The sequence below is a fragment of the Gracilibacillus halophilus YIM-C55.5 genome (genome assembly GCF_000359605.1).
GTDB lineage: Bacteria > Bacillota > Bacilli > Bacillales > Amphibacillaceae > Gracilibacillus > Gracilibacillus halophilus.
On sequence record NZ_APML01000024.1, the window covers coordinates 1 to 54,203 of the forward strand.

A 54,203-nucleotide genomic window follows, 5' to 3' on the forward strand; every position below is an offset into this window, starting at 1 on the left:
GACCAGAGGAACATACGGACGTAATGGTAGAACAAACCAAAGCGGCCATGGAAGGTTACAACTATTGGACCGGTGAAGAAATATCTTCTTTTCATTCAGCAGCGATCGTAGTAGCAGGATTGTCTTCTCATTTCACGTCATGGCGAAGAGGAAGAAGCCTTACCCTATCCAAAGCTCAACTGAAAAAAGTGAAGGAAAGAAGACAAGCGAATAAAGAGACAAATAATCGCGCTAACAGCAATGAAGCTGTTTCTAAGAATAATAATGTACCTTCTTATGGAAAGAAGTCAGTACCTATAGGACCTTATCAAACAGTGTATGGGTTTCCTGTTAAAGTGAAGCCAGGTGCTCAAGAGAAACATATTCCCAACACACCAAATTACAAACAGGAAATAGCAGATGGGAAAAACAAGAGCATTTTTTATGGTGATAATAAAACAGCACAGGAATTGCTTGATAAGTTTGCTGGGAAAGGGACCACTGTTACCAAAAGTAAAGAGAGAGTGGACTTTGATGAGCCAATAGGTAAATACTATGACACTGTGACTGGACAATATATAGAAACTAATAGAGGAATGTTACACTATGGAAAAGATGGTGCTCATATAGTACCAGCAAAACCATCAGAATAAATAAGAAAGAGGATGTCTATGGAAGCAGATTCTTTATTTAAAACATTAATAGAGTATGAAGGTGTAGAGATTATAATAGAGTGGAACAGTGGATTAAGAATTGTAGGCAAAACAGACACTTTTTTTGAGACAGACAATGGATTAGATGATGATGATCCCGAGTACGCAGAATATTATGCAACTGCATTTCAAGTAAATCATATTTTATCCCATCCTTCTACTAACGAAGGCAGTGTATATAATTGGTTGAAACAAGAAAAAAGTTCATTGGTGGAAATTTCTCTCTATGATGATCCACCACGTGCAGTTTTTGCAACTGACGGGAAAAGTATATGGGAAAGAGATAATCAATAAAAAAGTTACTATATATACCTTGATGCGATGAATATCTTTATAACGACGACATTCACTCGTGATGTTACCTTTGATAGATAATTAGGTAGTGATGAGATGAATTATGAAGAATTAAAACAAAGAAGAGCAATGGGAGAAGAATTTCATTTCTAATATTATAATGGAATTTTTTGGATGATCCGAAATAAAGATGGATATTATTTAACAAGAGTTAGGGATAGTCATTCTCAATTCTTTAAAACCGCATATGATTTATTTAAAGACGTAGAGTATATGGACAGAGTATTCAAGATTTATGGACAGAAATTGAGATATAGTAGCTACCAAAAGAGTTAAAAATATTTTTAAACAAATGACGATTGATCACATATAATCACACTTATGTGGTATAATTATATTGCATCATTCGACTTAAACAAGAGGAGGCGGATTCGTACATAAACACGAGTCAGCCTCTCTTTTTATTTATAACTAATATTCGTTAGACTGTAGTTTAGTGAATGATTACATAAAATGGTATGTCAACACTAAACTGAACAAATTTTTAAAGGAACACAAACTTGTTTATAGCGTTCAACATTTTAATTCTCTGTTGGAAGACAATGCATGTAGATTGTCACTTGACTTGGAGCCTCTACGGGCAAGATGATGAGCCAAGAAGCCAGATATCAATGAATCCGGTTCAAAAATCAAGCTATCTTGCCCGCTACTCCTAGTAAAGTGCGCATTTCTCTACAAAACCGTGCTTATTTCAGTTTGGTGATTACGCTTATATTCGTTAGGCGTTACATAGTCTAGCAATCCATGTATTCGAATATTATTGAACCAATTCACGTAATCAAAAAGCTCAAGATCAAGTTCTTGTTGGCTAGAGAAAACCCTGCTACTAACGAATTCTGTTTTAATGGTTTTAAATGTAGCTTCCGCCACTGCATTATCATAAGGTGTACCTTTGTCATTCAATGATCTCAGGGATTAGCTCCAATTGGTCCAGATGGAAAGTCTATAAACCTTCATCACACAACACAAAGAAATGAAACTCGATAGCAGAAGTTACACAGACGTTTCATAAAAATAATAGTTCTGTAATTCACATTAATCCCAATAAAATGCCTTCAGGTATAAATAGGTCTGATTTTAATAAATGGCGAACGGATTACTGGAAAAATAGAGAAAAATAAAGCCAATGATTTTAATATTAATGGAGGATGAGAATGAGTGTAGAAAATTATCTAAAAGCAAAAGAAATTATTTTGAGTGAAGATGAGATTGCTGACTTTGTAGGTGGTCGTACAGAGGAAATAATTAGTTTGGCTGAAGAAAAATTAGGGTTATCAGGTAGATTAATCTCTCTTCGTTCTGTTAAAGTCGCTCTTTTTTCTTCTTCCGACATTGTATTGGTTTCTATAGGATAAAGAATGATAACGCCAATTGTCCTGAATTGTTCGTTGACATGAAGCATTTAGCCAAGCAAGTTTTTTCAAATTCTATACTTCTTGCTTAACTAAGTCTAATAATAAATCACCAAAGTCGCTAGCAATTATTTCATATGTTTGACTTTCTAAGTCAATTCCTGGCGCAAAAGATACTACTTTTGGTTCTCCATTATCATCAAGGTGGCTATAATCTAAACAAAATATTTCATCACTACCAGTATCATATATAACTAGCATCAGTCCTATTTGCAAAAACGTGAGAACGGAGAAATCGAGAGCACGTCAAATGTTGAAGATTATGAACTGGGAAATTACCCTGAACCGAGTTTCAGAGATCAACCAAAAAAGTGAAAGCGAAAAGAACAGGTTCAAATCAATCATGGTTTCCAGAAAACTGGACAGAGGCTGATATAACAGCTGCAGGTGCTAAGATTGCCGAATTAGATAGATTTTCTAATGCAGAAAATGGTATGGCTATTTTTGGAGAATATAAAGAGATTAGGGTTGGAGTTATAAAAACAAATGGAGAGATAGGAACTATTTTTTCAGATGCAACCAAACAACCTTAGATATAGTCTGGAGGATGAATATGGATATTGAAAATAAAATTAAAGCTATATTAAATCAAAAAAAAATTAATATAAATGATGACTATGGGACACAAAAAAGTTGGGATGAATTAATAGAGGTTCTCGTAGAAAATGAGGAAAATACTTTAAAATATTTAGAAAATTGTAGTAAAGAAAATTTGTATTGGATAAGTGAAGTTTTTGAAGATATAGCAGAAAGTTTACAAAGTGAAGAATTAATTAATTGCTTAAGAAAATTAGATGAAAAATTTCCAGATTTAGAGATGACAAATGATATTGATATAGCCGAAAGTTATATAGAAAATTCATAGGTGAAATTTATACTACGATACGTGATACCCCCATCTGTATTAGAACTTTTGAATAGATAAGGGGGAATTTAGATGAGTTTAATTAATGAGTGTATTGAAGCACTCGGTGAGGATGTACATGTCTTTTCTGATAATAATAGAGAAGAGATATTAAGAAAATTCGAAAGTTATTTTCCATTTTCTGAGTGGGGACGTATTGAATGGGAGAATGTGTCTAATCATGCTGAAGTAAATACAGTCGATGAGATAATTTCCTTTTTACACCAAAACACGGAAGAATACAGTGATATTGTCTATATAATTTGGGATGAAGGAAGTTTACCAATAATTCGATCTACTTTAGATAAAGTATTTAAAGTTATAGATGATGTTACTCCTGTAAGTTTTGATACATGGATGTTTTCACCATATGCAGGATATGTTATTGAGATATTTCATGATGGTGAAGTCAGAGTAGGATTAAAGTGAAATTAATTTATCCCTCAAAAGAGAACTAATATGTTACTCTTTTGAGGTTTTTAGTGATGGGATGCCGAATGCTTTTAATTCAGAGGATTGAAGTAACTTTGTAAGCCCTATATAGTATTTCTTAATTCACATTAGCATACAGTTGCTTTAATTAGCACCTTTCACAATTGGCTTCATTGACCGGAATAAAAAAAGGCCGATCATTTTCATCATTCATTTTTTAATCGTTCAAAGAATATAGGCATGGTATCTAGCTTACCGTTTGCTATATCTACTTCTGTGTTTGCTTCTCCTTTCTAGATGTATATAACTTTTAAAAATAGGAGAATGATAAAGGATAAGTAGCCTTATTCCTAGAGCAGTGATTGTTGGCGTACTTGCTGCTATTTTTATATCTTTATCATTCAACCCTTCTCACTCCTTGCTGTATGTCCTGGCATAATTAATGTTGTAAGCTTTAGCTTGTAATTTACGTACCACTAGCAATAAGGCATTTTTCTTCTTTAGTTTTGTTAGCTGCACCGACTGTTCAAACCTTTACTTCTGAACTAACTCCTGTTCAGTTTTCTTAAAGTATGGTTCTAATGCCTTGTTGAATGCTTCTTCTTTTGGAATGTCACCGTAGAACCTTTTACGAATTCGTAACGGATTCTTTTTTTTCGTTGTCTGTTTCTGCATGTTCATCACCCCTATTTTATGCTATGCAAACCCACCATGTGGACTAACCATCTTTTTGGTATAGGTGAAAATTGAAGATTATGTAAAGGAAATAAACCAAAGAAGGAGCTGACGACGGCATTGATCTGATGATATATTCAAAGAAAGACTAGGCATATGAATCTGTACAAATAAAACATTACATAAATTTGGGTAATAAAATGGATGTAAAACCAAAGAAAGCTTGATTCAGCAAAGAATAATCAGAACTATCTTTGATATAGATTCATCGAGTCATATATCAGCAGGCATCAGAAAACCAGTTATTCTTTCTCGAAGAATAACTGGTTTTCATTTAAAGCTCTAATTCGCCCATTCGAAGTAGTTCAACTACTGCCTGTGAGCGCCCCTTTACACCCAACTTTTGCATCGCATTTGATATGTATAGTAATTGCAAACTAATAATTCTGGATAGGTTACACTTGATTGGACAAATTCATAAAAATACCGAAGTCATGGATTATTGGCTCCGTTTTCATACATCTTGAAATAAGTCTTTAAAGACAAGAAGTAAATTGAACCCACGATTTCAGAGAGTAAGAAAAGGTGTGTTAAGATAGATTTATGAAACGAAAAAGATATACCGTAGCATTCAAATCACAAATTGTCTTATAATTATTGAGGAAAAAATATTGAATGAAATCTCTTCTGAACATGGTATCCATGAGCTATCTAATTATCTGTCTTATCTTCTTTATGATCAAAAATTTTACGACCAATAATAGGTAACATAATTACCACAGCAGTCGTGAGTCCAACTAACAATTCCCTATCTTCTACAATATAGAATATTATTACATTAACTACAGCTGCGAAGAAACCTATTGTTAAAGCTATTAACATACTATTCCCCATTTACTTCATATCTCTTAATTAAGAATGTGTTTCTGTGATACCGTTAGGGTAGCCTCAAGAAAATTCAACATAAAATGGAGTAGCCATTTATCTAAATAGAAACTTATAAGAGCAATTCTTGCTGTAGTTGCTCCAACAAGTGTTGAAACTTGGTCTCTATCTTTTGCCTTTCCAGTGATTTTATGTATTTCTAATATGTGTTTTTAACAATCTTAAAATCCTGTTTAGCGATTTTAGATTTTAACTCATTTCTTTTTATCGACTTATATTTATAGTCTCTTACTGTTACACATAGATCAACAATTTGGTCTAGTTATAATTACTTTTTTCACCTTTGATTTTATGTTCTCTTGCAAAAGTATATAAATTATAACAGTAAAATAATGTTATAAAAACATATTTTTGTGAAAATAATGCATATGACCTATATTTAAAATTCTAAAACAGACTTAATGCCATTAGCTTTATCGTTGTCCTTATCAGTCGGATGTTTGGCAATAAAATAAAAATAAAAATAAAAACAGTTGATCAACCCTATATGCCATGTCAAAGCAATACCTAGTCTTGAAACGCATGATAAAAACAGATATACTAGATAGTAATTGCATATTCTATGTTTTCTAGGGTTCCGCAATAATGGATTGGTCTGGTCCAAGAGAAAACACGCAGTATATACTGTGACACGGAGGGACAAAAGCCTGGGAGATTCTGATATATCAGCGTCTTCTAGGCTTTTCTTTTGATATGACGAGTATAGAGGGAGACAAATTGACATTGAAATGGATACAAGTAATTATCGCAGCAATATTTGAAGTTCTTTGGGTCATCGGATTAAAACATGCAGATGACTTATGGTCATGGTCAGGTACAATGATTGCGATTATCATTAGTTTTTATTTAATGATAATGGCAGGAAAAAGATTACCTGTTGGAACGGTGTATGCTGTTTTTGTTGGATTGGGAACGATGGGGACAGTGATGTCAGATATCGTCTTCTTTGGGGAACCATTTAAATTCGTTAAAATTGGTTTGATCATTGTGCTACTATTCGGAGTAGTCGGCTTAAAATTAGTAACAGACAAAGGGGATGAATCATAATGGCTTGGATTTCTTTAATTATTGCTGGTATATTTGAAATGTTTGGTGTATTAATGATTCATAAAGTTCATCAAAACCCGAACGTAAATACTGTTATACTTCTAATGTTCGGATTTACAGGAAGTTTTCTTTTCTTAGCGCTTGCCATGCGTTCTTTACCGATGGGGACGTCTTATGCAGTTTGGACAGGTATCGGTGCGTCGGGGGCAGCAATCATGGGAATGATCATATACGGTGAATCACGGAATTGGAAAAGAGTTCTATTCATAGCTTTGATTCTTACTGCAACGATTGGGCTAAAACTTACTTCATAAACATGCAATAACTAACCGTCGATCCCATATTTGATCGACGGTTGTTTTATAAATGATAATCTATACAGCACAATATGTTGCGCATTTGTATTCATCGAACATCGTTGGTATACCCATTAGTTTTAACAAATCGAATGTGGATTGATTGGCTTCCACTAAAATTTCGATACCATACCGACATGCTTCTAAAATTAATTGTACGAGTGAACGAATGCCTGTTGTATCAAAAAAGCCGAGATGAATTAAGTTAATATTTAATTGATTCATACTTCCTAGCATATCTTTCTTAGATTCTAAATAAGAGTAAATCTTCTCAGAAGTCATCATATCTAATTGACCATTCAATTCCAATAACAATGTTGAACCATTAATTACATCAATAATTGTCAGTTCTGAACGTTCTTTCTTTTGATAGTGTGTAACAAATTGGTCTAATTCTTGGCTTTGTTTTAATGTTTCTTCGGATGTAAACGCGTGATCTTTGGCCACAGCATATAGTTCCTCTTGCTTTTGATGATATAAATCGGATAGTGAAAATAACATAAAGTGAGACCCCTTTATTAACATATACATTATGCTTTACTGAATAAATAGTACTAAAATTTCAAAAAAATAGCAAGTATGTTTCATTAATTTTTTTCCTTAAAATCGGAAAAAACAAACATTTTGTCACATATTTTTTAAAATATAGACGAAAAAAGCCTTCCCAATTAAAAATATTGAGAAGGCTTTTTTGAACATAAGTTAATGAGCATAATCACTACCGAAGAAGTTTTTAAACGACTGGATATTTGTTTCTCGATTCATTGCCGCAATGGATGTTGTTAGAGGAATTCCTTTCGGGCAAACTTGTACGCAATTTTGTGAATTACCGCATCCAGAAATGCCTCCATCTTCCATTAAAGCCTCTAAACGTTCACTTTTATTCATTTCTCCGGTTGGGTGAGAGTTAAATAAGCGAGCTTGTGATAGAGCAGCTGGCCCAATGAAATCAGAGTCACTATTTACATTCGGACATGCTTCCAAACAAACGCCACATGTCATACATTTTGATAGTTCGTAAGCCCACTGACGTTTCTTTTCAGGCATTCTTGGTCCAGGACCGAGGTCGTGTGTACCGTCAATTGGAATCCATGCTTTCACTTTTTTCAAGGAATCAAACATTCGACTGCGATCTACGACTAAATCACGCTCTACTGGGAACGTTGACATTGGCTCGATACGTATTGGCTGTTCTAATTGATCAACCAAGGTCGAACAAGCTTGTCTTGGTTCACCATTAATCACCATAGAACAAGCACCGCATACTTCCTCAAGACAATTTGATTCCCAATTAACAGGTGATGTCTTCTTACCATTAGCAGTGATGGGGTATTTCTGTGTTTCCATCAATACGGAGATAATATTCATATTTTTACGATAATTGATCTCAAACGTCTCATCATAAGGTTCAGCATTTGGGTTATCTTGACGCTTAACAATAAACGTAAGCTTTTCTTGTGCCATCTTCCTCTACCCCCTTTTTTTACTTTTGTTGACTATAATCTCGTTTTCTAGGTTCAATTAACGACACGTCGACATCTTCATATTCAAAAGTCGGGTCTTGTTTTTCCGGATCAAACGAAGCTTTTGTCGTCTTCAACCACTCTTCATCATTACGATCTGGGAATTCTGGTTTATAGTGTGCACCACGGCTTTCGTTACGATTATATGCTCCCAATGTAATGACCCGTGCCAAGTGCAACATATTTTTCAATTGTCGAGTAAACATTACGCCCTGATTATTCCAACGGGATGTATCATTGATGTTGATGTTTTCCCAACGATCTAATAATTCTTGGATTTTTTCATCTGTCTTTAATAGTTTTTCATTATCACGTACAACGGTCACATTATCTGTCATTAATTGACCGAGTTCTTTATGAATTTGATAGGCATTTTCTTCACCACTATCCATCGAAAGCAATTGTTCAAAATATTCTTCTTCCTCTTTGATTTTCTGATCAAATAAAGTGGAAGGAACATCATCAATGGTCTTATCAAGTCCTTCAATGTATTCGATGGCATTTGGACCAGCAACCATACCACCATAAATCGAAGAAAGTAATGAATTCGCGCCTAGACGATTGGCACCGTGTTGTGTATAATCACACTCGCCCGCAGCAAAGATCCCTGGGATGTTCGTCATTTGGTCATAATCAACATAAAGACCGCCCATTGAGTAATGAACTGCAGGGAAAATCTTCATCGGCACTTTACGTGGATCTTCACCGACGAATTTTTCATAAATTTCAATAATACCGCCTAACTTCACATCCAATTCTTTTGGATCTTTATGCGACAAGTCAAGGTATACCATGTTTTCGCCATTGATACCGAGCTTCTGATTCACACAGACATCAAAAATTTCACGTGTCGCGATATCGCGTGGCACTAGGTTTCCGTATGCTGGATACTTTTCTTCTAAGAAATACCAAGGTTCTCCGTCCTTATATGTCCAAATACGTCCACCTTCCCCACGTGCGGATTCACTCATTAGGCGGAGTTTATCATCACCGGGAATCGCAGTTGGGTGGATTTGAATGAATTCACCATTCGCATAAATCGCACCTTGCTGATAAAGTGTCGCAGCAGCTGATCCAGTATTAATAACCGAGTTCGTTGATTTACCAAAGATAATACCAGGGCCACCCGATGCAAAGATCGTTGCATCAGCTTTAAATGCTTTCATTTCATGCGACTTTATATTTTGCCCGATAATTCCACGGCCAATACCCTCATCATCTATGATCGCTGAAATAAACTCCCAGCTTTCATATTTCGTAACCAAGCCTTCCACTTCAAAACGGCGCACCTGCTCGTCCAATGCGTAAAGTAATTGTTGTCCAGTTGTTGCACCTGCATATGCCGTACGGTGATGCTGTGTACCACCAAAACGACGAAAGTGTAATAATCCTTCTGATGTACGGTTAAACATAACACCCATGCGATCGAGCATATGTATGATGCTCGGTGCTGCGTCACACATCGCCTTTACTGGTGGCTGATTGGCAAGAAAGTCCCCACCATAAACAGTATCATCAAAATGCTCCCATGGAGAGTCGCCTTCCCCCATCGTATTTACTGCACCGTTAATCCCGCCTTGTGCACAAACAGAGTGAGACCGTTTGACAGGTACAATCGATAATAGATCAACATGGTAGCCTGCTTCTGCTGCTTTTATGGTGGCCATTAGTCCTGCAAGACCACCACCTACAACGACAATATTTCGATCACTCATTCCTCTACTCACTCCTTCTGTTTCTCATCCTTTACGTCTACCTTATACGAAGGCAAATAAAGCGCGGATGCCTAAGTATGTTACTGCTAAGAAAATTAAAATCGTAGCATAGGTTGCCATTTTTTGTGAACGAGGAGTCACAGTAATTCCCCAACTCACTAAGAAACTCCATAATCCATTGGCAAAATGGAATGTTGTTGAAATAATACCTAATACATAAAAAGCAAACATAACCGGACTAGCTAAAATCGTTTCCATTAAGCTGTAGTCCAATTCTTCGGTTCCTAATCCTATTTGCACACGTGTTTCCCATACATGCCACACAATAAATACAAGCGTAACAATACCTGTAATTCGCTGTAAGAAAAACATCCAGTTACGGAAGTAGCCATAACGTGTCACATTGTTTTTCGCAACGAACACAATATAAACGCCTAATACCGCATGAAACAAAATAGGAAGGAAAATAATAAAGATTTCTAACAATATTCGAAACGGTAAATCGTGCATAAATGACGCTGCTTTGTTAAAACTTTCCGGGCCATATACAGCAAAATGGTTCACAAATAAATGCTGTATTAAGAAGATACCAATGGGTACCACGCCAAGAAGTGAATGCAGCCTACGATAAAAGAACTCCCTATTCTCCACCTTTATGTACCCCCCTCAATTATGAGATCTGTTCCTTACTATCATATACGATTTCCCACTTTTTAAAAGCGCTTTACATTTTTTATATATGACTTCACGATATAGTAAACCGCTTTAATTTCTTATGTATAGCAAGAAATACGTATATTACCAGTCACAACTATTGTACTTCTATCCGCATAAAGCGTCAAGAAAACGAAATCTTTTCTTCGTCATACATTTGAAATGAAGCAAAAGAAGGATTGCCTTTTTATGCGAAAAAGAGGATAATAGTATCGTAGTTTATCGTAAGAGAGGGGAACAATCTTGGGACAGAAACAAACCAACGTTGCAACCATTTTAGCAAATTTACATTCAACAAATAGCGGTTATGATGTGTTACGTTATTTCTGCTTACCAGATATGCTTGGTAAAGAAGCCGATATGGTGCTATACATGATGGGAAAAAACTTAGCCAGACAAAGTGAATGTGCAACAACTCAAGAGATTCAAGAATTTTTCCGCCATACGGGCTGGGGGGAATTACTTCTTACAACTGAAAAACGTAAAGGTTATCAGTTTATTCTTGAAGGAGAAGTAGTACAAGCAAGAATTGAAACGATTCAAGCGATTGAGTTTTACCTTGAGTCTGGATTTTTAGCCGAATCATTAACGATGATCGATAACAATCAGTACGAGTGCTTTGTTGACCTGAAGCAAGATCACGCCAAACTTGAAGTGATAACGAGTTCATGATATAGATTTCAAAACCTCTGTTTGAAGTATAACATCAATGGCTACTACAAACAGAGGCTTTTACATCACTAGATTGAACAAATCCACTTCTATTCATCTTGTTTTTGAAAATGATCTATAATATTTTCAGCAATCGATGCTGGCAATCCTAACTTCGTCAAATCTGATTTTTCTGCCTTCTTAATTTCATTCAACGATTTAAAATGGGTTAATAACAGTGTCTTTCGCTTGTTTCCTATTCCTGAAATCTCATCCAATTCAGAGCGAAATGCGCTTTTTCCTCGTAATTGACGATGAAAAGAAATCGCAAATCGATGCACTTCATCTTGGATGCGTTGAATGAGATAAAATTCTTGTGAACGACGATCCATCGGCACCGCTTCTGGGGGATCGCCGTACAACAATTCACTTGTTCGGTGTTTTTCATCTTTGGCTAATCCACACAATGGTATATCTAAACCGAGTTCATTGGCTAGTACATCTTCTGCCGCTGACATTTGGCCTTTTGATCCATCTACCATAATTAAATCCGGTAATGGCAAGCCTTCTTTTAATACTCTCGTATATCGTCTACGGATTACTTCCCGCATCGTTTCATAATCATCAGGACCTTCCACTTGCTTAATTTTATATTTACGATATTCTTTCTTTGCTGGTTTTCCATCGATGAAAACAACCATCGCTGAAACGGGATCCACCCCTTGAATATTTGAATTATCAAATGCCTCAATCCGATGAGGGGTTTCAATATGCAATTGGTTCCCAAGACGTTCTACCGCTCGAATGGTTCGTTCTTCATCCCGTTCGATCAAGCTGAATTTTTCATTTAAGGCAATTTCAGCATTTTTCCCTGCTAATTCCACTAATTCTTTCTTTCTTCCTCTCATCGGAATATGAACATCAACTTCCAACAATTCTTTTAATAAATCAATTTCAGTAGGTACCGGGACTAAGATTTGTTTGGGCTTTGGATGGTGATGATGTAAATAAAAGCTTCCCACGAAACTTAAAAATGTCTCTTCCGCATCATCAAAAAATGGAAAGATCGATACATCACGTTCAATTAATTTGCCCTGACGAACGAAAAATACTTGAACACACATCCACCCTTTATCATAACGATAATTGAAGATATCACGATCAACTTGATCAGTCATCGTCATTTTTTGTTTTTCCATGACGGATTCGATATGATCAATTAAGTCACGCACTTCTTTAGCACGTTCAAAGTTTAAGTCCTCGGATGCTTCATACATCTGCTGTTTTAGTTCCTGTTTAATCTGGGTATGTCCATTGTTTAAAAAGCTTGTAATCTCTTGAACAATTTTTTTATATTCATCAGATGAAGGAGGATCATCGGCACATGCTAAGCACTGTCCCATATGATAGTATAAGCAATGACGTCCACTCGGATTCTTACATTTTCGTAATGGATAAAGGCGGTCGAGTAGACGCTTCGTTTCCTTGGCAGCCATCACATTGGGATAAGGACCAAAATATTTACCTGTTTTCCGATTCACTTGACGCGTAATTAATAAACGTGGATGTCTTTCATTCGTAATTTTCAAGTACGGATAGGATTTGTCATCTTTTAATAAAACATTATATTTTGGATCATACTTTTTAATTAAATTCATTTCTAATATAAGTGCTTCTATTTCGGAGGAAGTCACGATATACTCAAAGTCTTGGATTTCTCGGACCAATCGTTGGGTTTTCTGATCATTCGCTCCAGTAAAATAAGAGCGAACGCGGTTTTTTAATATTTTGGATTTTCCGACGTAAATAATCGTGCCATGTCGGTCTTTCATTAAATAACAACCAGGCTGTGCTGGCAATACAGCTAATTTTTGCTGAATGTTATCATTCAAGATGTCACCACCTTCGACAATCATTTGGGCAAAACAATCCCTTACTAAAGACATAATAGCAATAGTAAGGGATTGTGTCATCTTCTTTTTCAATTGTTTATCAATTATGCGTGCTTATTAATTAATTCAACAAGCGCTTCTTTTGGCTGATAACCAACAACTTGATCTACAACTTCTCCATCTTTAAAAAGAAGTAATGTCGGAATGCTCATGACACCATAGTTACCAGCTGTTTCTTGATTATTGTCTACATCCAGCTTTACGATCTTCACTTGATCGCTCATTTCACTATCAATTTCTTCTAACACAGGAGCAATCATTTTACAAGGACCGCACCAGTCAGCCCAGAAATCGGCAAGAACTAACCCTTCACTTGTCTCTGTATTAAAAGTACTATCACTAGCATGTGCGATAGTCATATTTATTCCTCCTTTTAGCTTTCCTAGATTTCTTTCCAAGTATAACATTCACGAAAAAAGACTACCTAATACTTTGCTTATAATCATATATTCCCATCATGAGAAAATATAAAACATCCCTAATACAAAAAATATAACAGCGATGATCATTAAAATGTAGGCTAATGTTTTCAACAGGTACACTCCCTATCCAATGCTTGATCCGATCACAAATGAAAGTCCAACTGATATCACCATCGAGATGAAACCAACGGCACGATTGTCATCTTCGATTTCTTTATCTATTTTATAAGTAGGGGTCAAAAATTCAAAAATAAAATAGCCGATCAACAATAACAGAAAGCCAAAAGCTCCCCAAGTCATACTCTGTAATAACGAATCATTGTGTTCAATGGAATAACGGAATATATTTGTGATCCCAAAGATTTTACCACCAGTTGCCATGGCAACACTCAGATTTCCTCGTTTAATTTCCTCCCAATTTTTATAAGATGTAACCAGTTCAAAGATCACTAGGAAAACAATCATACATAGAATGGCTACACTATATCTCGCGGCTGTATCAACAAACACATTTCCCCAAAAATCAGTCATGCTATCCTCTCCCTACAACGTTAAGATAATTCCAGTACGGTAACACCCAAGCCACCTTCATTCATACCACCATCTCGAGCTTCACGTATTTTGGAATGCTTCCGAGCAAATTGTTTCACTCCTTTACGCAAAGCCCCTGTACCCTTGCCGTGAATAATCGACACTTTGCTATAACCAGCTAACAGAGCGTCATCAATGTATTTTTCTAACTGTTGCAACGCATCCTCATACCGTTCGCCTCTGACGTCCAGTTCTGGTTTTACGTGATACTGACTACCACGAACGGTGGCTAGAGGCTTTTCGATAACAGGTTCTTCTCTCCGTAGAAAGAGGAGATCTTTTCGTTTCGCTTTCATTTTCATAATACCTACTTGAATTTCGAACTCATCTTTTCCAGTTTGATCAATCACTGTTCCTTTTTGGTCAAGCGTTAATAACTTCACCTCATCACCTGATTGTAACGGCTTCGCTTGTTCTGTATCTACGGTAGACGACTGCGACTGTGAGTGATCTTCTTTCTTCGTTAAGTCAGGTTGGGCATCTTGTAGTTTCTTCCGAGCCTCAATCCATTCATGTTCCTTCCAATCTGCTTGTTCCTTCATGTTACGCAATTCAGAAACAATGGCTTCTGCTTCGTCTCTCGCATTGGTAATGGCTTTTTCTGCCTTCTCTTCTGCCTTTTGATACAACTTCTCTCGTTGATCCTCAAATTGTTTCCATTTCTTTCGTAAATCGTTACGCAATTCTTCTGCTTCAGTCAGTACTCTTTCTGCCTCTTCATAATCTTGTTCAGCCTTGCGACGAGAGTCTTCCAAGGACGCTATCATGTTTTCTACATTGGATGAGTCCGTATCCATATGTTCTTTCGCTTGCTCCGTAATTTTCTCTTGTAATCCAAGTCGTTGCGATATCTCAAATGCATTGCTTCGTCCAGGCACACCAATCAACAGTCGATAGGTCGGTTTTAATGAATCGATATCAAATTCTACTGATGCATTACTAACGCCAGCACGATTGTAACCATACGCTTTTAACTCTGGATAATGGGTTGTCGCAATCACACGTGCGCCGACATCCATTACGTGGTCAATGATCGACATCGCTAATGCTGCACCTTCTTGTGGATCTGTACCTGCACCTAATTCATCAAATAACAGTAAGGATTGATGATCAAATGATTCCATGATGTCAACAATATTGGTCATATGTGATGAAAATGTACTTAAACTTTGCTCGATCGATTGTTCATCCCCAATATCTGCAAACACATTTGAAAAAACGGCTAATTCACAACCATCCAAGGCTGGAACTTGCAAACCAGATTGCGCCATCAATGTGCAAAGACCTACCATTTTCAATGCAACAGTTTTTCCCCCTGTATTTGGACCAGTAATAACAATCGCTGCAAAATCACCACCTAACTCGACATCATTAGGAACTACTTCATCGGCAGGAATTAATGGATGACGAGCTTGTTCCATTTTAATATAGCCATCTTGGTTCATTGATGGTCGGCTGGCTCGCATACCTTGTGCAAGTTTGGCACGTGCAAAAATAAAGTCCATTTCCGCTAATGCATTAACATTCTGCCTTAAAAACATTTCATCACTTGCAATACGTTCCGTTAACACTCGCAAAATCCGTTCAATTTCTTGCTTCTCTTCAACACGAGCCGCTTGCAAGTTGTTATTCACTTCCACAACAGATTGTGGCTCCATAAATAATGTTTGTCCGGATGAAGACTGATCGTGGACAATGCCACCGATGGATCCGCGATATTCTTGTTTGACCGGTAATACGTAACGATCATTCCGAATGGTAACAATGGCATCTGATAACATATTTGATTTGGTTTTTGTCATTTCTTCTAATCGATCTCTGACGCGGTTTTCGCTCGTTCGAATTTTTGCTCGTAGACTTCGTAGCGTTTCTGAAGCAGCGTCCATTATGTTTCCATCATCATCAATACAACTTTTGATTTCGCGTTCCAACTCGTTAAGTGGCACAATCTCATTAGCAAAACTCGTAATAATGGGCGCATCAATTTCTTCTAATTTTTCGATAAAATGTTTCAATTGTTTTCCGCCATAAATCGTACTTGCGATTTCTAAACATTCATTCGCGTTTAACATACCACCGATTACTGCCCGTTGGATGCTTGCGCGAATATCAAATATACCTCCTAAGGGAACGCGTTCTTTTAATCGAAGTATGTGATGAGCTTCATCGGTTTCTTGTTGCCACCTTACCACTTGATCAAAGTCAGCAGAAGGTTTTAACCTTTGTGATTTCGATTTGCCGAGTGAAGACGCTGATTGTTCGACTAATTCAGCAATCATTTTATCAAACTCTAATACTTCGAGGATCCGTTCATCCATCAGCTAGATTCCTCCTATCCGTTAGCCATTTCATGAGATCGTCCGTTTGCCACGTATTGATAACAGTTGATTTTTGTAGCCAACCTTTGCGAGCTGTTGCACATCCAATCGGCATATGATCAAGCATAGAGTAGCTATGAGCATCGGTATTAATGGCAATAGGGACCCCTTTCTCTTGTGCTATACGCACCCAATCAGATGATAAGTCAAGGCGATTGGGATTTGCGTTTAATTCAAGTGCTGTGTCCGTTTCTTTTGCTTTTTCAATCAACCAATGGATATCAACATCATATCCTGTCCTTCGTCCAATTAAGCGTCCCGTTGGGTGTGCGATCAAATCTACATACGGATTCTCCAGCGCTCGTTGTAACCTTTTATGAATATCTGCTTGGGATTGCTGAAAACTCGAATGAATCGAAGCAATCACAAAATCAAGCTCTGGTAAAAAGTCATTATCAAAATCTAACGAACCGTCTGGGCGAATATCCATCTCAATACCAGCAAAGATCTTAATCTCTGGATATTTTGCTTGTACGCTATTGATCTCTTCACGTTGTTTTCGTAATCGTTCCTCGTTTAAGCCGTTTGCGACACGTAAGTATTTCGAATGATCCGTAATGGCGATAAACTGATAATTTTTTTCGATCGCTCGTTGAACCATTTCTTCCAATGATTGCCCACCATCACTCCATGTTGTGTGCATATGTAAATCTCCGCGAATATCTTTATTTTGCACGACATCAATGGAGTCAATTGCCCTTTCTACTTCATCTTTTCCTTCACGTACTTCTGGCGGGATATAATGTAACCCTAATGAAGCGAAAAAAGATTCTTCTGATGCGAATGTCTCGACTTCACCAGTTTCAGCATCTTCAATTCCGTATTCGCTAATTTTTTTTCCTTGTTGTTTCGCTAATTGACGCATAAGAACATTATGATCCTTAGAACCGGTAAAATGATGCAAGGTCGTGGCAAATTCTTTGTCTTGGACCAGTCGAAAATCAACATTAATTTCGTACTGCGATTGAACCGTAATAGACACCTTGGTATCACCTGAGGCAATCGTTTCCACACGATCTTCAAATTGCAACAAATGATCACGAACAGTTTCTGGCTGATTGGTCGCTATAATAAAATCTATATCGCGAATGGTCTCACGATAGCGACGCATACTACCCGCAAGTGAAAAACGTTCGATCTCTTCTATCGTTGCTAAGTATGCTTCGATCTTTTCAACAACAGGAAGTATCATGGCCATTGGTAATCTTTCCGGACGCTGATTGGCTTGATTTAATGCTTCTAAGATTTTTTCTTCTGATTTCTTTCCGAACCCTTTTAACCCTTGAATTTGGCCTGTTTCACAAGCACTTTTTAATGATTGTTCATCGACTACAGATAATTCGTGATAGAGACGGGCGAGTTTTTTTCCACCTAATCCTGGTAATTGTAATAACGGAATCAATCCTTCGGGTACTTGTTTCTTCAATTCTTCTAATGTTTCCGATTGACCTGTTTCAATATACGTATCAATGACTGTAGCTGTCCCCTTACCGATCCCTTGAATCGCAGTAAAGTCGTTAATTTCACTTAATGAACGATCCTCACGTTCCAAAGCTTGGGATGCTTTTCGATAAGCAGAAATTTTAAATGGGTTTTCACCCTTTAATTCTAAATAAACGGCAATGGTTTCTAATAATTGAATTACATCTTTTTTATTCATTGACATGGCTTTCCCCTCACTTTTTTATCATCACACTTGAACGCTTAAATACCCTTGCGGAAGGTTTGCAAGGGTAAAAATTCACTACTTGTTATTCTCCACCATCACTCATTGTATCATTCGCAAATAACATATCCTGCAGTCGTTCGGATAGAATTGGGGTGTGTTCGAGCATGAAATTTGCGACTCCAGATCCTTCTATTAGTGCTTGAATTTCAGGTAATGGAGCAAGTGCTAGTAAATATAAAATAACGAAAAGAATAAAATAAAATTCGACAAATCCGAGAATGGCACCTAGCCAACTGTTAATAAAGTTTAAAATGGGTAGATCAGCGACAAAGTCAAGCATTGTAGCTAATATTTGTAGAACAATTTTTGTGACAAAGAATAAAACCGCAAAAGCAATCGCATTATAAAAAGCTGCTTCTAACGGCAATGTGTCAAGAAAAATCGCCCATGACTCACCCTCAGGAAATTCTGGATACGGCACCCACAATTCGAGTTTTGAAGCAAGATCATCGAAGTACACAGCTGCAACTAAAAAAGCGATGACAAAGCTGGTCAAATGTAATAGTTGGAGAATAAATCCCCGCTTAAGTCCAACGAAAAAACCCATAATTAGTAACGCAAGCAAAATTATACTGACCATATTCACTTATTCCTCTTTCTCTTCAAGTAAGTTTTGTAAAATTTCGTATTCCTCTTTCAATTTCAAATAATCATTCATGGTATTGATTGCTGTTAATACAGCAATATTTGTCGTATCGAGCGACTTATTAACTTCATGAATTTCACGCATTTTTTCATCAACTAATGCAGCGACTTGGCGCACATGTTCTTTCTTCTCATCGCCAACAATATGATAATCTCTTCCATATATATGAACGGTGGTCCGCGATTGATCGGATTGGGCCACGGTTTTACCCCCTTCTAGACATTAACCTTAAGATTAATAGTAACATGAAGAAACTTTTTAGAAAACTATTCTGATAACAATCATCTTTGCTATACTATAGATATTGCTATTTATATGTAAGGAGCGATTCTTTTGTCAAATATCGTATTAACATTTCCCAAAACAAAATTACATGAACTCGAAACATATTATCGTGATGATGTAAAGGGTAAACCAGCGCATTCAATTTTTCAAGCAAAAAAAGATGGTGTAACGATTACAGCGTATCAATCAGGCAAAGTCATGTTCCAAGGAAATGGAGCCGAACAAGAAGCAAGTATTTGGCAGTCGTCTCATTCGAGTGTCAAGGCTCACTCTTCCAAAGAGAAAAAAACGGTGAACGATCATGCCTATCAGCCAGATAAACGTCTGTTTCAAATGAGTCATATTGGAACAGACGAAGCAGGAACAGGTGACTATTTCGGTCCCATTACTGTAGCTAGTGCTTACGTATCAGAAGAAAATCTATCTATTCTTCAATCACTCGGGATTACTGATTCGAAACAACTAACGGATGAAAACATCTTAGCACTATCAAAAGAAATTGTTCAACATAATATTCCATATTCACTACTGACATTGCCCAATCAAAAGTATAATCAAATGCAACAAAAAGGATGGAATCAAGGGAAAATGAAGGCGATGTTACATCATCACGCCATTCAAAAACTTTTGGCAAAGCTTGATGTGGAAACACCGCCTTCCATTCTCATTGATCAGTTTTGCCCACCGGCTACCTATAGCAAGTATTTGCGGCAGGAAGGACAAAAGATGCAGCAAAACATGTACTTCATGACCAAAGCCGAAAGTTATTCAACAAGTGTAGCTGTTGCTTCGATTATTGCTCGGGCCAAATTTGTAAAAGACATGGACCAATTGACAAAAAGTATAGGCGTTGAAATTCCAAAAGGCGCATCTCAGCGTGTAGATGAAATGGGCGCGTATATTGTGAAAAAATTTGGTAAGGAACGACTTCAGCACATCGCAAAAACCCATTTTGCTAACACAAAAAAATTAGAAACATATCTAAGACAATAACGTTTATCTCTTCACTTCAGTCATTCTTTCATACATTTGGTGCATAAAAGTAGCATGGATTTGCTTCCATGCTACTTTTTTACGTCTTTATCCTCGAAGTACAGCTTGATGTTTTTCTTTGACCGCATCCATAATGGCTTGATAGGAAGATTCCACTTCTTCATCCGTTAAGGTGCGATTCGGATCCTGGTAATGAATACTGAAAGCGATAGATTTTTTCCCTTCTTCTAAATGTTCACCTTGGTAGACATCAAATACATGCACATCGTTAATTAATTCTCCACCTGCAGTCAAAATCGTATGCTCCAGGTCACCAGCATGTACGGATTGATCAACAACTAGTGCAATATCTCTCGTAACACTTGGATTACGAGGAATCTGATTGAAACTTGGTGCATTGTGATGAATATCTAGTAGGTAATCAAGATCAAGATCAAATACATATGTTTCATTCAAATCATATGCTTTCTCTTGTTTCGGATGCACCTGTCCGATAAAACCAATCGGACGATGATTAACGAATAATTGCGCTGTACGCCCTGGATGCATGCCATCCATTTTTGTTTGCTTATACGTAACACTGATATTTAACGAATAAAATAATGCGTCCACAATCCCCTTAACAACAAAGAAATCAACTAATTTTTTCTCTTGTTGCCAAGGATGACTTACCCATTCACCGGTAAATACGCCAGTCACACGCTCTTTTTCAGCTGGCTGTTTCGTTACTTCTCCTTCATGAGATAAGAAGACACTACCCATTTCATAATAAGCCAGTTGGCCTTGTTTTCTCGCTAAGTTGTAAGAAATCACTTGTAACATTTCTGGTACTAGACTTAATCGCAATGTACTATGATCTTCACTCATTGGCATTTTCAGTGGTACAGCAGAAACGACTTCTGATTGAATTTCAGGACTAATAAAATGGTTGATTCGCTCTTCGTTGGTCAATGAATAAGTGACAGTTTCCATTAAACCAGCGCCCTCTAAGAATCGTTTGATATATCGCTTCAATTGTTGTCTTCGTGTCAATCCACCTGCTTGTGACCCGCCTTGTGGTAAGGTGAATGGTATTTCGTCGTATCCATAAATTCGAGCCACTTCTTCCAACATATCTTCAAAAATATGAATGTCTTGACGACGCGTCGGAACAAATACGTTGAACGTCTCACCTTCTTGATGAAAATGAAAGTGAAGTTTACGTAATATATCTGCCACTTCTTGATTTGTCATGTTCGTCCCTAACCGATCATTAATTGTCGATGTCCAAATCGTGACGGTTTTTTCTTGCTTATCGAGTTGATCAAATTCGGCTACCCCATCTAGAACGGTTGCACCTGCATATTGTTCCAGCAATTGACAAGCGCGCTCTCCCGCTTGACGTACACGGTTAGGATCGACACCTTTTTCAAAACGTGCACTCGATTCACTTTTAAGATCGAAATCACTAGATGCTTGTCGTACAGTTTTCGGATCAAAGTAAGCCGCTTCTATTAAAACAGTTTTCGTCTGATCCGTCACTTCTGCATCTGCGCCTCCCATGACACCAGCCAGTGCATGTGGTTTGTCTCCATTCGTAATCACAAGGTGATGCGGTGCTAATGAGCGTTCTTGTTCATCTAATGTCACCATGGTCTCACCCTCATTGGCAAGGCGAACAACCACTTGATCTGAACCAAACTGATCATAATCAAAGGCATGTAACGGTTGACCATATTCTAATAATACATAATTCGTAATATCTACTACATTGTTAATTGGTCGAATTCCTGCTGCCATTAAATAGTTACGCATCCATAATGGTGATGGACCAATCGAAATATCTTTCACAAGAAAGGCACCATAATACGGATTCTGTTGAGGAGCATCCACACGAACTGATACCTTATCTTCTGCTTTTTCCGCTGTTGTACTGACGTTCGTTTGTGGTAAATGAACGTCTACATCCAAAATCGCAGCTACTTCATAAGCAACTCCGAGCATACTCAGAGCATCCGAACGGTTTGGGGTTAAGTCAAATTCAAATATTACATCGTCCAAATTTAATAACTGATTGACGTCATCCCCAACTTCTACCTCATCTGGAAATACAAAGATACCTTCTGAAAAAGCTTTTGGTACATACTTTTCATCGACACCAAGTTCTTGTAATGAACAGATCATACCATTGGACTCCACACCACGTAATTTTGCCTTTTTAATTTTAAAATTACCTGGTAACACAGCGCCAGGTTTAGCAACCGCTACTTTTTGTCCTTGGGCGACATTTGGGGCTCCACAAATAATTTGCAATGTCTCATCACCCACATTGACCTGACATAGATTCAGTTTATCTGCATTTGGATGTTGTTCACAGCTCTCAACATAACCAACGACCACATTGTTAGTAGCGCTAGCAAAATGTTCAATCCCATCTACTTCGATCCCTGTCTTAGAAATTTGTTCAGCTAGATCCTCTGGGTCAATATGATCAATATCAATATATTGTTTTAACCAATTTAACGAAACAAACATGATTTTCCCTCCTCATTATGCCTGGTGATATTGTTTTAGGAATCGAATATCATTGGTATAGAAATGGCGAATATCATCAACACCATATTTCAACATCGCGATACGTTCAGGTCCCATTCCAAAAGCAAACCCGCTGTATACTTCTGGATCATAACCGGCCATTTTCAAGACGCGAGGATGAACAAGACCTGCACCGAGAATTTCAATCCATCCAGATTGTTTACAAACACTACATCCATCGCCATGACACATTTTGCACGAAATATCCATTTCTACAGACGGTTCAGTGAACGGAAAGAAACTAGGACGTAAACGAATCTCACGGTCTTCTCCAAAAAGTTGTTTAGCAAAACGGTTAAGTACACCTTTTAAATCACTAAGGCGAACGTTTTTATCGACATACAGTCCTTCAATTTGAGTGAACTGATGTGAATGTGTCGCATCATCGGTATCTCGACGGTATACTTTCCCTGGACAAATCATTTTTACGGATTTAGATCCTTGATATTGATTCATTGTACGTGCCTGAACTGGTGATGTATGGGTACGCATCAATAATTCCTCCGTAATATAAAAGGAGTCTTGCATATCGCGTGCTGGATGTCCCTTTGGTAAATTTAATGCTTCAAAGTTGTAATAATCGGTCTCAACCTCTGGACCTTCTCTCACCTCAAAACCCATACCAATAAATAAGTCTTCGATTTCTTCAACAATACTTGTTAATAGATGAGGTCCACCCACTCGAACAGGGCGTCCTGGTAATGTCACGTCAATTGTCTCTTCTTCCATTTGACGTTCCATTTCTTCTTCTTCAATCACAGCTTTTCTTTCATCAATGGCATCAGTAATCGTCTGACGTACTTTGTTGGCAAGCTCACCAATGACTGGACGTTCTTCTTTTGATAATTTTCCCATACCACGAAGTACTTCAGTGATTGGGCCTTTTTTACCTAAATAGGAAACACGTACATCTTGCAAATCTTTTAATGATGTGACTTGTTTCACTTTTTCAAGTGCTTCTTTTTCTAACTGTTGTAATCGTTCCTTCACTTTCATATCCTCCTTTTATTCGGAATGATTCCTTTCTAGAGTTGATGTAAATCGTAACAACCTTTAAGAAACTATCTTTAAAATAAAAAAAGCCTCCTCCCTATGGAAAGGGACGAGACATATATGTATCGCGGTACCACCCTTGTTGGCATAGTTCAACTATACCCACTTGTGATTTGATAACGGTAAGAATACCGGAACACCTTTACTTGTTAAACGTACAAGGTCCAAGTGTCAACTCCAGAGCGAATGTTCAATATGCTTTCGATTGAAATGCTTTCAGTCTATGGCATTTCATCCCTTGGATCGATCATGAGCATACTTACTATACTCTTTCACTGTCTAACTATTCATATTTACTTCATATAGTATAAGCAACGAGAAGCGATGATGCAAGTCTTATAAATGATTTTTTTTCGTTTCCGCAATGTGATACATCATAATTCCAGCTGCGGTGCTAACATTTAACGACTCTGCTTTTCCGAAAATAGGTATTACTACATTTTCATCCGCTTGTTGGATAAGGTCATTTTGTACGCCAGCTCCTTCATTTCCTACGATAAGTGCCAAGCGATCTGGTGCATACAACTGACGATATTCTTTTGCGTGATCGGTAAGTCCAGTTGTCCAAATGGTTATACCTTCGTTTTGCCATCGTGTAACTTCATTCAAAAGATTTGCCTCAAACAAATCAATATGAAAAATGGAGCCTTGAGATGCTCGCAACACTTTATTGTTATAAACATCTGCTGATCCATCTCCAAGTATCACAGTATCAAAACCAGCTGCATCTGCTGTTCGAATCATGGTGCCAACATTCCCTGGGTCTTGAACATGATCTAATACTAAAGCTGTTGTAAAATTCATGCCTCTTTTGTTTTTTTTCTCGACAATCGCGGCAATTCCTTGTGGCGTTTTTGTTTCCGTAATTGCTTCCATGATATTCTCGGTCACTTCAAACAGCGGGTATTCATACCAATCATTTGATATGCTCGCCTGCTCTTGATAGATAATCTCTTGAATCGACCAGTCACTGTTATGTGCTTCTTCAATAAGGTGATAACCTTCGATAAGAAACTGCTCATGTCGATCGCGTTCCTTCTTTTGTTTTAATTTACGCCAATGTTTCACTTTTTGATTTTTAACTGATGTGATCACTAGTATTCATCCTCACTTTTCGTTCCTTTTATATCATACATATTTTTTTATAACATGGTCAAACTATAATGAAAATTTACTAACAAAATGAGGTGAGAAGATGGATATTAACCTTCGACAAGCAATTCATTCAAATGTTTCTGGTAACTCGGCAAAAGAATTGGAAGAGACCATTATCGATGCAATTGAAAGCGGCGAGGAAAAGATGCTCCCTGGACTCGGTGTTTTATTTGAAATGTATTGGAAAGAGGCAAATGAACAAGATAAGCAAGAAGTTCTATCCCAACTTGAAAAAGCAGTTCAATAAGTCATATTTAGTGGTTGTTTGCAGGAAAAAACAACCACTTTTTATTGCGAAAAATTGAAATTCATTGTATAGTAGCTATAGGCATTATATACTAAGGGAGCGTTATGATCGTGAATATTCAATCCATTCAACAATTATTACAATTACAAGCCATGTCGTCATTCACAAATTCAACCAATTATGCATCCTCATCCAACGCGTTCTCAACGATTTTTCAACAAATGATGCAACAAACAGGAACAAATAATTCTGATGATCGACAGAATATTCCAGCATCAACGTTTTTAGAACCATCCACTACGACATATCCCATTATAAATGAAACAACAGACGCTTCTCAAACCGAAGTTTCATCCATTATCGATCAAGCAGCGAATACATATAATATCGATGCGAAACTTATTGAAGCTGTCATTGATACAGAATCTAACTTTAACTCAAACGCTGTCAGCCATGCGGGGGCACAAGGATTGATGCAACTCATGCCAGAGACAGCTCAAGGATTAGGGTTGAACATCCATTTAATCCTACTGAAAATATTTTTGGCGGAACAAAATATTTAAAACAAATGCTTGATCGTTATGATGGCAATAAGAACTTAGCATTAGCTGCATATAACGCAGGCCCTGGAAACGTAGATGAACATAACGGTATCCCTCCTTTTGAAGAGACACAATCATACGTACAAAAAGTACTTGGGAAATACTTAGCATAATCCTCTGATTTAGCGCAGTATTTTTATCAAAAGCACGCATCACGACTTACATCAAATGATACAAGATATCAGCCTATCTTTCTTCCGGTTTCGGAAAAAGATAGGCTTTTGATTCTTCATAACCTAAAAAACAAAAGAAGAACTTTACCTGGTAAAATAACAGATAAAGTTCTTTTTTGTTTCTTTCCTTAGAATATCCCTTTTCGGTTACGTCTAAACAGAATCAAGATTCCAGCAAGTAGAATAACAAAACCAACGATCATCCAATTATACTGTCCTAAAAACATATTGGGTAGTTCATGACCTGCTTCTTCATTTGATGGTTCTTCTGACGTTTCTTGTGATTGATATTGACTCCCCCACACGGATAAACCATTATTGCCTAAAGCTGTAAACGTATGCGTAATCGACTCACTCGCAGAATCCCATTGCTTCATAGCCACACCATGATAGTCTTGCCCTTCTATCGTTAACGTTATCTCCTGTTCATTCTTTAATTGCCATTCACCACTAATCGCCCCAGAAATCGTTCCATCTTGGTTTAGAGATATATTTTTTGATGATTCGATATCAGCGGTAATTTCAGATGAATATGGAATAAATTCGAAATCACCTGTTATGTCTTTTTCTGTTACCTTAGTTAAAGATTCTTTAGCATAACGATGCGGAGCAACAACCGGCCATCCTTCTTGGTTCATAAACATTTGATGCACGCGAACTTCATGGGTTTCACCTTCACCGGGAAAACGCGTGTGAAAAATTAAGTATTGTTCACCCGTTTCTTCATCATAATAAACTGAATTATGTCCTGGTGATACATAACCTGAAGTACTGTCAGATTCACCAAACTCAAATTGATGATTACCGATTAATTTCGTCCCTGTAGGAGCAATTGATTCATCATCGAATACCGTCCCTGCTTCACCTTTGGCATTGATCATTTTGTTCCCTTGCACGTCAACATATGGTCCATCTGGGTTCTTAGACCGAGCAACTCTAACGTTATAACCCCCATCTGAAGCTAATCCTCCGTATGACAGATACAGATAATAGTAACCGGTTTCATCATTATGCGCAATATAAGGTGCTTCAATTCGACTATGATTGCCACCTAACAATTTCTTACCATATTCTTGTCCTTCCTTTGGAAAACCTGTTTCAGGATCTAATTCCAAAATGAAAATACCTCCAGAATATGATCCGTACACCATCCATAGTTTCCCTTCTTCATCGTAAAACACATCAGGATCGACAACATTTGGATGCTTGGTTGCATCATAAGTTTCAGGATAATGGTTGTTTTCATCATATGGTGTACCGTCTACCGTTTTCGATTCTTCTGCGGTCATACCTGAACGTAAAATCAGACCAAGATCTTCATATGGCCCTTCTGGATGATCACTGACCGCAATTCCCATAGCTGATCGAGGTGAACTCCCCTCACACGCATTATAATACATATAATATTTGCCATCTTCTTTTAGTTGAATCACATCAGGCGCCCATAATGTGTCCGTTTGCGCCCATGATAATGCTTCATCTAATTCTTTCGTCGCATCATCAAATAATGAATTACTTGGTGTTACACCATCGGTTTCAATTTGTTCCCAATTCATAAAATCTTCAGTTTTCGCTGCAGCTAAATGTGAACCAAATACGTAATAGTTATCTTCTGCCCGAATCACTGAAGGATCATGTACAGTTGCATTAGAAAAAGTAGGCTCTTCTTCTACTGCAGATACATTCATTGGAATAATAATAAGTATCGCAAGAAGCAAAGTTACGAACAAGAGTGATCCTTTACGTTTCATAAGTCATCCTCCAAGTAATATTTTTACTCATACGTATATTTAAGCGGTTACAAAGTAAGGGTGTAATTTCACCATTATATGCTAAAAAATAAGTTAATATTAATGTTTATCATTATATATAAAACAGCGCATAAATAATGTATAGTTAACAATTTCATTTATCAATTTTCACCATACATCCCCTATACAATCGTATAAGATATTTTTACTCTTCATGAATTAATATTAATATACGTATAAGTTAACACTACAATACTATATCCAACTGATCATGACAAGTAACATTTGCAAATGAAAATGTAAATTGTCACTCTTTTCACGAAAAAAGAGCACCGCGTTGGGTACTCTTTGCATACGTGTTTCCTATTATGAAAATGTAATTTCTTCTACTTTATCTTGATCTAGTTGTTTGATGACTTCGACAATGAGTTGAACAGTATGTTTAAAGTCGTCTTGATGTAACATCGCTGCGTGTGTGTGAATATAACGTGTTGGTATGGTAATGGATAATGCCGGTACCCCGTTTGCTGTTAAATGGATTGAACCAGAATCTGTACCTCCACCTGCCATTGTCGCATATTGATAAGGGATATCATGTTGATCCGCCGTATCGATAACGAAGTCACGTAACCCTTTATGAGATACCATCGATGCATCATATAGAATAATTTGTGGCCCTTCTCCAATTTTACTGTCAGCATCCTTATCAGATATTCCTGGTGTGTCCCCTGCAATGCCAACATCGACAGCGAATCCGATATCAGGTTCTATCGTATAAGTCGACGTTTTGGCTCCACGCAAACCGACCTCTTCTTGTGCTGTTGCAACACCATAAACAATGTTTGGATGCGTTTCTTCTTGCAATTGTCGAAGTACTTCAATCGCAATTGCACAACCGATCCGATTATCCCATGCCTTGGCTAATAATACTTTTTCATTTTTCATCGGTGTAAACTCAAAATACGGTACAATTGAATCCCCTGGTTTGACACCAAATTCTTCAGCCTCTTCTCGACTTGACGCACCGATATCAATGAACATATCTTTGATTTGTACAGGTTTCTTTCGCGCTTCTGGTGATAAAATATGTGGGGGTTTGGAACCGATAATTCCAGTCACATCACCATGACGTGTTAAAATAGTAACTCGCTGTGCTAACATGACTTGACTCCACCAGCCGCCAACGGTTTGAAAATAAATAAATCCGTTATCATCAACACGCGTTACCATAAAACCTACTTCATCCAAATGACCAGCGACCATAACTTTCGGTCCATTCTCCTCACCTTGCTTTTCGGCAATTAAACTACCGAGACGATCAGCATATACTTTGTCAGCATGTGGGGAAATCCATTTCTCCATTACTTTTTTCGCTTCTTTTTCATCACCAGGAATGGCTCGCGCATCCGTTAATTCCTTTAACATAGATAGTGTATCATTATTTGACATAAGTAAAACCTCCTTCGATTAATATCCTGTGTCTTGTCTTTCAAAATTAATTTTATTCTTATCTGCATAGGCTTTTTGGATATCAGTTGGGGTAAAGCCTAGTGATTCACCTAACTTTAGATATGTAGTAAATACTTGTTGGTATTGATTGATTGTTGGTTGTTGTTTCAGTGCAGTTATTTCTGAAAATGCTTGATGGAATTGGTCAGTTACATCAGCATCACCAATGGATTCGGTTGTATGGTGGAAATCCTCTACACCAAGTTCTAATCCCAGTGATAAAATAAAATGAATGCCATCTACATATTCTTCAGCAATCACTTGTTTTTCGCTTGGTGGTTTGACACTCCAATACTTAAAGCATCTTGTTTCATTTGCTAATTCACCAACTTCTACGAGCAATGCAAGCACCTTCTTGTCAAAAACGTATTCATTTTCTAAATGGTGTTGTGCTACGATATAATGATCTAATTTTTTCTGCATTTGAAATAATTGCTGCCAATCCATAGTTTGCTCCTTTATCCACAATTTAATAATATTATATCATGGAAAGGTATAATATTTGAAACCAATTGAACTTTTCATTCGTAGTCTTATGAAGAGGACCTTTCGATAAGGAGTGGAATGCCGTGATTATTTTATTATTTCGGTTGTTACTGTTTGCAGCCATTATTATATTGTTATACAGTGCTTATAAATATCTCATGAACCCGAAACGTAAATTAGAAGTGGCTCAAGAAAAAAAAGCATTTTACTTTTTAGATGATGCAGACAATATACAAAAGAATTTTCTTATCACATATAAAGGATTTATATTTGAAGGGGAAAAATATGTAGGCACAACAGAGGATTCGTTGGAAGTGGTTAACGTTATCGTCTATACCCACCAACCAGAACAATTACACGGATTTGAACGAAAGGATCTCTACTTTTTAGAAGAAGAAATTTTGATGCGTTATCCCTACGCAAAAGTTGAATGGAAGCATCCAATCAACCGCCTCCACTTACATTAAGTGGAGGAAGTCGAAAAGAAATGTTGCCACTTTATCACAGCTTGCTTGTTACGCATGAGAAAAGCTATAACGCAAATGATACTTGTAGCAAGAAGCACATAAGGAAGCGGAATTTCTTGTATCGATTGACCAAGTGATGTATATAAAAGCGTGACCGGTACGACAGAAATCAATGTTTTCTGAAGATAGGCCTTTTTATTATTGGAACGTTCATATAACCAAAAGGATAACAAATGGAAGTGGATAAATGGGACCATGCGAAGCAATGTAATCTGTGTAAGATTTAATGTTTGTCGATCACCGAACAATTTCTGTTTAATGTTTTCAAACCGTTTTCGCAAAGGGTCTACCCAATGGATCAATTGATAAAATAGTAAACTCGACAGTGTTAAACCGATAATTGAGTAAACCGTACCCGCTACGAAACCGAACAGAAGCCCGCCTGTTATACATAATAACAGCACCGGCACAAAAAATAGTGGACGAATCATATGTAAACAGATAAATACAATCGGTGCCAAAAAAGCATAATTTTCGACCCACTTTATTTGATAAAGTAACTCCCATACCATTGATGACCATCTCCTTCATTACTAGTTATATGACATGAGACGAGCCATTATGACAGTTTCCAAAAGAGAACCAATTGAAGAATCGCCATGAACGGTAATCCCCACCGAAAGATTTGATGATTGATTTTATGACGAAATGCATACATCCCAATTGTTGAACCCCACGCTCCACCAACGAGCGAACATAACCATATCTTTTTTTCAGGAATTCGCCATTTTCCTTTAACTGCTTTATATTTATCCATCCCCATCAATAGAAACGCTAAAAAACTGATGACAATTAGATAAATTAACATTACATCTACCAATAAAACACCTCTCATCTTCAGCTAGAAAAAATCGGTCAAAAAAAGGATTGCTTCATCTACTGAAACAATCCTTTCTCTTTAGCCACGGTTTATTTTAATGCTTGTTTCGCTTGATCAGCAAGTTGAGCAAAGCCATTCTCATCATTAATCGCTAGATCAGCTAGCATCTTACGGTTCACTTCCACACCAGCTAACTTCAAACCGTGCATTAAGCGACTATAAGAAATGTCATTCATGCGTGCCGCTGCATTAATACGTGCAATCCATAATCTACGGAAATTACGTTTTTTCTGACGACGGTCACGATACGCATACTGACCAGATTTCATCACTTGTTGTTTTGCTTGTTTAAATAGCGCATGTTTCGAACCATAATAGCCTTTTGCTAGTTTTAATATACGTTTACGACGTTGACGTGTAACTGTTCCACCTTTAACACGTGCCATAATATTCCCTCCTATATATCAACGAATCTGTTTTATTAATCTTTTGGCAACATTTGCTTGATACGCTTGTAATCTGCAGAAGATACAAAATCAGGTTTGCGTAAATTACGCTTTTGTTTTTGCGACTTGTTTCGAAACAAGTGGCTCGTATATGCGTGTGAACGTTTCACACGTCCGTTACCTGTTTTTTTAAATCGTTTAGCAGATGATTTATGAGTCTTCATTTTTGGCATTCGTTATTCCTCCTTCAGTTCTTAAACACATACTACGTGCTATTTCTTTTCATTAACAGGTGCAAGCATCATGAACATATTACGACCTTCCATTTTTGCTTTCTGCTCTATCGTTGAGACATCATTGCATTCCTCAGCCATACGTTCTAATACTTTTTGACCTAAATCCTTATGGGTAATCGCACGTCCACGGAAGCGAATCGCAACTTTCACTTTATCACCTTTTGTCAAGAATTTACGTGCATTACGTAACTTGGTATTGAAATCATGTTCTTCAATACTTGGACTTAAACGCACTTCTTTGACATTGATGACTTTCTGTTTTTTACGTGCCTCTTTTTCTTTCTTTTGTTGCTCAAAACGATACTTGCCGTAATCCATGATACGACATACTGGTGGTTTTGCCTTTGGAGCTACCAGTACAAGATCTAAGTTTCTTGTTTGAGCAATGTCTAACGCTTCTTGACGAGATTTTACGCCTAATTGATCCCCATTTGAATCAATGAGTCGAACTTCTTTTGCTCGAATACTCTCATTGACGTTCATTTCTTTGCTAATAGTCAGCCACCTCCGAAATTTGTTAAAAGCGTAATGAAACATGATCAACTTCGACAAGTTATCAATGAACAATAACTGATTGACATACAAAAAAGGTGTGAATGCACATACTGCACCCACACCTGTCTTCATTTCATTACGAATACGTCGGAAAACATATACCTGTTAACTACATCGACTGTGTCAATCAGGTGAGAAGCGGGTGCTTCTACTTGTCTTAGGATCATATTTAATTTCACTCTCCGTATATTACCATGATACAGACATATCGTCAACATCAAATGTTTGATTAAGACGGATGACGTAACTGCTTTTCGTTTATTTCACGTACAATGGTGTCTTTAAATGAATCGAATGATTGGGTATCAGAATCTTTTTCCCCGTAACGACGAACATTAACTGCTCCTGCTTCAACTTCCTTATCACCGACAATTAACGCATACGGTATTTTCGCAGTTTGCGCTTCACGGATTTTATAGCCAATTTTCTCATCGCGTTTGTCAACTTCCACTCGAACACCAGCCAAGCGTAAATCCTCTTCTACCTTTTGCGCATAATCCATGTGCACATCGGCAGACACCGGTATGACACGTGCTTGTACAGGTGCTAACCATGTTGGGAACGCTCCCTTATATTCCTCGATTAAGAAAGCAACAAAGCGTTCCATCGTTGAAACAACACCGCGGTGAATAACTACCGGGCGATGCTCTTGACCATCTTCACCTATATACGTTAAATCAAACCGTTCAGGTAAAAGGAAATCGAGTTGTACCGTTGAGAGTGTCTCGTCTTTTCCTAAAGCTGTCTTTACTTGCACATCGAGTTTTGGACCATAGAATGCCGCTTCGCCTTCAGCTTCAACAAATTCCAGTTCCATCTCTTCCATCGTACTTTTCAGCATGCTTTGAGCTTTTTCCCACATTTCATCATTGTCGATATATTTTTCCTTATCCTCTGGGTCACGATAAGATAAACGGAAATAATAATCGTTAATGCCAAAATCTTGATAGACATTGCGAATCAGTTTAACTGCACGAGTGAATTCATCTTGTAATTGATCAGGTCGCGCAAATATATGTGCATCATTCAATGTCATCGCACGAACACGCTGCAGACCTGCCAAAGCACCTGACATTTCATGACGATGCATCATCCCCAGTTCTGCGATACGCACCGGTAAATCTCGGTAACTGTGCAATTGATTTTTATACACCATCATATGATGCGGACAGTTCATCGGACGCAACACTAAGTCTTCATTATCCATTTCCATTGTTGGGAACATATCATCTGAATAATGATCCCAATGGCCACTTGTTTTGTATAGTTCTTTACTTCCCAATACTGGTGTATACACGTGATCGTAACCTAATCGCTCTTCAATGTCGACGATATAACGTTCAATCGTACGGCGGATCGTTGCACCATTTGGTAACCAAAGTGGCAAACCTTGTCCCACTTTTTGTGAAACAGTGAAAATATCTAGTTCTTTTCCTAATTTACGATGATCACGTTCTTTTGCTTCTTCGCGCAAACGTAAGTATTCGTCTAAATCACTTTGTTTTGCAAAGGCTGTTCCATATACCCGCTGCAACATTTTATTATTACTATCTCCACGCCAGTATGCTCCTGAAATATTTAGTAACTGAAATACTTTTAACTTACTGGTTTGTGGCACATGAACCCCTCGGCATAGATCGAAGAATTCACCTTGTTCATAAATCGTAACCGTCTCACCTTCTGGAATATCGTCTAGAAGTTCAAGCTTTAATTCATCGCCAATTTCTTCATAAATCCGTTTAGCTTCTTCTCGTGTTACTTCTTTACGGACAATTGGTAAGTTCTCATCCACGATACGCCTCATTTCTTTCTCAATGCGCGGGAGATCTTCTGGCGTAATCGTTTCTTCCATATCAATATCATAATAAAAACCATCTTCAATGGTTGGCCCCACACCTAATTTCACATTACCATACAAGTGTTTTATTGCTTGTGCCATTAGGTGTGCCGTAGAATGGCGCAATATATCCAGCCCTTTTTCGTCTTTAGCGGTAATAATTTGAATCGCACCATTTTGATGTAACGGTGTACGCAAATCAAACAATGTATCATCGAGCTGAATCGCTAATGCTTGTTTCTTTAATCCAGGGGAAATCGAGAACGCAATATCTTCTCCGGTAGTCCCTGCTTCAAAACCTTTCACATTCCCATCAGGAAACGTAATCTGAATTTGTTCCATTTTGACCGCTCCTTTACCTGTTATGATTCATAGATACTCGCTCTGTTCTTAGATAAAATCTTGCAAATGGCTCCCATTACAACGAACTCTACGTATACTTCTTTTAAACAAAAAACGCCCATCCCTCTACATCGTAAAGGGACGAGCGTTTTACCCGTGGTTCCACCCAGTTTCACACAAATTGTGCTTCTCATTCGTGATCGTTAACGAGATCAATCGCTGCTTACTAGTAACTCTTCTTGCATTCATAAGCAGACTCAGAGGTGGTGATCGTATGTGGTCGTCCAGGAAGCTCTCAGCCTCGACTTCCCTCTCTGCAAGAACTCCGTGCATGCGACCTTGTCCTCTTCTACGCTATAAAAAATATGATTTTACACAATATAAAACAACTGATTACGCAAAACATTATAACGATGATTCGTAAAAAAATCAAGATTGTTTTTGATTTTGTTGGAAAAAAGGAAAATACGCAAAAGGATAAAAAGATAAGTTCTCTTGAAATATATTCATTACCGTATGTGTATGTGGCTCTGACGGATCATCACCATACATATAAATATGATTAGGTGCTAATGCAATGAGTGGCGCTATATTCCATTCATTTTCCTGTAATCCAAAAATAAACAAAGGAAATTGATCGAGTAACTCATTAAGTTTCTCTCGATGATAAAGTACACCATCATCATTGTAAATTTGAAAAATATCTCCTTGCACCACATGAACAACTTCTTCATTCGGATGCTTTCGCAACACAAATTCACGTAACGTATGGACGAAGGATTGGTATTCTTCTTCTCGTTTGAATTCATCAATAGCTAGTCCAACCATGTCAGTAAGCTGTTCTAAATAATGATGCAAGCGAAAATAAATAATCGAATCAAATCGAATCACTGGTGGTTCCACATGTAATAAAAAAATTTCAACTAAGATGTCACGTAATTCGTGTTGATGAATACGATCTTCATAAAAGTATTCATCTTTTTCCAATAAAGATCGAGCAATCGTACTTATTTTTTCGATTTCTGCTTCATTCGTAAAATAATATTTCTTCTGTAAAATCGAACGAATTGTTGTTGTTTCCCTGTGTGTAATATAAAGTTGACTAAATAATTTCGCAATGCTCCGTATGAAATCATCTTCAGCGACTGTTTCAAGTCGTTCAACAAAAACCGTATGCGTCATGCTTCTTTTCCACTGAGGTTTCATCATGTCTGATTCGTGATGCGCTAACTCAAAAAATGTTTTTGCTTCCCTTTTATACTCAAAATGAACTTCTAACAAATCGAATCACCCTCATTACCATCAAACTGGTATATTATATGGGTGATTCAGTCAAAAAATAACCTATACCTTCGAAATTAAACATTTGATTCAGTCATGTGCCCATTACCCCTAACATTTGATCAATCTTCTCGGTAACGATTGACGAGTTCAATAGGTTTACTGACTTGTGTGATTCGTTCAATAATGCGCCCGGCTTTAATCGTCTCTGTATCCCCGCGATTTGTTGTGGACAGATGGGTTTCTAACTGTTCCAAGTTGTAATTGGATGTAAAGAATACGGGTAACTCTTCCATCATACGATATTGTAATATGGCGCCTAAAACTTCATCACGAAACCATGGTGAGATCGATTCAGCACCTATATCATCAAACATTAACACCTCTACTTCTTTAAAGTGTTGCATTTTACTTTGTAGAGAATCATCTTTAATCGATGCCTTCATTTCGCGTACTAATTCTGGCATATAAATGATCGCCGTGGGAACATTACGGTTCTTTAATTCGTTAGCTATGACACCTAATACATAACTTTTCCCCGTACCAAACGGACCATGAATATATAATCCTTTTTGGAAACGATTCTTAGCGTGTCCTTGTACAAATTCAATGATTTCTTTCACGAGTTGTTTTCGTTCATAGCTCGATGCATCCATATCTTGTAATTGTGCTTGTTTGATTTGTTTTGGCATATACAAGCTTTGAATTAAGGATTCCTTTTCTTTCTGCGCTTCATTATGCCGTTTATTTTTACATTTTTCATAGCGAATCGATATATCTTTTCCCTCAACCTCTATATGCGGTGTGAAACCTGGCAGAATATTTTGACAAGCCTCCAAGCATTCACACTTCTCACAATCTTTAGACGCTTGTTGATATTCGTATAATTTCATTAAATGGCGATTAATATCCGTTTCGTCTAGTTCAATGTGGTCGCGTAATATTTTTTTAATCGACGGATCAGCTAAAATTTGCTTACGTATCTCTTGATAGTGATGCTGGAATGTTTGATTTGATTTCATCCAGTTTTTCAAAGCGGATTGAATGGGTTCCATTGGTATCATCCTTACTCATCATTTGCTTGTTGTTGTAAATATTCTTCCAGCATTGCATCTGCTTCCATCGCCTTTTGTTTTCGTTCTTCTTCTGTTTCTTGATGAGACGACTGGTTACTTTCCTTACTATTTTGCTTTTGCTGCTTATACCAATCAGGAACAATATCTTTTTTCGACTTGTAATTGTTTCGATTGGTGGATTGCGTCCACTGCTGGTATTTTTTATTTTCAGATTTTGCTAAAGTCATCGCTTGTCTGACGGTCTTCACATTTTTTCGTGCCCAGTGACTCGCGATTTTTTCCAAATAGCTTCGTGTTAATTTCATATCAGTCTTTAACATGACATAGTGAAGAAGTACATTCATTACACCAGGATTTAGGCCTTGTTTGGTCATGATGTCACTCACCATTTTTAGATCCTGTGTTGAAGCTTGTGTTCCGCCGGCTAGATCCTCTAGCAATTGTTTCGGTGATATATTTTCAAGCATCTCAATAAATTGTTCTTCTTTATTCTTCGGTTGTTTTTGATCATTTTCTTGCTTTGCAGGTAGTTTTTCTCGCTCCCCTGCTGCCTTCAGTGAAAACTGTTTGCCTTTCCCTTCGAAAAGGTCAATACAAGCTTCCTCAAACTCTTGTTTATTTAATTCATTTTCTTCTGTAAGAGACCATAACAACGCTTTTTCTAATTCCTGATTCGTTAAATCATAAACAACAGCAAGCTGATTCAAAAAATGGCGATTCTCTTTCGTTAAAATTTTATATTCAGGTAGCATCCGCTGTTTCAGTAATTGAGTGATCCAATCAAAATCAATGCGTTGTTCCACTTTTATAAATTGGTCATCTGATGACAATACCTGTTCCCCTTGATCTGAAGGTGTCTGTAACTCTTCCTTTACACTAAATATTTCATCAAAACGTGCGGTCGTTTCTTGGTGGTGATCATTTGTCATTACCGGTTGTTGGAAAAGTTTTTTTACCTGTCTATATTTATCGTGACCTAATTGGTGATAAAGCAAGTGGTTTAAGAAGTCATCTTCAAAGAACAATTTACCCGAACGTGGTGGAAGGAGGCGATAATGATACCATGTTTCCTGTTGATCATTTTGTTCAAAGGTTTGCAATAGACCGATCCCTTCCAATTTTCTTCTTGCTCGGTATACTTGATCTAAAGGAATACTTAAATAACTCATTAACGCATGATGGGTTTGTAAACTGGAGGAACTGGATGACAATGTCCATTCTGAAAATAATGTTTGGTATAACATCACCGCTTCTAATCCAATCAGTGGTTGATATAAGTGAGTTAACACACTTGTGTAACTTACTGGTAACTCTTCTTGCAAGTCTACTGTATACGGTTCTGATGGAAGTATTTTACCAATATCACCTAACTCCATAGTGATTACTCCTTCTATTCCTCACGTTGTGACTCCGAATGATCTTTGTCAGACCGGATTAAATCTTTCAGCTCGTCCAAAAACACACTTAAATCTTTAAATTGTCGATATACCGAAGCAAAGCGAACGTATGCTACTTCATCTACATCAACTAGACGATCCATAACCATTTCGCCAATTTCATCACTCGTAACTTCAGATGTACCTCTGTTTCTTAGTTCACGTTCTATTTCTAATGCGATATTTTCAATTTGCTCGAGGGCAACAGGGCGCTTTTCACAAGCGCGAATTAACCCACGCATTAATTTATCTCTACTATATTCTTCTCTTGTGCCTTCTTTTTTCACAACAATTAATGGTACTTCTTCAATTCGTTCAAATGTTGTGAAACGAAAATGGCAATCTTCACATTCTCGCCGTCGACGAATCGAACGTCCATCTTCAACGGGTCGAGAATCGAGTACTTTTGTCGTTTTATATTGACAATGTGGACACCGCAATGTATATCAGTCCTTCATTTATTGATTATTCGGCAGATGTTCCAATGAAATCGAGTTCCTTCTTTATTGTATCATATAATTTTGGAATTAACTTATGACTATAGCCCAAATCAAATGGTATAGCTGATTCTGTAGTCGCAGAAATATCAATTGCGGTACGATAAGGCCTTACCATGATAATAGTCATGATAACAAATACTTTTCGTCCCGCTTTATAATTAAAACTAATCTCTCCATGCTCTTTTGATACCGCTATAATTTGAGCTTCTTTCATGTTACGAAACGTTGCTTCTAATTGTTGCATCGCTTTATCTTTCGTTGTTTTAAAATAATGCGTTTGCAATGCTGGATCCGAGTGTTTATCTCTCGTTTCGGAATGATTATTAAAATGCTTATTAATCGTTGATCGTAATGACATTTCTCGCACACCCCACATCATAGTATTTGTGTTTCTACTATTCTAACATGTTTCCCCTAAGAAAACGATATATATGAAGAATCCCATCAGTCAACGGATCCCTAACCAAAATTAGACTTGCACATGATGTCTACATTGTTGGTTTAAAAGTGTGTACTGGTCCCATACCACGGGGAATCTCTAATGTTTCACATGCATTTGATTCCAATTGTGTTTGAATGGTTTCAATAGCAACCAGTGGATTCACCTTATCACCACACGTATAAACATCGATGCTTGCATAACCATGTTCCGGAAAGGTATGTATCGTGAGGTGTGACTCTGAGATGACAACAACACCACTTACTCCTTGTGGTGCAAAAGGGTGAAACACGACTTCCCGAACATCTGCACCAGCTGTTACAGCTGCTTGTACCATCATTGTTTTGATTGAATCAAGGTCATCTAACAATTGACGATTGCAATACCATAACTCAGCAATCATTTGGCGACCAAATGTATTCATCTTAAAACTCCTTTTCATTCCATTCAACTATCCGTACCATTTAAATCGTCACTCCCCATTGGCGAAGGATTTCGACTAATTGCTTTTCTGTTTCGCCAATGGTTCCACTGTTATCCACAACAGCATCTGCTCGTTCTTTTTTCTTTTCTTGATCCATTTGTGCATTCATCCGTTTTTCTGCCTCTTCTTTAGTGAATTGATTACGCGCCATCAATCGCTGTAATTGTATCGATCGTTCCGTATAAACAACCAGTGTCCGATCGACCATATAAGTTAACTGGTTTTCAAATAATAAGGGAATATCAAGGACAATGGCTCGATGTCCTTGATCAAGTAATTGTTGTTTTTGTTCCTGCATTTTTTTTCTTATTGCAGGATGTGTAATTTGATTTAATGTTTGTCTCGCTTGATCATTACCAAATACAATGCGTCCTAGCTTTTTTCGATCAATCCAGCCATCCTGTTTTACAATGTCTTCACCAAATGCATCAATGATCGGTTGATATGCCAATTCTTGCGGTTCAACAATTTGATGAGCGATTTTATCGGCATCAATCACTGGAATATGCCACTTTTGACACATTTCACTAACCGTGCTTTTACCACTAGCAATATTACCTGTTAATCCAATGATCATCTAACTTCCCTCCTTCGCGATCTAACGAATCTTACACAATGATGATTTTCCAAACGCCAATTAACATTAATAAACATCCTGGTAATAGAGACATTCGCTGAACCCCTTTGATATATGCACATGACTTACCTAATGATACACCGATAATGAGAAAGCAACCGGTTATCAAACATACAAAAAAAGAAGTAAACAAAATGGGAGACGCGATAAATGATAAACTAATACCAGCGCCAATAGAGTCAAGAGAAAGAGCAATCCCAATCCAAACGGCCTCCATGCCATTAATTTCACCTGATTGATCAAAGTCAGCACTCACAGGCTTTTTCATGATATTTATCAGTGTGGACAAGCGATGATTCGATGGCTTGTTTTGCTTTATCAAGCAGGAAACTACTAATAGAAAACCGATAATTAGTAATAATAGACCACTGATTCGTTCCAAATATTCAAGTGGAATTACCATTGAAATCATACTACCGCTTACCATAGCTAAGCCAAAGACCGCACCCACCGTGACCGCAATCTTCATCACTTCTTTCCAAGGTAACTGCACATTTCTTAACCCATACGTGAACGCAACAAACAAACTATCCAAGCTAATCGCTACCGCAACAAACCAGAGCATGTGATTGGGCTCCTTTATTCATTTTTACGGTAGTATATGGATCATTTTGCTAACATGTGCGTATCCGCCGTACTAGATTTGAATTTGACACGTCGGGCAATAATGCGTCCCTCTTCCATTCACTTTTATTTTCTCAATAGCAGAGCGACAATTGGAACACGGTTTCCCATCTTGCCCATATACCTGTAACTGTTGTTGGAACATCCCCATTTGTCCTTGTGAATTCACATATGAACGAATTGTCGTTCCACCTTGTGTCACAGCGTCTTGTAGCGTGGTAATTGCTGCTTTTAATACATCATCCACTTGCTTTGTTGATAGGTCACATCCTTTTGTTAACGGATGGACATGTGCTAAAAACAATGTTTCGTCTACATAAATATTGCCTAGACCTGACATTACGGTCTGGTCCAACAAAATATTTTTGATTGCACGTTTTGATTTTTGTATTTTTTCTACAACAGGATCTGGCTCAAATGCAGCCTCTAAAGGGTCTTTTGCTAGTTGGCTTAATGGCTTATTGACTTCTTCTGTCCCTTTTGCATAGACATGCATCGTTCCGAATTTACGGACATCGTTATAGCGAAGGTCGGTATGATCATCAAACTCAAAAATCACATGTGTATGCGGTGTTATCGGCTCATCGCGTTCAAAAACACCATATTTTCCTTCCATTCGTAAGTGTGAGACCAAAACGACATCGGTTAAATCAAAGAGCAAAACTTTCCCTCTGCGACGCATTTGCTGGATGGTTTGATGTTTGAGCAGTGTTTGAAATTCGCTTATATCATCAGGATGTTGCACGATTTTCGGCCAATGCACATGAACATTGGTGATGGTTTTTCCTTGAATCAAGTGTTGTAACGTCTGTTTGATTGTTTCGACTTCTGGCAGTTCTGGCATTTTTCGTTCCCCTCTTTTCTATTTCGCATCATACCATGTCTCACCATAAGATACATCAACCGTCAAGGGAACACGCAAATCGACAGCATTTGTCATGACTTCTACAACCATTTGTTGTAAAGTGTCCAATTCTTTTTCTGGTACTTCTAAGATCAATTCGTCATGCACTTGCATCAACATACGTGCTTGTAGTTTTTCATTCTTCAATCTTTGGTCCAACTCAATCATGGCGAGTTTTATAATATCAGCTGCACTTCCTTGGATTGGAGTATTCATGGCCGTTCGTTCGGCAAAGCTACGCATATTAAAATTACGACTCGTAATATCAGGCAAATAACGACGTCGTTTCATAATCGTTGTCACATACCCTTCATGTTTTGCCTGCTGTACAATGTCATCCATGTATTCTTTTACACCTGGATAACTTTGGAGGTAACGATCGATAAATGTTTTGGCTTCTTTACGCGGAATACCTAAATTTTGTGACAACCCATAATCGCTGATTCCATAGACAATACCGAAATTGACTGCTTTTGCTTGACGACGCATGTTGCTAGTGACTTCATCTTCTGTTACATGAAATACATCCATGGCGGTTTGGGTATGAATATCTTTATCATTTTGAAATGCGGTTTTTAACTTCTCATCATCAGCAATATGTGCTAATACTCGCAATTCGATTTGAGAGTAATCAGCAGCAAGCATCTTCCACCCTTTTTCAGAAGGGATAAAGGCTTGGCGAATCTTTCGGCCTTCTTCAATCCGAATCGGAATATTTTGCAAGTTTGGATCGATTGAACTTAAGCGTCCTGTTTGCGTCAACGCCTGATTAAAACGGGTATGAATTTTACTGGTATCTTCATGTACGACACGTAATAATCCATCAATGTAAGTTGAATCTAATTTTTTCAATTGGCGATAAAGTAGTAATTTTTCAATAATTGGGTGTTTACCTTGTAATTGTTCCAACACATCGGCTGAAGTAGAATAGCCCGTTTTCGTCTTTTTAATAACAGGTAATTCTAACTTTTCAAATAGAATGGGCCCTAATTGCTTCGGAGAATTGACATTAAATGTTTCACCTGCATCCTGATGTATTTCCTCTTCTAAGGCTTGTAGGCGGTCTTTTAACTCATCACCCATTTCCGTTAACCGTTGCTGATCCAAACGCACGCCTGTTGCTTCCATTTCGCCTAATACGATCGCAAGTGGTAGTTCTAAATCACGTAACAAATCAAGTTGTTGGTTTTGCTTTAGCTCTTGTTCAATTCGATCGACTAACTGAAAAATCATCGTCGTTTTTCGTACGATATGTTCCTGCCATACTTGTTCTTCCTCAGGTAATCCTTTCTTTGCTCCTTTACCATACACCTCTTCATCATATCTTACTTGGTGCTCACCGAAACGATGACTGATCGAAGGGATATCATGATTGTTTTCTGATGGATTAATTAAATAAGAAGCCAGCAACAAATCAAATGCGATCCCTTGCATTTTGATTCCAAAACGATGAAGTAACACTGTGACCTTCTTCGCATCAAACACATACTTTTTCATCGAAGCATCTTCTGCCCATTTTTGAAAGGGGCGAGAACCTTCAATCACTGACACTGGAGCAAAGTATTTGCCTTTTTTATTAATAATCGATAAACCTACAACGGATTCCGTATGATAATTCTCATCTAATATTTCTAATTCAATCGCTTCTTCACCTGTAAACATATTGTCTGTTATTTCGTCTACAACTTGATAGGAGATCTCCGTTAACGTATTGGCTTCGCTTTCTTCATCTGTATCAATATCAATACGTCCTAATAATGACTGAAAACCTAATTCACGAAAAATTGTTGCTACTTCTTGTGTTATTTCACCCGAATAGCTAGCATCATCGATTGAGACTTCAATCGGTGAGGATTGATTAATGGTAACTAATTCTTTACTCATAAAGGCGTCTTCTTTATGAGTTTCTAATTTTTCTTTTAATTTCTTACCAGATACTTCATCAAGATGGTCATATAAACGATCAACTGTTTGATGTTGCTTTAATAATTTGATCGCCGTTTTTTGGCCGACACCAGGAATTCCAGGAATATTGTCTGATTGGTCACCCATCAAAGCTTTCAAATCAATCACTTGATCTGGTTGAATCTCTAGCTCTTCTTCTAAAACTGACGGCGTATAATTTTTGACGTCCGTAATCCCTTTTTTCGTGACTCGAACATCAACTTGCTCATCGACAAGCTGAAGTAGATCTTTATCACCGGAAATGACTTTGACTTGCCATCCTTTTTGTTTTGCCTGGTTCGAAAGAGTTCCAATAATGTCATCCGCCTCATAATTTTCCAATTGATAATGCTTGATCTGGAACGCATCCAACAACTCCTTTAACACAGGAAACTGCTCACTTAACTCTGACGGCGTTTTCTCACGTCCACCTTTATACGCTTGATAGGTTTCATGACGGAAGGTAGTTTTTCCTGCATCAAAAGCCACTAACAAATGTGTCGGTTGTTCCTCTTCTAAAATTCGTAGCAACATTTGCGTAAATCCATAGACGGCATTTGTATAAACGCCTTTGTCATTATTTAATAATGGCAACGCAAAAAAGGCACGGTAAGCAATGCTGTTTCCATCCATTAAAATTAATTTGTTCGTCATATTCACTTCTCCTTTATTTCCCAGGTAATAACCGTAAATCACTATGTACTGTTTCCTATTCTATCACGTTTTGACTCGAATATAAAAAGGCACCATTTCGTTAGAATTGAAATGATGCCTATGATTAAGAAAAGTCTTCACCATAAGTTTAACGAGTCCTTACTATTATTGGGTATACCCTAATAAAAGATCGGCGTATGGAGAACCTTGTGGAATGACAATTGTTGTTTCATCGTCAATGGTCTTTTTATAAGATTCTAACGTTCGGTAAAGTTGGTAGAATTCTTGATCACGTTGAAATGACTCATTATAAATAGTCGCTGCTTCCTTTTCACCTTCTGCACGAATTTCAGCTGCTTCTGCATTTGCCTTTGAAATCATTTCCTGAACTTCTCGATCAGCTTGTGCCACAATTCGAGATTTTTCCGCTTCACCTTGGGATAAATACTCTTGCGCCTTCGTTTCACGTTCTGAAATCATGCGATTGAAAACAGCTTGCTCGTTTTCATCAGGTAAATCTGTTCGCTTAATCCGAACATCATCAACTTGAATGCCATACTGATCTCTTTCTAATAATGTATTCACACGCTCTGTTACGCGCTGATTTAGATCGCCTCGTGTATTTCCTTCATCGTTGATAATTTCTTCATACTCCATTGAGCCTAATTCGGAACGAATGACTGAAAATATAAATTCACCCATTCGAGATTCAGCACCGATCTGCGTACGTGCATTAGCAATCATGTCTTCCGGTGCAGTAATTTCCCATACAGCATAATTATCAATAATCATACGCTTTTTATCTAATGTATTGATTTCTCTCTCAGAAATATCATACACCATTTTCTTATTTGGAAGTGTTGTTACAGAATGTAGTAAAGGAATTCGAAATGTCAAACCAGGTTGATCCTCTATTCGTATCACTTCACCAAATTGCCGAACAACTTTATATTCACCTTCTTTTACAATAAACATACTACTGAATAATAAAACAATGAACACCGTAATGAGAAGTAAACTAATACCAACTTTGATGATTTTTCGAATTTGTTTTGGTGAAAGTTTTTTCATTTCAAAGGTTTGTTGATCACTCATCTGTCTCTTCCTCCTCGTCTTCATTGCTTTGTGTACTTTCTTCGGAGGATTCCGTTTGCGGTGGTGTCGTTGCAGTCGTTGTTTGTTGTTGTAACGGTAAATATTTCAAGGTTTCTCCATCGTCATTCATAATAAAAATATTTGCATCCGGTAACACTTCATCAAGTGTTTCTAATACCAGTCGTTGTCTGGTCACATCTTCAGCATTCTGATAAGATTCATATAAAGCATTAAATGACGCCACATCGCCTCGTGCTTCTTCAATGCGTTCGACTTTGTCCCCTTCAGCGCGTGATATAATCGCATCCTTTTCCCCTTGTGCTTCTTCGATTTGTTGGTTACGATATTTTTTCGCTTCATTTTGTTTCGTATTCATCGTCTCTCTAGCATCAGTTACTTTCATGAAAGCCTCTCGAACTTCTTCATTGGGTAAATCGACTTCTTGTAATTTTACATCTAGAATGGAAATGCCAACATCATAATCTTCCATAAGTGATATGAGTAAGTCTAACACTTGATTTTCTATTTCCGCTTTCCCGTCAGTCAGCGCTTCATCAATGGTAGAAGAGCCTATAATACTTCTTAGTGATGATGATGTAGCATTGTATAACACTTGTTGTGGATCTTCAGCATAATATAAGTATTTTTCCGGTTCGATGATTTTCCATTGTACGACAAGATCGGCTTGCAAAATATTCTCATCACCGGTAATCATCCGAACGACATCAGCATCTTCCTGTTGTTCTTGATCGTAACCAAAGTTCAAACTAAACGTCTCTTTCGAAAGTGTTTCCACTTCTTGAATCGGCCATGGAAGCTTGAAGTGTAAACCTGGTTCGGTCACACTTTCATCTACGTTTCCAAAAGTCGCCACAACCGCTTGTTCCGATTCGTCTACGGTATACCAACTTGTTAGTCCAATAAAACCGAGAACTAGAATGCCGAAAACCATCGCTCCCCAGCGGTAGATTTGTTTTACCGTCATGAACTTGTTTCCCCCTTTGACCATCTCACTATAGTTACGAAGAAATTAAGCAAAAAGTTTCATATATTTAGAAATCTTTAGAACTATAAAAACCTATGGTACACTTAGATTAAAATGACTGCGTTGTATATATAAGGAAAATAAAACGAGTATATATGCGAAAGAGAGGGATAAGTTTGACTAAAAAAATTGTTTTCGGCGCACTCATGTTCCTCTTAATGAGTGCTTGCACATCTAATGAAATAGCATTGGATACTGGAAAATTATCGGTAGAGAAAAATGATATACATACAATTTATGCACCAGTTGAAAGGAAAATTGCAGAAGAAGCAATAACTTTCGACATGGAGTATCCATCTTATGTTCCATTTGATCATGAACACACAAAAATGGAAAAATAACGGGTTGGAAAAAAAGCAAAGAAAGAATCGCCATATCCATTAGGTATCCTTCGGTTGAGGAAGATGCAAATTGGAAAGAAGATTCAATCACACAGCCGACCATTCCATTCGTGAGTTATACAGTCGCAAATTTTGATAGATATTATAGTACATATTCTGATAGCAATGATTTTAATAAAATCCAAATGACAGATGGCCTATCGGGGGTTATTAAATATCACGAGGACGTGCGCGCTGCAGAATTACATTGGTTTCATGAAAAAAAGGAATATAATGTAGTGCTTTGGAATTTCAGCGAAGATAAAGAAGAATTACGAAGCGAACTCGTAAACATCGCAAATTCAATATAACCAAACACTTGAAAAAACAATAAAACAGCTATTTCGTGTAAGGGAACAAGGAAATATATTGTTCCCTTACTGAGATCATAGTGGCTGAATAATGCCTTTTTATCTGCGGTCACAGTTTTTTCGGTATATAAATGATAAAAGTCGATCCTTCATTTAATGTACTTTCTACATGGATTCTTCCATTATGTGCTTCAACAATATGCTTTACAATGGCCAACCCGAGTCCTGTACCACCTGTATGACGACTCCTCGCACGATCCACACGATAAAAACGTTCAAAAATACGCTGTACAGCTTCTTCAGGTATTCCAATTCCCGTATCTCTAACAGAAATGACAATATCATTTGCTTCATCACGAATGGATAATGACACTTCACCATTTTCTTTGGTATAACTCATCGCATTATTCATTAAATTGAGTAGCACTTGTTGCATATGGTCTGGATCACCATAAAAACTGATCCCAGATTCAATTGACGATTCAAAATGAATTGATTTTTGTTCTGCTTGTTGCTCAGCAATTGTAATAATTCCAGATATCCAATCATCAACATCAATACGCTTTTGAGAGAGTTTCATTTCTTCTTTTTCCAGTTTTGATAACTCTAATAAATCATGTATTAGTGCTTGTAACCTTGTACTTTCTTTCAAGATGATATTCACGAATTGTTGTGCAACTGCTTTATCCTCAAAATCATCTTCTAAGATTGTTTCAGCAAAGCCACGAATGGAAGTGATGGGTGTCTTTAATTCATGTGATACATTTGCAACAAAATCTTTTCTCATTTCTTCCACGCGCTTTAATTCTGTAATATCATGAAAAACGAGTACAACCCCATTCTGTTCATTTTTTTCAGTTAAAACGGGCGCACCAACAATTTCGATATAATGAGCATCCCCATCAATAGCTATTTTTACTGAGTTAGTGATTTTTTCTTCATAAAGAAATGTTTCTTGAACCACTTGATGAATATTCGTTTGTGGAAGCACATCATAATATAAATGTCCGATGTACGTGCCATTTTGGTCACCAAATAAATGTTTAAATTTACGATTAATTAAATGGACATAACCACGTTCATCGATTAACATCAAGCCACTTTCCATATTATCAATAACAGTTTTCCACTGACTGCCTTGCATTTTTTCTTGAATAGCCATTTCTTGCAAGTTTTTAGCCAGTAAATTTATGGCTTGACTGAGTTGTTGCGCTTCTCCAGATGGCTGGATATATGTTCTCGCATGATATTTCCCATTTGCTAGTTGTTTGGTAACTTCAATAGACGAACGCATAGGTTTCACATAGTTTTCGTACAAATGATAAATTAATATGATGATGACAATAAATGCGATAATGAGTGTAGCCAACACAATTAATCGATTATCACCTTGTGTATATTGAATCATGACCATTGTAACAAATCCGAACACAGCTATAATAAATAATAAATATCTGAGAAATAGGTTTGGATAATTGTTATTCCGCATTAAAACGGCTCCTCCATTTTATAGCCTAATCCCCTAATTGTTTTAATGTAAACAGGGTGCTTCGTTTCAGGCTCTATTTTCTCTCTCAAATGACTAACATGAACATCGACGATTCGAGTGTCTCCAACAAAATCATAATTCCATACCGCACTTAATAATTGATCACGTGAAAGTACTTTTCCTTTATGTTTGGCGAGATAATGTAAAAGTTCAAATTCCTTTCTCGTAAAAGTTAAACCCTCGCCTTTTATGGTTGCCTCGTATTGTTGTGGATAAACAATTAAATCAGCTATTTTTATGTAAGTTGAAGGATTGGACGTATCGCGCTGTTTCGTCCGACGTAAAATAGCTTTTGTTCTAGCGACAACTTCTTTTGGACTGAATGGTTTAGTTAAATAATCATCAGCTCCAAGTTCTAGTCCTAAAACTTTATCAAATTCATCGTCTTTGGCTGTTAACATCAAAATGGGTGTATCAATTTGTTTTTGTCTTAACGACTTACACACTTCTGTCCCTTCCATTCCAGGAAGCATTAAATCTAATACAATGAAATCAAAAGGTTCAGTTGTTGCTTTTTCTAGAGCATCTAAACCATCATAAGCCACATCTGTCTCGTAACCAGCTCTTTCTAAATTATATTGTACTAACGTTACGATTGATTCTTCATCATCAACGATTAATACTTTCTCTTCCATTCTAACACCCCATCTATAATATCTATATTACTTTCATAATACATGTACGATCATCTAATGTGAATAGATTCTATGCATAAATAAATCAAAATATTGTAAAAATTACTTTACAAAGTTAACAATGAATTAAATTTTTTAAAAGAGTTATCATTCGAATCTCTAATAAGCTACAACGTACCAGAAAATAAACGGGGGAACTATGAGTTTTTCCAGTAATTAGCATGATATCTTGTGTATCGTGCAAACAGCTTCAGCCAAATCAACTATTTGCACGATAAATAAATATTCAATGCCAACAGACGTTTTTTAGCTTCTGATTTGACTCATAAATTCATATTCGATGCAAACAACTACTTTCGATTCCACTGTTTGAAGCATATATTGATTTTTCATGCAAACAGCTACTTCTGGTTTTTCTGTTTGACGTAAATATTTCTACAAAATCTTTAGTGATTCGAAAGCAACATCTCAAGCAGAACCTCAGCTGAATACGTGGCCAATCGAATAATAAAAAAGATTCCCCATGATGGAGAATCTTCTTCTACTCGTCTAAAATTTTCATTACATGTTTTACTGATTGAACGGATTGATCCAATTGTGCTTTTTCATCCGCCGTTAATTGGAGTTCAATCACTTCTTCTAATCCATTGCCACCAAGAATGGTTGGAACTCCTAGATAAAGATCATGATAGCCATATTCACCTTCCAAATAAGCAATGGCAGGGAGAATGCGGCGTTGATCTTTCAAAATGGCTTCCGTCATCTGGATTAAGGAAGCGGCAGGTGCATAATACGCACTTCCATCTCCTAATAAACTGACAATTTCACCGCCACCTTGTCGAGTCCGTTCGACAATCTCATCGAGTCGATCTTTCGGTAGTAGCGTTTCTAATGGAATACCGCCTGCATATGAATATCGAATGAGCGGAACCATATCGTCACCATGACCACCAAGTACAAAACCAGTAATATCTTTGACAGATACATTTAACTCATGTGCGACAAACGTACGGAAACGAGATGTATCCAACACGCCTGATTGCCCAATTACGCGATGTTTTGGAAAACCAGATGCTTGGAAAACTGCATACGTCATCGCATCTACTGGATTGGTTAATACAATAATGGTGCAATCCGGTGAATATTTCACGATATCTCTCGTAATTGTATTCATAATACCAGCGTTCGTACTCACTAAGTCATCACGCTCATGCCTGGCTTCCTAGCGATACCAGCTGTAATAATAACTACATCTGAGCCTTCAATGTCCTCATAATTTGATGTACCAATGATATGAGCATCAAATCCTTGAACTGGACTCGCTTCTAACATGTCTAATGCTTTTCCTTTCGTCGAGTCTTCCATATCGGGTAGATCGACTAAAACGACATCTGCAAGTTCATTCTGTGCAATCATGAATGCAGCCGTTGCTCCTGTAAACCCAGCACCGATTACCGAAACTTTTCGACGGTGAATTGTCATAAAAGAAGGATCATCTCCTTAATCCATATTTTTAATTAATTCATCAGCAAATTCAGAAGTTTTTACTTCTGTCGCACCATCCATTAAACGCGCGAAATCATACGTAACTACTTTTGAACCAATCGTTTTATCCATCGAGTTTAAAATGAGATTGGCTGCTTCTCTCCAACCTAAGTGTTCTAACATGAGCACACCAGATAAGATAACAGAAGAAGGATTAACTTTATCCATTCCTGCATATTTCGGTGCAGTACCATGTGTCGCTTCAAAGATAGCATGGCCTGATTCATAATTAATGTTTGCTCCAGGTGCAATGCCAATACCACCAACTTGTGCAGCGAGTGCATCTGATACATAGTCACCATTTAAATTCATCGTAGCCACAACATCAAACTCTTTCGGACGAGTTAGGATTTGTTGTAAAAAGATATCTGCTATGGCATCTTTTACAATAATTTTACCTGCTTTTTCTGCCTCATCTTGTGCTTTATTGGCAGCATCTTTTCCATCTTTTTCTACGATACGCTCCCATTCAGCCCAAGTAAATACTTTATTACCATATTCTTTTTCAGCTAATTCATAACCCCAATTTTTAAAGGAACCTTCGGTGAACTTCATAATATTTCCTTTATGTACAAGGGTTACACTTTTACGACCTTCTTTTATGGCATAATCAATTGCAGAACGCACTAAACGTTTCGTTCCTTCTTCTGAAACAGGCTTTACTCCAAGTCCTGAAGTTTCAGGGAAACGAATATTAGTAACACCCATTTCATTTTGAAGAAAATCAATCACTTTCTTCACTTCATCAGATCCTTCTTGCCATTCAATACCAGCATAAATGTCCTCAGTGTTCTCACGGAAAATGACCATATCTGTATCTTGTGGGCGTTTTACTGGTGATGGGACTCCATCAAACCAACGTACAGGACGCACACAAGCGAATAAATCTAATTTTTGGCGTAGAGCTACGTTTAATGAACGTATACCACCGCCAATCGGTGTCGTAAGTGGTCCTTTAATCGCAATTTTGTTGTCACGAATAACTTCTAATGTTTCTTCTGGCAACCATTCACCAGTTTTGTCATATGCTTTTTGGCCAGCAAGCACTTCTTTCCATTCTATGCCTTTTTCACCGTTATATGCTTTTTCTACTGCTCCTTCAAATACACGTTTCGCAGCTGCCCAAATATCTGGCCCAGTTCCATCCCCTTCGATAAATGGAATAATTGGTTTATCAGGTGTTTGAACAACACCATTTTCTACTGTAATCTTTTCACCCATTACTTCATTCCTCCTGTTCAAATGATTTATCTAAATATGCAAACATTTTCATTAATTGAAAATGATTAGCGCTTTTCTACGTCAGTATAGCGTTGATTTGTCGGCCCCACATATTCTGCACGTGGTCGAATCAAGCGATTATGTTCATACTGTTCTAAAATATGTGCAATCCAACCTGAAAAACGACTCATTGCAAAAATTGGTGTGTATAAATCATGTGGAATCCCTAAACTATGGTACACGGAAGCTGAATAGAAATCAACATTCGCTGGTAAGCCTTTTTCTGCTTTCATAAATTCTTCAATTTCCACTGACATTTTATACCATTTTTCCATTCCGTTACGCGCCGTTAATTCCTTCGACATTTTTTTCAAATGCTTGGCTCTTGGATCACCATTGCGATAAACACGGTGCCCATGCCCATTATCTTTTCTTTATTTTTTATTTTTTCCTTGATATATGGAATCGCATTATCGACTTCACCGATTTCTGTGAGCATTTTCATCACACGCTCATTTGCACCACCATGAAGTGGTCCTTTTAATGCACTAATTGCTGCTGTGATCCCGGAATAAATATCAGATAATGTTGCCACACAAACACGAGAGGTAAAAGTGGAAGCATTTAATTCGTGATCGGCATGTAATACAAGCGCTTTATTGATCGCTTCTTCTTCTAGCGGACTCGGATCTTCACCCTTTAACATTCGTAAAAAGTTTGCTGCATAGCTTAATCCTTGTTTCGGTGCGATCGGATCTTTCCCATCACGCACACGTGAAAACGCCGTCACAACTGAAGCTACTTTTGCTTGTAAACGGATGGATTTGCGTCGGTTTGCTTCTTCAGACATATCATCAGATTCTTCATCAACTAAGCCTAACATCGAAATAGCTGTTCTAAGAGCAGCCATTGGATGCACATTATGTATATCGTAGCTCTTAAAATGATCAATCACCGACTGTGGTAATTCCATGTTGTCTGTTAACTCTTGCTTCAATGAATCAAGTTCTTGTTGGTTTGGTAGTCGTTTGTTCCATAATAAGAAAATCACTTCTTCGAAACTTGCATTTTCTGCTAAATCATCGATCGTGTAACCAACATATGTGAGTTGGTCATCAATGATAGAACTAATCGAAGTTTCTGCGGCAATTACCCCTTCTAACCCTTTCGTTGCTGACATAACATTCCTCTCCTTTTCTTATCCTTGATTCGCTTGTTCACTTCCAAACTAGTCTTTTTCACAAAAGCAAGCGCCTTTTGAACATCCCCACGCCTATTATAAACAAACATCATCAGTTAGTAAATGAAAACGATTAATTTTAAACATATAACGAGTGGACAAGTCATACATTTTTAGTAAATCATTTTACCCTTAGTCTATCACAACAAACCGGCATATCACAAAGATTCATACTTTCATCCATGTGAATGAAAGGAGATACATTTTGGTCAACAAACAAAACGTTTATCGTAGTATCCTTGTCATTGCTAGTGTTAGTGGAATTTTTTGCTTCATTTATATTCTTTTCACCTATTTGTTCCCTTTTGTACTTGCATGTATCTTTACTTTGATATTATTACCGATCATCAGGTTCATTGAGAAACATACAAAAATGAATCATGCATTCACTTGTTTTCTCGTGATCATAGCTGC

55 protein-coding genes, 6 pseudogenes, 1 riboswitch and 2 other annotated features are annotated in these 54,203 nt (G+C 37.4%); of the genes and pseudogenes, 16 read left to right on the forward strand and 45 right to left on the reverse strand.

Features of this window, described 5'->3' with window-relative positions; genetic code table 11:
* The coding region (locus J416_RS16220; RefSeq protein ID WP_003467513.1) for a polymorphic toxin type 50 domain-containing protein at positions 1–632 on the forward strand (632 nt) is incomplete at its 5' end.
* An 18-nt stretch (positions 633–650) separates the two neighbouring features.
* Complete coding sequence (locus J416_RS07055; protein WP_003467514.1) at positions 651–986, forward strand: hypothetical protein; 336 nt, start codon at positions 651–653, stop codon at positions 984–986.
* Positions 987–1,718: 732 nt separating this feature from the next.
* Here J416_RS07055 and J416_RS07060 read toward each other — a convergent pair.
* A pseudogene (locus tag J416_RS07060) lies at positions 1,719–1,955 on the reverse strand (IS3 family transposase); the annotation flags it as partial.
* A gap of 6 nt (positions 1,956–1,961) precedes the next feature.
* Here J416_RS07060 and J416_RS16690 point away from each other — a divergent pair.
* The 3 genes and pseudogenes from J416_RS16690 to J416_RS16225 form a co-directional block, all read left to right on the forward strand.
* Positions 1,962–2,033, forward strand: a pseudogene (locus tag J416_RS16690) (HNH/ENDO VII family nuclease); the annotation flags it as partial.
* Positions 2,030–2,167 carry an HNH/ENDO VII family nuclease gene (locus J416_RS16695; RefSeq protein WP_205619689.1) on the forward strand — a complete coding sequence of 46 codons (138 nt, stop codon included), beginning with the start codon at positions 2,030–2,032 and terminating at the stop codon, positions 2,165–2,167. The pseudogene J416_RS16690 and the gene J416_RS16695, both read left to right, overlap by 4 nt.
* 33 nt (positions 2,168–2,200) lie before the next feature.
* Complete coding sequence (locus tag J416_RS16225; protein WP_003467516.1) at positions 2,201–2,401, forward strand: hypothetical protein; 201 nt, start codon at positions 2,201–2,203, stop codon at positions 2,399–2,401.
* A 72-nt stretch (positions 2,402–2,473) separates the two neighbouring features.
* Here J416_RS16225 and J416_RS15750 read toward each other — a convergent pair whose 3' ends face one another.
* Positions 2,474–2,659 (reverse strand): SMI1/KNR4 family protein, encoded by a 186-nt coding sequence (locus J416_RS15750; RefSeq protein WP_003467517.1) that lies wholly within the window; start codon positions 2,657–2,659, stop codon positions 2,474–2,476.
* Between the two features lie 110 nt (positions 2,660–2,769).
* On the opposite strand from J416_RS15750, the gene J416_RS07075 reads away from it, so the two are divergent.
* The 3 genes from J416_RS07075 (at position 2,770) to J416_RS07085 (ending at position 3,791) form a co-directional block, all read left to right on the forward strand.
* Positions 2,770–2,991, forward strand: a complete 222-nt coding sequence (locus tag J416_RS07075; RefSeq protein ID WP_003467518.1) for an EndoU domain-containing protein — start codon at positions 2,770–2,772, stop codon at positions 2,989–2,991.
* 20 nt (positions 2,992–3,011) lie between these two features.
* Entirely contained in the window at positions 3,012–3,323 is a 312-nt protein-coding gene (locus tag J416_RS07080) for a hypothetical protein (protein ID WP_003467529.1), read from the forward strand.
* 72 nt (positions 3,324–3,395) lie between these two features.
* Positions 3,396–3,791: a CDI toxin immunity protein gene (locus tag J416_RS07085; RefSeq protein WP_003467533.1), complete on the forward strand. Its 396-nt coding sequence runs from the start codon at positions 3,396–3,398 to the stop codon at positions 3,789–3,791.
* Positions 3,792–4,328: 537 nt separating this feature from the next.
* Here the strand turns inward: J416_RS07085 and J416_RS15915 are convergent.
* The 3 genes and pseudogenes from J416_RS15915 to J416_RS07090 all read right to left on the reverse strand — a co-directional run bounded on the left by J416_RS15915 (position 4,329) and on the right by J416_RS07090 (position 5,351).
* Positions 4,329–4,469 (reverse strand): hypothetical protein, encoded by a 141-nt coding sequence (locus J416_RS15915; protein ID WP_169331764.1) that lies wholly within the window; start codon positions 4,467–4,469, stop codon positions 4,329–4,331.
* Between the two features lie 334 nt (positions 4,470–4,803).
* Positions 4,804–4,893: pseudogene (gerE, locus tag J416_RS15400) on the reverse strand (spore germination transcription factor GerE); the annotation flags it as partial.
* 287 nt (positions 4,894–5,180) lie between these two features.
* On the reverse strand, positions 5,181–5,351 hold the full coding sequence (locus tag J416_RS07090) for a hypothetical protein (protein WP_169331765.1): 171 nt from the start codon (positions 5,349–5,351) through the stop codon (positions 5,181–5,183).
* 621 nt (positions 5,352–5,972) lie between these two features.
* A riboswitch (guanidine-I (ykkC/yxkD leader) is annotated at positions 5,973–6,070 on the forward strand.
* A gap of 61 nt (positions 6,071–6,131) precedes the next feature.
* Here J416_RS07090 and J416_RS07095 point away from each other — a divergent pair.
* Complete coding sequence (locus tag J416_RS07095) at positions 6,132–6,461, forward strand: QacE family quaternary ammonium compound efflux SMR transporter (protein ID WP_040513128.1); 330 nt, start codon at positions 6,132–6,134, stop codon at positions 6,459–6,461.
* On the forward strand, positions 6,461–6,775 hold the full coding sequence (locus J416_RS07100; RefSeq protein WP_003467547.1) for a DMT family transporter: 315 nt from the start codon (positions 6,461–6,463) through the stop codon (positions 6,773–6,775). The genes J416_RS07095 and J416_RS07100 overlap by 1 nt, the downstream gene beginning before the upstream one ends.
* Before the next feature lie 60 nt (positions 6,776–6,835).
* Here the strand turns inward: J416_RS07100 and J416_RS07105 are convergent, their stop codons facing one another.
* From J416_RS07105 to J416_RS07120, 4 genes are all read right to left on the reverse strand, one after another.
* Positions 6,836–7,318: an STAS domain-containing protein gene (locus J416_RS07105; protein WP_003467548.1), complete on the reverse strand. Its 483-nt coding sequence runs from the start codon at positions 7,316–7,318 to the stop codon at positions 6,836–6,838.
* Between the two features lie 201 nt (positions 7,319–7,519).
* The gene (sdhB, locus tag J416_RS07110) at positions 7,520–8,281 is read right to left on the reverse strand and encodes a succinate dehydrogenase iron-sulfur subunit (RefSeq protein WP_003467549.1); all 762 of its coding nucleotides are present in this window, start codon (positions 8,279–8,281) and stop codon (positions 7,520–7,522) included.
* A gap of 19 nt (positions 8,282–8,300) precedes the next feature.
* A complete protein-coding gene (gene sdhA / locus J416_RS07115) occupies positions 8,301–10,055 on the reverse strand; it encodes a succinate dehydrogenase flavoprotein subunit (protein ID WP_003467550.1) in 1,755 nt (584 codons plus the stop codon).
* 42 nt (positions 10,056–10,097) lie between these two features.
* Complete coding sequence (locus J416_RS07120; RefSeq protein WP_003467551.1) at positions 10,098–10,706, reverse strand: succinate dehydrogenase cytochrome b558 subunit; 609 nt, start codon at positions 10,704–10,706, stop codon at positions 10,098–10,100.
* Between the two features lie 306 nt (positions 10,707–11,012).
* Here J416_RS07120 and J416_RS07125 point away from each other — a divergent pair, with 306 nt between their 5' ends.
* On the forward strand, positions 11,013–11,441 hold the full coding sequence (locus tag J416_RS07125; RefSeq protein WP_003467552.1) for a DUF2507 domain-containing protein: 429 nt from the start codon (positions 11,013–11,015) through the stop codon (positions 11,439–11,441).
* Positions 11,442–11,530: 89 nt separating this feature from the next.
* Here the strand turns inward: J416_RS07125 and uvrC are convergent, their stop codons facing one another.
* The 7 genes from uvrC to zapA all read right to left on the reverse strand — a co-directional run bounded on the left by uvrC (position 11,531) and on the right by zapA (position 19,339).
* A complete protein-coding gene (gene uvrC / locus J416_RS07130; protein ID WP_003467553.1) occupies positions 11,531–13,312 on the reverse strand; it encodes an excinuclease ABC subunit UvrC in 1,782 nt (593 codons plus the stop codon).
* Between the two features lie 104 nt (positions 13,313–13,416).
* Complete coding sequence (trxA, locus tag J416_RS07135) at positions 13,417–13,731, reverse strand: thioredoxin (protein ID WP_003467555.1); 315 nt, start codon at positions 13,729–13,731, stop codon at positions 13,417–13,419.
* A 186-nt stretch (positions 13,732–13,917) separates the two neighbouring features.
* Positions 13,918–14,325: a DUF350 domain-containing protein gene (locus tag J416_RS07140; protein WP_003467557.1), complete on the reverse strand. Its 408-nt coding sequence runs from the start codon at positions 14,323–14,325 to the stop codon at positions 13,918–13,920.
* Between the two features lie 20 nt (positions 14,326–14,345).
* On the reverse strand, positions 14,346–16,703 hold the full coding sequence (locus J416_RS07145) for an endonuclease MutS2 (RefSeq protein ID WP_003467559.1): 2,358 nt from the start codon (positions 16,701–16,703) through the stop codon (positions 14,346–14,348).
* Positions 16,696–18,429 carry a DNA polymerase/3'-5' exonuclease PolX gene (gene polX / locus J416_RS07150; RefSeq protein WP_003467561.1) on the reverse strand — a complete coding sequence of 578 codons (1,734 nt, stop codon included), beginning with the start codon at positions 18,427–18,429 and terminating at the stop codon, positions 16,696–16,698. The genes J416_RS07145 and polX overlap by 8 nt, the downstream gene beginning before the upstream one ends.
* 85 nt (positions 18,430–18,514) lie before the next feature.
* A complete protein-coding gene (locus J416_RS07155; RefSeq protein WP_003467563.1) occupies positions 18,515–19,072 on the reverse strand; it encodes a CvpA family protein in 558 nt (185 codons plus the stop codon).
* 6 nt (positions 19,073–19,078) lie between these two features.
* Complete coding sequence (gene zapA, locus J416_RS07160) at positions 19,079–19,339, reverse strand: cell division protein ZapA (protein WP_003467565.1); 261 nt, start codon at positions 19,337–19,339, stop codon at positions 19,079–19,081.
* A gap of 132 nt (positions 19,340–19,471) precedes the next feature.
* Between zapA and rnhC the strand changes: the two genes are divergently transcribed.
* Positions 19,472–20,416, forward strand: coding sequence for a ribonuclease HIII (rnhC, locus tag J416_RS07165; protein ID WP_003467566.1), 945 nt, complete (start codon positions 19,472–19,474; stop codon positions 20,414–20,416).
* 87 nt (positions 20,417–20,503) lie between these two features.
* Here the strand turns inward: rnhC and pheT are convergent, their stop codons facing one another.
* The 3 genes from pheT to J416_RS07180 form a co-directional block, all read right to left on the reverse strand.
* Complete coding sequence (gene pheT, locus J416_RS07170; RefSeq protein ID WP_003467567.1) at positions 20,504–22,930, reverse strand: phenylalanine--tRNA ligase subunit beta; 2,427 nt, start codon at positions 22,928–22,930, stop codon at positions 20,504–20,506.
* Positions 22,931–22,945: 15 nt separating this feature from the next.
* Positions 22,946–23,980, reverse strand: a complete 1,035-nt coding sequence (gene pheS / locus J416_RS07175; RefSeq protein WP_040513129.1) for a phenylalanine--tRNA ligase subunit alpha — start codon at positions 23,978–23,980, stop codon at positions 22,946–22,948.
* 105 nt (positions 23,981–24,085) lie between these two features.
* Positions 24,086–24,328 (reverse strand) — a binding site (T-box leader).
* A gap of 51 nt (positions 24,329–24,379) precedes the next feature.
* On the reverse strand, positions 24,380–25,138 hold the full coding sequence (locus J416_RS07180) for a TrmH family RNA methyltransferase (protein WP_003467570.1): 759 nt from the start codon (positions 25,136–25,138) through the stop codon (positions 24,380–24,382).
* Between the two features lie 100 nt (positions 25,139–25,238).
* Here J416_RS07180 and sspI point away from each other — a divergent pair, with 100 nt between their 5' ends.
* The gene (gene sspI / locus J416_RS07185) at positions 25,239–25,445 is read left to right on the forward strand and encodes a small acid-soluble spore protein SspI (protein ID WP_003467573.1); all 207 of its coding nucleotides are present in this window, start codon (positions 25,239–25,241) and stop codon (positions 25,443–25,445) included.
* A gap of 110 nt (positions 25,446–25,555) precedes the next feature.
* Positions 25,556–26,160: pseudogene (locus J416_RS16435) on the forward strand (lytic transglycosylase domain-containing protein).
* 188 nt (positions 26,161–26,348) lie between these two features.
* Here J416_RS16435 and J416_RS07195 read toward each other — a convergent pair.
* The 3 genes from J416_RS07195 to J416_RS07205 all read right to left on the reverse strand — a co-directional run bounded on the left by J416_RS07195 (position 26,349) and on the right by J416_RS07205 (position 29,927).
* Positions 26,349–27,971: a glycoside hydrolase family 43 protein gene (locus J416_RS07195; protein WP_003467577.1), complete on the reverse strand. Its 1,623-nt coding sequence runs from the start codon at positions 27,969–27,971 to the stop codon at positions 26,349–26,351.
* 366 nt (positions 27,972–28,337) lie between these two features.
* Complete coding sequence (locus J416_RS07200; protein ID WP_003467578.1) at positions 28,338–29,420, reverse strand: M42 family metallopeptidase; 1,083 nt, start codon at positions 29,418–29,420, stop codon at positions 28,338–28,340.
* Positions 29,421–29,438: 18 nt separating this feature from the next.
* Positions 29,439–29,927 (reverse strand): dUTP diphosphatase, encoded by a 489-nt coding sequence (locus J416_RS07205; protein WP_003467579.1) that lies wholly within the window; start codon positions 29,925–29,927, stop codon positions 29,439–29,441.
* 122 nt (positions 29,928–30,049) lie between these two features.
* Between J416_RS07205 and J416_RS07210 the strand changes: the two genes are divergently transcribed.
* Entirely contained in the window at positions 30,050–30,433 is a 384-nt protein-coding gene (locus J416_RS07210) for a hypothetical protein (RefSeq protein ID WP_003467580.1), read from the forward strand.
* Here J416_RS07210 and J416_RS07215 read toward each other — a convergent pair.
* The 18 genes from J416_RS07215 to hflK all read right to left on the reverse strand — a co-directional run bounded on the left by J416_RS07215 (position 30,430) and on the right by hflK (position 46,848).
* On the reverse strand, positions 30,430–31,005 hold the full coding sequence (locus J416_RS07215; protein WP_003467584.1) for a TVP38/TMEM64 family protein: 576 nt from the start codon (positions 31,003–31,005) through the stop codon (positions 30,430–30,432). The two genes, J416_RS07210 and J416_RS07215, sit on opposite strands and share 4 nt — an antisense overlap.
* A gap of 47 nt (positions 31,006–31,052) precedes the next feature.
* Positions 31,053–31,313 (reverse strand): DUF1294 domain-containing protein, encoded by a 261-nt coding sequence (locus J416_RS07220; RefSeq protein ID WP_003467586.1) that lies wholly within the window; start codon positions 31,311–31,313, stop codon positions 31,053–31,055.
* Between the two features lie 89 nt (positions 31,314–31,402).
* Positions 31,403–31,759, reverse strand: a complete 357-nt coding sequence (gene rplT / locus J416_RS07225; protein WP_003467589.1) for a 50S ribosomal protein L20 — start codon at positions 31,757–31,759, stop codon at positions 31,403–31,405.
* Between the two features lie 35 nt (positions 31,760–31,794).
* Positions 31,795–31,992, reverse strand: coding sequence for a 50S ribosomal protein L35 (gene rpmI, locus J416_RS07230; protein WP_003467592.1), 198 nt, complete (start codon positions 31,990–31,992; stop codon positions 31,795–31,797).
* 39 nt (positions 31,993–32,031) lie between these two features.
* On the reverse strand, positions 32,032–32,538 hold the full coding sequence (gene infC, locus J416_RS07235) for a translation initiation factor IF-3 (RefSeq protein ID WP_003467594.1): 507 nt from the start codon (positions 32,536–32,538) through the stop codon (positions 32,032–32,034).
* A gap of 95 nt (positions 32,539–32,633) precedes the next feature.
* Positions 32,634–32,770 (reverse strand) — a sequence feature (ribosomal protein L20 leader region).
* Positions 32,771–32,839: 69 nt separating this feature from the next.
* A complete protein-coding gene (gene thrS, locus J416_RS07240) occupies positions 32,840–34,789 on the reverse strand; it encodes a threonine--tRNA ligase (RefSeq protein WP_003467605.1) in 1,950 nt (649 codons plus the stop codon).
* A gap of 429 nt (positions 34,790–35,218) precedes the next feature.
* Positions 35,219–36,070 carry a sporulation protein YtxC gene (gene ytxC, locus J416_RS07250; protein ID WP_003467609.1) on the reverse strand — a complete coding sequence of 284 codons (852 nt, stop codon included), beginning with the start codon at positions 36,068–36,070 and terminating at the stop codon, positions 35,219–35,221.
* A gap of 122 nt (positions 36,071–36,192) precedes the next feature.
* A complete protein-coding gene (dnaI, locus tag J416_RS07255) occupies positions 36,193–37,125 on the reverse strand; it encodes a primosomal protein DnaI (protein WP_003467610.1) in 933 nt (310 codons plus the stop codon).
* An 11-nt stretch (positions 37,126–37,136) separates the two neighbouring features.
* The gene (locus J416_RS07260) at positions 37,137–38,522 is read right to left on the reverse strand and encodes a replication initiation and membrane attachment family protein (protein ID WP_003467611.1); all 1,386 of its coding nucleotides are present in this window, start codon (positions 38,520–38,522) and stop codon (positions 37,137–37,139) included.
* A gap of 14 nt (positions 38,523–38,536) precedes the next feature.
* Positions 38,537–39,022 (reverse strand): transcriptional regulator NrdR, encoded by a 486-nt coding sequence (gene nrdR / locus J416_RS07265; RefSeq protein WP_003467613.1) that lies wholly within the window; start codon positions 39,020–39,022, stop codon positions 38,537–38,539.
* A 25-nt stretch (positions 39,023–39,047) separates the two neighbouring features.
* Positions 39,048–39,440 carry a hypothetical protein gene (locus J416_RS07270; protein WP_003467616.1) on the reverse strand — a complete coding sequence of 131 codons (393 nt, stop codon included), beginning with the start codon at positions 39,438–39,440 and terminating at the stop codon, positions 39,048–39,050.
* A 130-nt stretch (positions 39,441–39,570) separates the two neighbouring features.
* On the reverse strand, positions 39,571–39,945 hold the full coding sequence (speD, locus tag J416_RS07275) for an adenosylmethionine decarboxylase (protein WP_003467619.1): 375 nt from the start codon (positions 39,943–39,945) through the stop codon (positions 39,571–39,573).
* Between the two features lie 40 nt (positions 39,946–39,985).
* Positions 39,986–40,582: a dephospho-CoA kinase gene (gene coaE / locus J416_RS07280; protein ID WP_003467621.1), complete on the reverse strand. Its 597-nt coding sequence runs from the start codon at positions 40,580–40,582 to the stop codon at positions 39,986–39,988.
* 31 nt (positions 40,583–40,613) lie between these two features.
* Entirely contained in the window at positions 40,614–41,207 is a 594-nt protein-coding gene (gene ytaF, locus J416_RS07285; RefSeq protein WP_003467623.1) for a sporulation membrane protein YtaF, read from the reverse strand.
* A 72-nt stretch (positions 41,208–41,279) separates the two neighbouring features.
* The gene (gene mutM / locus J416_RS07290; protein WP_003467668.1) at positions 41,280–42,110 is read right to left on the reverse strand and encodes a DNA-formamidopyrimidine glycosylase; all 831 of its coding nucleotides are present in this window, start codon (positions 42,108–42,110) and stop codon (positions 41,280–41,282) included.
* Between the two features lie 18 nt (positions 42,111–42,128).
* Positions 42,129–44,768: a DNA polymerase I gene (gene polA, locus J416_RS07295; RefSeq protein ID WP_003467670.1), complete on the reverse strand. Its 2,640-nt coding sequence runs from the start codon at positions 44,766–44,768 to the stop codon at positions 42,129–42,131.
* Between the two features lie 165 nt (positions 44,769–44,933).
* A complete protein-coding gene (gene hflC / locus J416_RS07300; RefSeq protein ID WP_003467672.1) occupies positions 44,934–45,863 on the reverse strand; it encodes a protease modulator HflC in 930 nt (309 codons plus the stop codon).
* Entirely contained in the window at positions 45,856–46,848 is a 993-nt protein-coding gene (gene hflK, locus J416_RS07305) for an FtsH protease activity modulator HflK (protein ID WP_003467673.1), read from the reverse strand. Before hflK ends, hflC begins: the two co-directional genes overlap by 8 nt.
* Before the next feature lie 176 nt (positions 46,849–47,024).
* Here hflK and J416_RS07310 point away from each other — a divergent pair, with 176 nt between their 5' ends.
* Complete coding sequence (locus J416_RS07310; protein ID WP_003467675.1) at positions 47,025–47,249, forward strand: hypothetical protein; 225 nt, start codon at positions 47,025–47,027, stop codon at positions 47,247–47,249.
* A 459-nt stretch (positions 47,250–47,708) separates the two neighbouring features.
* Here the strand turns inward: J416_RS07310 and pnpS are convergent, their stop codons facing one another.
* The 5 genes and pseudogenes from pnpS to citZ all read right to left on the reverse strand — a co-directional run bounded on the left by pnpS (position 47,709) and on the right by citZ (position 53,729).
* Complete coding sequence (gene pnpS / locus J416_RS07320) at positions 47,709–49,088, reverse strand: two-component system histidine kinase PnpS (RefSeq protein ID WP_003467677.1); 1,380 nt, start codon at positions 49,086–49,088, stop codon at positions 47,709–47,711.
* A complete protein-coding gene (locus J416_RS07325) occupies positions 49,088–49,783 on the reverse strand; it encodes a response regulator transcription factor (RefSeq protein ID WP_003467681.1) in 696 nt (231 codons plus the stop codon). The genes pnpS and J416_RS07325 overlap by 1 nt, the downstream gene beginning before the upstream one ends.
* 541 nt (positions 49,784–50,324) lie before the next feature.
* A pseudogene (gene mdh, locus J416_RS07330) lies at positions 50,325–51,265 on the reverse strand (malate dehydrogenase).
* A gap of 18 nt (positions 51,266–51,283) precedes the next feature.
* The gene (gene icd / locus J416_RS07335; RefSeq protein ID WP_003467689.1) at positions 51,284–52,549 is read right to left on the reverse strand and encodes an NADP-dependent isocitrate dehydrogenase; all 1,266 of its coding nucleotides are present in this window, start codon (positions 52,547–52,549) and stop codon (positions 51,284–51,286) included.
* Between the two features lie 65 nt (positions 52,550–52,614).
* Positions 52,615–53,729, reverse strand: a pseudogene (citZ, locus tag J416_RS07340) (citrate synthase).
* Between the last annotated feature and the right edge of the window lie 474 nt (positions 53,730–54,203).

Coding starts and splice junctions, on each gene's coding strand:
- hflC (WP_003467672.1), bottom strand. CDS start 45,863: ATGAGTGATCAACAAACCTTTGAAATGAAAAAACTTTCACCAAAACAA.
- pnpS (WP_003467677.1), bottom strand. CDS start 49,088: ATGCGGAATAACAATTATCCAAACCTATTTCTCAGATATTTATTATTT.
- rplT (WP_003467589.1), bottom strand. CDS start 31,759: ATGGCACGTGTTAAAGGTGGAACAGTTACACGTCAACGTCGTAAACGT.
- dnaI (WP_003467610.1), bottom strand. CDS start 37,125: ATGGAACCCATTCAATCCGCTTTGAAAAACTGGATGAAATCAAATCAA.
- J416_RS07055 (WP_003467514.1), top strand. CDS start 651: ATGGAAGCAGATTCTTTATTTAAAACATTAATAGAGTATGAAGGTGTA.
- J416_RS15750 (WP_003467517.1), bottom strand. CDS start 2,659: ATGCTAGTTATATATGATACTGGTAGTGATGAAATATTTTGTTTAGAT.
- thrS (WP_003467605.1), bottom strand. CDS start 34,789: ATGGAACAAATTCAGATTACGTTTCCTGATGGGAATGTGAAAGGTTTT.
- J416_RS16225 (WP_003467516.1), top strand. CDS start 2,201: ATGAGTGTAGAAAATTATCTAAAAGCAAAAGAAATTATTTTGAGTGAA.
- J416_RS07205 (WP_003467579.1), bottom strand. CDS start 29,927: ATGGATTGGCAGCAATTATTTCAAATGCAGAAAAAATTAGATCATTAT.
- ytaF (WP_003467623.1), bottom strand. CDS start 41,207: ATGCTCTGGTTTGTTGCGGTAGCGATTAGCTTGGATAGTTTGTTTGTT.
- sspI (WP_003467573.1), top strand. CDS start 25,239: ATGGATATTAACCTTCGACAAGCAATTCATTCAAATGTTTCTGGTAAC.
- J416_RS07325 (WP_003467681.1), bottom strand. CDS start 49,783: ATGGAAGAGAAAGTATTAATCGTTGATGATGAAGAATCAATCGTAACG.
- pheT (WP_003467567.1), bottom strand. CDS start 22,930: ATGTTTGTTTCGTTAAATTGGTTAAAACAATATATTGATATTGATCAT.
- J416_RS07140 (WP_003467557.1), bottom strand. CDS start 14,325: ATGACTGATTTTTGGGGAAATGTGTTTGTTGATACAGCCGCGAGATAT.
- J416_RS07270 (WP_003467616.1), bottom strand. CDS start 39,440: ATGTCATTACGATCAACGATTAATAAGCATTTTAATAATCATTCCGAA.
- infC (WP_003467594.1), bottom strand. CDS start 32,538: ATGAACGTCAATGAGAGTATTCGAGCAAAAGAAGTTCGACTCATTGAT.
- rpmI (WP_003467592.1), bottom strand. CDS start 31,992: ATGCCAAAAATGAAGACTCATAAATCATCTGCTAAACGATTTAAAAAA.
- J416_RS15915 (WP_169331764.1), bottom strand. CDS start 4,469: ATGCAGAAACAGACAACGAAAAAAAAGAATCCGTTACGAATTCGTAAA.
- J416_RS07090 (WP_169331765.1), bottom strand. CDS start 5,351: ATGTTAATAGCTTTAACAATAGGTTTCTTCGCAGCTGTAGTTAATGTA.
- J416_RS07080 (WP_003467529.1), top strand. CDS start 3,012: ATGGATATTGAAAATAAAATTAAAGCTATATTAAATCAAAAAAAAATT.
- mutM (WP_003467668.1), bottom strand. CDS start 42,110: ATGCCAGAACTGCCAGAAGTCGAAACAATCAAACAGACGTTACAACAC.
- sdhA (WP_003467550.1), bottom strand. CDS start 10,055: ATGAGTGATCGAAATATTGTCGTTGTAGGTGGTGGTCTTGCAGGACTA.
- J416_RS07145 (WP_003467559.1), bottom strand. CDS start 16,703: ATGGATGAACGGATCCTCGAAGTATTAGAGTTTGATAAAATGATTGCT.
- hflK (WP_003467673.1), bottom strand. CDS start 46,848: ATGACGGTAAAACAAATCTACCGCTGGGGAGCGATGGTTTTCGGCATT.
- sdhB (WP_003467549.1), bottom strand. CDS start 8,281: ATGGCACAAGAAAAGCTTACGTTTATTGTTAAGCGTCAAGATAACCCA.
- J416_RS07260 (WP_003467611.1), bottom strand. CDS start 38,522: ATGGAGTTAGGTGATATTGGTAAAATACTTCCATCAGAACCGTATACA.
- polX (WP_003467561.1), bottom strand. CDS start 18,429: ATGTCAATGAATAAAAAAGATGTAATTCAATTATTAGAAACCATTGCC.
- coaE (WP_003467621.1), bottom strand. CDS start 40,582: ATGATCATTGGATTAACAGGTAATATTGCTAGTGGTAAAAGCACGGTT.
- trxA (WP_003467555.1), bottom strand. CDS start 13,731: ATGACTATCGCACATGCTAGTGATAGTACTTTTAATACAGAGACAAGT.
- speD (WP_003467619.1), bottom strand. CDS start 39,945: ATGAATACATTTGGTCGCCAAATGATTGCTGAGTTATGGTATTGCAAT.
- J416_RS07200 (WP_003467578.1), bottom strand. CDS start 29,420: ATGTCAAATAATGATACACTATCTATGTTAAAGGAATTAACGGATGCG.
- J416_RS07155 (WP_003467563.1), bottom strand. CDS start 19,072: ATGGTCAGTATAATTTTGCTTGCGTTACTAATTATGGGTTTTTTCGTT.
- J416_RS07215 (WP_003467584.1), bottom strand. CDS start 31,005: ATGGTATGGGAGTTACTTTATCAAATAAAGTGGGTCGAAAATTATGCT.
- J416_RS07085 (WP_003467533.1), top strand. CDS start 3,396: ATGAGTTTAATTAATGAGTGTATTGAAGCACTCGGTGAGGATGTACAT.
- J416_RS07195 (WP_003467577.1), bottom strand. CDS start 27,971: ATGAAACGTAAAGGATCACTCTTGTTCGTAACTTTGCTTCTTGCGATA.
- J416_RS07105 (WP_003467548.1), bottom strand. CDS start 7,318: ATGTTATTTTCACTATCCGATTTATATCATCAAAAGCAAGAGGAACTA.
- polA (WP_003467670.1), bottom strand. CDS start 44,768: ATGACGAACAAATTAATTTTAATGGATGGAAACAGCATTGCTTACCGT.
- J416_RS07100 (WP_003467547.1), top strand. CDS start 6,461: ATGGCTTGGATTTCTTTAATTATTGCTGGTATATTTGAAATGTTTGGT.
- icd (WP_003467689.1), bottom strand. CDS start 52,549: ATGGGTGAAAAGATTACAGTAGAAAATGGTGTTGTTCAAACACCTGAT.